A 54964-nucleotide genomic window follows, 5' to 3' on the forward strand; every position below is an offset into this window, starting at 1 on the left:
GCTCGGCATCCAACATAAAGTTGTTGCTGCGTGCGCTCATTCGGCTTGAGCCTACATCCGGGAGACCGACCGAGCCCTTCGATCGGGCACCGCCCACAAACGAAAACTTACCTCGTCATGAAGAAGAAAAAGTAGCCGATTTCTCCTGGGCACCGCATATATCAGGCGAAATTCTCATATTTCGCGCTGAAGTTCATCGAAGAAACCGACTACATCGATACCCAAGCGGTACTGCAGATACGCAATCGCCACTGGTGAATACCAATTTCGATAGTTCTCAAGTGCGACGATCAGTGTCTGCGCCACGATGATCTGATGGGCACCATCGACCGCGGCCTGGGCGTTGTAGCCCTGGATGTAACCGTCCTTGGTCTTCAGGATGCGGCTTTCCGGGTCGGTGAAATTGCGTTGCGCCTTGCCGTCGGGCTCCGTGTTCGGCGGCGCGGACGTCTTGCCGTTCTTTTTGCCCCCTTCGGCGATGCGGCGCTCCTCGGCTTCGGCCCGCGCCTTGCGCTCCGCCTCGGCTGCGGCCTTGGCTTCGGCCTCCAGCGCGGCCTTGGCCTCGCGGATCTTCTCAAGCCGCTTCTGCTTGTCGGCCACCCAATCGGGCATCTCGTCGCCGCGCTTGTCGCCGTAGAGCTTATCCTCCTGCGCATCGGCGGCCTCCGCCGCCTTGAGCCAGCGGTCGACCTCCGCTGCAAGCTCCGCTTCCCGCTTCTTCATGCGATCATAGCTCATCGCCTTGTGCTTGGACGCGTTCGCCTTGATCTTGGTGCCATCGAGCGCAACGTGCCCGAGCTTCACCAACCCGGCCTTCTCGGCCAGCTTCAACACCTGCACGAACAGGTCGGCCAGCGCCTTCAGGTGCCGCCGCCGGAACTCTGAGATCGTGCTGAAGTCCGGCGCATCGCCCGCCACGATCATCATGAAATCCGCCCGCTCCACCGCCGCCCTGGCGATCCGCCGCGACGAGTAGATGCCGCTCGCGTAGCCGTGCAGAAGCAGCGCCGTCAGCATCCGAGGATCGAACGGCGGCTGCCCCAGCCCGCTTCGGTAGCTGCCTATGATCGCCGATAGATCAAGGCTTTCCCTGACCAGCGACACGATCAGCCGCGAAACGTGGTCCCTCGGCACATAATCCTGCACGCTCGGCGGCAGAAGCTGGGCCTCGTCGATCTTCCAGGGGCGAAATTCCTTGCTCATGGCTGCGCAAGGAATCAGACTCGCTCCCTCTTGACCAGTCACTACTCAGACAGGCTCCTAGTCTCTCCACGTGGCCGCGCTGCTCGTCTTGTACGTGGCGCCAGCAACTTGTCGCCAGATTTCCAAGCTTTGACATTCTGCGCTTTCCACCGCAGGGCCGGACTGGCTTCTATCGAGGCGCGCACGTTTGCTGGCACCTCCAGAGAAGACGCGGCGATCTCACCCCGGTCCAGCACGGCATCCAAAAATGCGCCCTCCCCTGCTGTGAACTTAAACAGCGGCGCGAGCTTCTCCCGGCATTCGGTCGTGACGCTCTCGATCCAAGCTGCTGGGCCGCCAAAGCTGTCGAAATACCGATCGTGCAGGCACATGGTCAGCTTGCCGGTAATGTCGCCGACCTCGCATCCGATCTCCTCGGGCGAGGCTGTGCGCCAGTCGAAGCTCTTGGCGCTCGCACCGATCATCAAGGTGGCCGCCTTGATCTTCGCCCAGTCGAGAGACGGCATGGCGATGATCCGGTGGGCGTCGAACAGATCGCGCGCGGTGCGCCGCGTGATCAGCGCGACCATCTTGCCGGCGACGATCTCGTGGATATCCAGGACCGGAACATTCGTGGCCTGGTAGGATCCGATTGCCACCGATGGCATGCGATCCACGCCGTAGAGCGGGCCGCGGTAGAGATAATTGATATCGATCTCGATGGTCCCCGCGCCGCCCAGCGCAGAGGCGTAGCGATAAATCCATTTGCCGCCAGCGTGCTCGGACGGCTCACGCCGCGCGACGTACCCTTTCGATTCCATCAAGCGCTCGATCCGGTCTTCCAATCCCGGGCGGTCGGCGTCCATCTGTTCCTTGTCGACCGCGCCGACATAGTTGACGTCGATATCGACAGAGAGGCGGTCCAGATCGGAATGAAAGACGTTGAGTGCCGTGCCGCCCTTCAAGGCGACGCGCGGCCCGATCAGCGTGTCGGCGCCGAAGGCATCGAGAATGTCGATCAGCCGGATCACACGCTCCAGCGTCGCGGGCTGGAGCTGCCGCTCGGCCGCGATGTCCTGAAGCGTTTCTCGCGACGCGACCATCAAACGCCTTCAAAGGCGGCGTCGACCGCCTGCGCTGGGAGAAGCACGCGCCATGGCTCGACGAGCACCGCATGACCGGGTTCCGCACCCAGCGCATAATGCTTTGATCGTGGAAGCCGTGTTCGCAGGCGCGCCAGGACATCGTCGGAGACGCCGAGCGCGGCGCGCCGCTTCTCGAGCCACCAGCCGGAAACCGAGGCGAGCGACCGATTATCCAGCAGCTCGACATAGTCGGCGACCTTCGCCGGATCGAGATAGCGCACCAGATCCAGCGACTTCAGAACTTCCTCGCCGCCGCCCGCGAGTTCTGGCCGATGTAGGACATCGACGACCGTGCGTTCGACCGCCGTCACGCGGACCGTCACTCCCTGCCGGTCCATAGTCGCGGTCAGGTAGTTGGCCTTGCCTGTCGCCGCCAACGCCTTCGCCGGCGTGACGAAGCGGCAAGCACCAAATGGCAGGTCCACGCGCTCGGTCCGTCCGGCGCTGATAAGCTGAACCTCGTTGAACTCGGAATAGGCTATGCCGTGCAGCTCAAGGGCTGAGTGAAATCCCAGGACCCCATCGGGACGCAGCTTGCTCGCCGCGGCGAAGCGGTCGATCACCATCCGCTCCGCCGCCATGTGGGCCGGCACTGCGGCAAACACCTCGCGACTGACCCGCTTAATGTTGCCAGCGCGCAGGTGATGCCTAAGCAGGCTGGTGACATTGGCCGCGCTCGCCGGATGGCCGAAGGCCGCCGCGAACTCAGCCCGGGTGAAGACCGGATGAGCCGACAGGAAGCTGGCCGTTTTGTGCTGGCGGGGTTGCATAAGTCTTCAATTCTGCGCCAAGGCGGGTAATAAATAGCCAGTCTGATGCAAATTTGTCAACAAGTCTTCCTGAGAAAAGGGCCGATCGACCGTCCCTTTGATGGCGAAAACGCGCCGTATGGGCTAAAAATTACCCCTTCCGGCGCACTTCTAGAACAAACCGCCCCGCGAAAGGACCGCATCAGACGAATTAAGCGGTTTCCTTAGACGGATCTCCGATGTCATATAATTTACACTAGATATTGACATTGTCAGATTTTGTGGCACGCCTGCGTCGTTCGCTCCTCACGGCTCGTGGCGTCGCTGACCAGGTCTTGGCCATAACGCTTCCAGCTGCTGGGCAACTCCGCATTTCTGAATGGTCCATCGCTCATGGCCGCCTCCCATGTCGGCAAGAAAGCCGGCGTAGATGAGGGGCCCGAAGAGTGAGCGCCAATCCGAAATACTCACCGATGCAAGAAAAGCGCTTGATCGTTATCGAGAAGGGACAGAAGCGCAGCCGCCGCACCCTCCCGAAGGGTGCTGTGATCGCGGAGGTCGGCCGTCACATTTACTTTAATCCGGCGGTTCTGGATAGCTTTGACGTAAAGGGCTTCGAGCCGCTGCACTACGATATGCTTGTTCTCTGCGCCGCCATCGAGTTCGCTGACCGGCGTTGGAAGCGTCCGTTGGGCTGGCGCCGAACCTTCGATGTGGCGATCCCAGTCATCGACCTTAAGGCCTGGCAGAAGCCGGAGGTTCTGAAGACCCTGCACGGCGTCTTGAACCACCTGACCGGCGACGCATGGCGATTGACCTTTGTCCAGGCAAAGAACCTCTCGCCGATCGGCACGCGGCAGATGCCGTTGGACTTCGGCAAGGCCAAGACCTTCGCCGTCGCTTACAGCGATGGTTTGGATCCGCGTGCCGTCTCCGCTCTGAGCGGGAGCGAGGCTGAGGCACTGTGTATCCGGGTCGCGGGCAATCGCCAGCGGCGCAAAAACGGGGATAGTTATTTCATGCAGATTCCCTTCAAGGTGAAGGGATATCGCGGGAACGAAAGCAGCTTCCGCTCGCGGGGATTTCAGTTTGCGGCGGTGACGGCGATTGCTGCACAGCTCTCAAACGTGACGCGCGTCATTGTTCCGGAGAGCGGCCAGGGCGCGCTTGGGCCGGTACTTCTCCCGCTGCACAACATCTACGCCGACTATCGCAACCATCCGACGTTCTTTCGGAAGATGGAGCGCTTCATCAAGGCAGTGCTGGGCTACCGAGTGCGGTTTGAGCAGCCACGCCTCTGGTCGACGAAAGGTCAGACGTTGCGCGCGTTTCTGGACATGACCGGAAAGTCCGAACAGCATCTGACGAGTACCCATTCCTGTTGGCAAACGCGCCGGGTCGTCAATGTAGGCGGTAGGAAGCAGTGTGGCCTGTGCGCGGCTTGCTTGCTGAGACGCCTCAGCCTGCATGCCGCTGGCGTTAACGAGGCGCCTGGTACGTATATCGTGTCCGACCTTGCCGCTTCTGACGCGGCCGATGCCTTGTCGGTCATACCCCAAAAGGCTGATCGGGACATCATGGTCGAATACGGAAGCGTCGGTGCGCGTCACCTGCAGCATCTCGCGGACATGAGCGGCTTGCCTGACGAGAACATTCGCGTTCACGCCTCGCAAATCTCAGCTGCGATAGCGGAAAACTACGAAGACACTCTGAAGAAACTGAGGACGATGTTGGTAACTCATGCCGAGGAATGGCGGGCATTTTTGTCCGCGCAAGGAGATCAAAGCTTTTTGAAAAGCTGGATGGATGGAGGGCGCAATGGCTGATCTGAATGAGCTGAGCGCACAGGAAATAGGACGCCGCCTGCGGATAGCACGGGAGAACGCAGACGTCCGCCAGGATGACGCGGCCCAGGTCATCGGCATGTCCCGCCCCACCCTTGTATCCATCGAGAAGGGCGTGCGCCGTGTGCGCATCCAGGAAATCCAGACGCTCGCGCGCCACTACGGCGTATCCGTCAACGCCCTCCTCCGCCGCGAGGCAGTGCATACCGATCTGATGCCTCGGTTCCGCAAGTTGCGGGAGACGGAGGACGCGCACACCACTGAAGCCGTTCAGCTATTCAACGACCTGATTAAAGCGGACGTTGAAATGGAGAATATCCTCGGCATCCAGCGACGTCGAAATTACCCCCGGAACACGGTATAAACGAGGGCGACGTTGCGGCCCTCGCAGAAAAGCATGCCAAGGAATTGCGCGACTGGCTGGGTCTCGGTCCGGGGCCGATCGCCGACATCTTCTCGGTCATCGAACTGGGTCTTGGCATCCGATTGTATCAGCGTCGTCTCTCATCCAGTTCAAAGGTTGCTGGCCTCTTCACCTACGATGAAAGTGTCGGCGCCTGCATACTTCTAAACGCCAACCACCCATTGCCGCGGCGCATCCAGTCCGCGGCGCATGAGGTCGGCCACTTCTATGGTACCCGTCGGCTTCCCGAAGTGCTCGAAGACGATGAGAAGTTCCTCTCACGCGATGAACGCTATGCCAACGTGTTTGGCCGTGCATTCCTGACGCCAGCCGAGAGCTTCTCGGAAAGCTTCCGCCAACTGAAGGAGATCACCGGCAAAACGACCCGGCGCCTGATCATTCTCCTAGCCCAGCAATATAATATCTCGCGCCAAGCCTGCGGGCTGCGGCTCGAGGAATTGGGCCTTGCCAAGAAAGGCACTTGGGCATGGTTCGAAAACAACGGCGGCATCACCGATGACAATGTCCGAGAGGTCCTCGGCGAAATGGCCGATCGCCGCGATCCCGCAAAGAGCGACGCGGACCGACCCATCTCCCACCGCCTGAGCCTGATGGCGCATGCCGCCTGGAAGCGCGAGCTCATGTCGGAAGGACAATTGGCGGAGCTGCTGAGGGTGGGCCGAGTGGAGCTTCGCGCCGTTATCGACCAGATCGAGCTTGAGGAAAGAGACACGGATGAGTTGCACAAGCTCCCTGATTGATATCGCGGATCCGCTGATTCTCGACACAAGTGTTCTGATCAACCTTCACGCTTGCAAATATGGCGAGCGCATCCTCGCGTCCATTCCCAATGATGTCGTCGTGTCCGAGATCGTGGCTGGAGAGCTGGAGCACGAGACGAGCCGGCAAAACGGCGAGCACCGCTTTCTGTTTGATCTCGTGACGCGTGGAATCGTAACGCTCGCCACTATGACCGACGCCGAGTACGAGATTTTTCATGAACTCACGTCTACCTCGCCCTCCCTTGACGACGGCGAAGCTGCAACGATCGCCATCGCGGCAGCAAGATTTTTCCTGCCGGTTATCGATGAACGGCGCGGACGAAGCCGCGCAAGCGCGCTATTGAAAACGCGAAATCCAGGCTGGTCGTTAGACATCTTACGTCATCCAACGGCCATCGCGGTCCTCGGCGACCAACCTGTCATCGAAGCGATGTATCTCGCTCTTCGCGACGGGCGCATGCGAATTCCATTAGAAAGAGTGGAAGGCGTTATCGCACTTATAGGGATGGAGCGTTCACGCGATTGCACTTGCCTCCCTGGGTATCGAGAGCGAATTTTCGACGAGCGCTCTGGGGCCGCCGCTGTAAATTCTGCCGACAGCGCGAAGCTCCCGAATCTAAAGTGAACGGCGAACTCTGACTTGACGATGTCGCAACAGAACGCCAACGCATTGATTTCATTGGGTCGCGGGAGCGTTAAAGCGTGAACGAAACGCAGGTTTACCTGTGCTCTTCCATAGCGAGCCTCAGAGCCTTCGGGATGCGCTGCGCTTTTCCGCCCGAGATAAACGCGACCCGTACGCGCGCCGAGACCAACAGATCGTTCCCGCGCCTGCACTCCTGCAGCAAGCCAATCGACGCGCCTCTCACCTCTTGCGGGACCGTGACAATGTCAAGGAGGTCGTCCAAGACTGCCGGTTTTAGAAAGTCGATCGTCATCGAACGGACAACGAAGGCGGAAGCCCGGGGCGTCGTTCCGCGTTTCCTCGAGCAGCGCTTGCTGATTGGTGCCGAGCGGCGCAAGTAATTCGTTCTGCCGCGCTCCATGAAACGCAGAAAATTCGCGTGATTTTTTGAGCAAGCGCTAAAATCCTGCGCTTGCCGGAAGCTGAACCGGTCGCCCGAATACGGCAGGCACCGCGCTGCAGACATCGAGGCCGAAGCTGCGGAGGTTTTCCGGACGTTGGTCAATCAGGTGACACTCGTGCTCGAGACGGAAGAACTCGCGATTGCGCTACGCGGCGACCTCGCTGCGATCCTGCGGTTTGCGGCGGGCAAGAAGAACCCCCGGCTTCCCTTCGGAGGCTGGGACTCTATTTTATCGCAAGCATCGGTGGTTGCGGGATAGGATTTGAACCTATGACCCGGCGACCAGGCCCGGTCGATTATCGCCGATGAGCTTTCAGCTCCTCTTCTTCCTGCGACGTGCGCCGGCGCTTCGACTCATTTCCCTGCCGCGAAGGGTAGCGGTGCGCCCGCGATGTCGGCCTGCCGGCCTGCCGCTCAGATGATGAAGTCGGATGATTGATCGCGGAGCCGGAGGTCTCAGTTCCCTTCGCTACGCTGAAAGCGGCTTGTCCGCATTTAGGATGGCACGGCAGAGCTGAGACCACTGAGACGACCAGCTCGCTTGTTTTCCGGTTCCCCAAGATCTCGGGGAACCCTAAGGGGATCGCCAAAAAAGCAGATTTTGTTATGGTTTTTATAAGAAACCCTAATTATAAATACCAAAGCAGGCTCCAAACTAGGCTTTGCCATGAAGCGCAGCGATCTCAGCCACACAATCCGGGAGACCCTGAAACGGCTCCCGCACCCGTATGAGGCGCACTACGGTATCATCCCACCACCTCCTCCAGAGCACGGGGTCTCAGTTATCCAAGCGATGAAGGCCTTGGACAATGCCCAGGGCGCGCTCGGGAAAATAGACGCAATCGCGACTCAGATGAATGACCCCTACATTGTCAGCCGAATCCTGACCCGACGGGAGGCGGTCAGTTCGTCCTCGATCGAGGGCACCCAAAGTACGCTCGATGAACTCCTTTCGGTCGAGGAGACCGGCGGCGACGACGCAAAGGATGCCGCGCGCCAGGTCCGCAACTACGCTGTGGCTCTTGACGATTTCATCCCATTGGCGGCGAAGGACGGAGATGGCGTCTTCACGATCGATCTCCTGAAGAGTCTCCATCGCGCCGTCATGAAAGATGATCCCGATTACCAGGACGTTCCGGGCGAACTCCGCACGCGCGTGGTGTGGATCGGAGGGGGCGGCAACATCGCCTATTCAAGCCTAAATCCGCCGCCACCCGATGAGGTGCCGGCTTGCCTCGCTCAGACAGTCGACTACCTCCGCAACGAGGGAATGCAGCAGATGACCCAGGGTTTCATTACGCGAATGGCCATCGCGCATGCCCATTTCGAGGCGGTCCACCCGTTCCGCGATGGCAACGGCCGCGTCGGTCGTCTTCTTCTTCCACTGATGATGGCTGCCGAGAAGCACGTCCCCCTTTATCTATCTCCATACATCGAGGCGAAGAAGGGCGCGTACTACGCTTCCTTGAAGGATGCGCAGCAGCGCCTCGACTGGCAGCCTATCATAATCTTTATGGCAGAGGCCGTGACCGGCACCGTCGAAGAGCTCATGAAAACGCGCTCGGCTCTGTCCGAACTGTCAGAACTGTGGAGGGGCCGTCGCAAATTCCGAAAGGGATCGGCGGCCGCGCGCGCGCTCGACGAGCTTCCCCATTACCCGGTCCTAACCGCCAAACGGCTCGGAGAACTCCTCGAGATCAGCCCGCCGCAAGCGCACCAGGCTATCGCACAGTTGGAGGAGGCTGGCATTCTCGCCGAACGGACGGGCTACTCGCGCAATCGCGTCTACGCCGCGAATGATGCGCTGAACATCATCAACCGTCCTTTCGGTGAACAACCGATCCTTCCCGATGAATCGGAGCCTGACGACGCCGCGAAGGCGAGCCCGAAGTGGCCGTGATGGATAATGACCATGCGCGGCCGTTAGCGTGAACCCGATTAAACGGAAAGCCGCGATGCTAATAGTCGCGCTTGCCGTGATCGAAGCTGATCTGCCCTGCGACAGGCTGAACCTCCTCCGAATTGATGGACACCTGTAGTAGGCTCGATGAGTCAGGAGGTGTCGGATGGAAGGACGTCAACGTCGGTCGTTTACGGACGATTACAAGCGGCAAGCGGTCGATCTGGTGGCTTCGAGCGGCCGCTCGATCGGATCGGTCGCCAAGGAACTTGGCCTGCGATTCCGTGTTGCGGCGTTGGGTGGAACGACGTGGGGGTGGGCGGGAGCCGACGGCGGCGGCGCGGCGCCCCACAACGCAGGCGACGCTGCCGTCGGCGGACCACGCGGCAGAGATCGCCCGTTTGCAGCGAGAGAACGAGCGGCTGCGCATGGAGCGCGACATTTTAGAAAACTGTCCAGCACCGTGGCGCGCCTGTGCGGCCTAGAAACAGCCTTGTGCTATCCTCTGCGGCTGGGAGGGTAGCGGCCGTTCGATCATTGGAGGCACAAACCCCGTTAAAAAACATGGTCCATGGGTGTATGCGAACTTGAGAGTGGTGACGTCGCCCTGGCGAGATCCCGATTAGGAAGATGACGATTGGCATAGCCCAGACCCTCCTACTCATCATTGATTGGAGGATTGCCATGCCCAAGAGGACGACCGGCGACCGACCGGAACTAAAGCCGGTCAACGTTGGGGCCGCCGCAATCGACATCGGATCAAAGATGCACATGGCTGCGGTTAATCCCGCTTCCACCGACGTGCCTGTGCGCTCCTTCGGCACATTTACGCGAGACCTGCATGATCTGGCGGACTGGTTCAAAGCCTGCGGCGTGAAGAGCGTCGCGATGGAATCCACTGGGGTCTATTGGATCCCCGTCTACGAGATCCTGGAGCAGCGCGGGTTTGATGTGATTTTTGTCAATGCGCGGTACGCCAAGAACGTGCCCGGGCGCAAGACCGATGTCAGCGATGCCGCGTGGTTACGCGAGCTTCATTCCTATGGCCTGTTACGTGGCAGCTTCCGACCTGATGCCGAGATTGCAACTCTGCGCGCGTATCTGCGCCAACGGGAGCGGCTGGTGGAATATGCCGCGGCCCATATCCAGCATTTGCAGAAGGCCCTGATGGAGATGAATCTGCAACTCCATCATGTGGTCTCCGATATCACGGGCGCGACCGGCATGCGGATCATCCGAGCCATTGTTGCAGGCGAGCGGAATCCTGACGTCTTGGCAACCTATCGGGACGTGCGATACCATTCATCCATCGAGACGATCCGGGCGGCACTTGTGGGCAACGACCGGCACGAACATGTCTTCGCGCTGACCCAATCGCTGGAACTCTACGACGTCTACCAGGCGAAGTTGCTCGACTGCGACCGCAAGCTCGAGGTCCTGATCGCGGCCCTAAACAATAGAGGCGAAAGACCGGCCGGAAAGCCATCTAAGCCACGCATCAAGACCAAGCAGGTCAACACGCCTACCTTCGATGTCAGGACCGCGCTGTACGGTGTGCTCGGCATCGATCTGACTGAGATTCATGGGTTGGGCCCATCGCTGGCATTGAAGCTCATCGGTGAGTGCGGCACAGATCTGCAGGCATGGCCGAGCGCAAAGCACTTCACTTCCTGGCTGTGCCTTGCACCAGGCAACAAAATCTCCGGCGGTAAGGTGTTGTCCTCGCGCACACGGAGATCTTCCAGTCGGGCAGCAGCACTGTTGCGGTTGGCAGCCACAACCGTCGGGCGGAGCGATACGGCGCTCGGAACATTCTATCGGCGGCTAGCCTCGCGCGCGGGCAAGTCGAAGGCCGTGACGGCGACCGCCCGCAAGACTGCGGTTCTGTTCTACAACGCACTCCGGCATGGCATGAGCTACAAGGATCCGGGGGTCGACTATTATGAAGAACAATATCGCAGCCGTGTCCTTGCCAACCTTCAGCGCCGGGCCAAATCGCTGGGCTTCGTGTTGCAGGCCATTTCGGGGGACACCAATCCGGCTGTTTCTTAGGAAGTCGATCGCGATCTTTGCTGGAGTTCGGACATGAGATTCCGCTTCATCGAAGATCGCCGCGCCGACTACCCGGTGACGATCCTGTGCGACGTGCTTGGGGTCTCGCCGGCCGGCTATTATGCTTGGCGCTCGCGCCGGGAGAGCCGGCGATCTGCCGCCAACCGCGAACTCGTCGACGACATCAAGCGGGTCCATCACGAAACCCGTGGACGCTATGGCAGCCCGCGTATCCATATCGAGCTGAAGGCTCAGGGCCGTGGGGTGAGCCGCGGCCGCATCGAGCGGCTGATGCGCCGTCACGGCGTTCGGGCTATCATGGCGCAGCCGCGTCGGGTGCGGACCACCGACAGTCGCCACGACTTCCCGATCGCCCCAAACCTGCTCGATCGGAACTTCACCGCCGCCGCGCCGAACCGGATCTGGCTCGCCGATATCACTTACATTGAGACCGGTCAGGGCTGGCTCTATCTGGCTGCCGTCATGGACCTCTACAGCCGCAGGATCGTCGCGCGCTTCACCGTGCCGTCGACCCCTGCAGTGCGCCAATGCACAAACAGATCTTTCGCCCAAGGTTGATCCGCAATCTTCGGGACAAGGCTGGGTGTGATTTGAGCGGGCGGACGTTCGCGCAAGAACGTACCGACGCGGGCACCTTGCGAAGGGTCTGCCGCGACAACGGCGAGCGCGGCATCGAGAATTGGGGGCGTCCCCCAAGACTGCTCCTGAATAGCTTTGCTCAGGACGCGGTCCATGACAATTGCCGTTTCCGTGCGCGGCAGCTTGAGCAAGCGCTCATTCAGTTGCGACGCCATGTCGGGGTGTTCAAGCAGAGCGCCTAAAAGCTCTGCCGCTTCCGAAGACAAGCGATCTTCCGGCGAGATGAGCGGCGCATGCTCGCGGCCAACGTACAGAATCTCGCGAAAGTCCATATCAGCCAGCCGGGGCTCAATGGACCACCACTCTCGGACGAATGGATCGTCCCACGGCTTCTCAAGATCGATGGTCTCTCCGGCATGGGCTGCACTCTCCCACGGCGCGAGAAGTTGCGGCTTTCCGTTTGGATCGGCTGTGACAGCGCTCACAAGGCTGGCATACGCCGCCGGATCGGCACAGCGCTCGAATAGCAGCATTTTGGCCAGTGCGGCCTCATCAACCCCGACGCCGTGCGATTTTGAGATGGACATGCGAATGGAAAGCGCATTGAGGAAGCGCTTGATAAGACGAGGATTGCCCGCAGTCTGCGTAGCCGATGTCATCAGTGGCGCAAGCCTATCAGCCGTGTTGAACCGGGCCACGAGATCGGCTGGCAAACTTGTGTGAACGGTTTGCATGAACGCGCGATCAACGCGCTTGCCGCGCCAGCTCTGGCTGAGTTGCTCGCAGACTTTTTTGCGGACGGCCTCTTTCTCATCCGCGTTGAGGCCTGTGCTGTTCTCTACAAAAAGCAACATCAAATACGCCCTTACTTCCTGTGTCCCCAGGGGCGGAACGCGAATAGGAACTTGGATGAGCTTATCGAAGTAACTTGTCACCAAGCCTTCATCGACGATCCCATCGAAGTGACGGCGGACAGCGTGACGTATGACAGAGTCATCGGCGGCAATGACAAACGCCGTGTTTTCCAGGAACAAGAAAAGGCAAACGGCCTCCAACGTTGATATCGTCGTTTGCGGAAGGCAGCGGTCCAAATCATCAATCAGCACAATAAGCTTCGTGCCCATTACTTCGAGGGTTTCCTCGAAGGATTTGCGGATCGCATGAATTTCTTTAGGCGGCGAGGACTCGGTGCGTGGCTTGATCAGGCCCGATGCCTTGCTGGCGGCATCGGTTACCGTGCCTTCGGCCTTAGCGATGTCGTCAGCGCCAGCATTTCCGGTCGCAATTTTTTTCCCGAGTTCGATGGCTTTATTAAGTATTCCTGTCGGCGGTAGGCCGAGCGAAAGCGCTAAGGCCGATCCTGCGCCAAGTTTCACGGCGCGAAACCAATTCACGCGTTGCAGCAGCTCTTTGGCTTTTTCGAGCCCGGTCCTGCGTTGTTCGGCTTCTTTTGCGAGCGCTGTCGCGATAACTTCCATCAATGCCGCGCGCGCGTCGTCGTATCCTTGATAAAGCCAAGCGTTGAACTCAACAAAAATGAAATCTGACCGCTTGCCCTCGGCGCGCTGTTCGAGCCCAGCGCGAACGAGTCTGATCATTGAGGACTTGCCAGCGCCCCACGCACCAGAAACTCCAATGGAGATCGGTTTGCCCTGAGCCTGAACGATGATTTCAGCAACCGTGTCAGAGACGCCGGTAAAATTTAGAAAGTCGCGGTTAGTGTCGTTCCCACATCCGTGCTGTCGATATGAATTAGGCCGCATGAAGCCGCACCGGCGAACGGAGTCTCCAAGTTTTTGTTTGACGCCCCAATTGAGTTCGAGACTAAAGCACGGCTGAGTTGTGATGCAATGCCAAGCAGCATCGTCATCCGCTTGTCCCTCAATAGCAGGCCCGTGAGTTATAGAATTCGTTGCTATAGCTCATAAATGCAGTTATTCTGAGGTATAGCGGAGGTTTCTATAGCTCATGTGGAACTGGGAAAAGCCCGATTGGCCCAAATTTACCCTTGATCTCGAAGCTCTTAGAGCCCTTCGAAACCAAGTTTCTCGTCAAATCCGGCGAGTTCTTGGGCGCTTTCAAGCATGTCGGCCAGGATGACCGTGACATGCTCAAAATCGAGCTCATCAGCGACGAAGCGGTAAAAACCTCGGAAATTGAAGGCGAGATACTGCGGCGCGAGAGCGTTCAATGCTCGCTGCGTCAGCAATTCGGACTTGAGGGGGACGATACCAACGTCAACGAAGCCGAGCACGGCATCGCGGAAATGATGGCGAATCTCTATAAAAGATCTGCCGATCCGCTGACGCACGACATGTTGTTCGAGTGGCACAAGATGCTGATGAGCGGCGATCGGAAAATCCAGGACATCGGCGGCTACCGCACCCATCCCGAACCGATGCAGGTTGTGACACCGATTGCAGGAAAGCCCAAAGTTCACTTTGTGGCGCCTCCCTCCAACAGAATGAAAAAAGGAGATGGATGCGTTCATCATCTGGTTCAATGACGGCGCGCCAGAGGGAAAAATCCCCTGCCCGCCCTTACGCGCGCCGGTATCGCGCATCTCTATTTCGTTTGCATTCATCCGTTCGAGGATGGTAACGGCCGTATCGGACGCGCCATAGCGGAAAAGTCGTTGGCGGAAAATCTCGGGCAGCCGACGCTCATTGCGCTCGCTTATACGATCGAACGCAAGCGGCGGCTTTACTACGAAGCTTTGGAGCGGAACAACAAAGACCTCGAAATCACCGATTGGCTGAAATATTTCGCGCTGACGATTCTCGAAGCGCAAGAGAGCACAATTAACCGGGTCGATTTCTACGTTGCTAAGGCCAAATTCTATGAGCGCCTTCGCGGTCAATTCAACGAGCGCCAAGAAAAGGTCGTGGCGCGTATGTTCCACGAAGGCATCGATGGGTTCAAGGGCGGCCTGAGTGCGGAAAACTATATCAGCATCACCAAGACATCACGCGCCACCGCGACAAGAGACCTACAAGATCTTGTCGAAATGGGCGCGTTTACGAAAACGGGCGAACTCAGGCACACCCGATACAAACTGAATTTGCCAGAGGACACCTAGATCTCGCCTATGCGCCGCTTTGAACATGTCAACCAGTATCGACGCGATAGCACTGAGCTTGATGGAAGGCGCCGGTCAAGGCGGTGACGACGAAGGGCGCTCTCTCATCGGATCAGGCCGAAGTCGTTAAGACACATACTTCGTCATCGGCGCCGGCGTGGCTTCCGTTGCGGTCAGATGGGGGCCATCTTCGATATTCGAACTCTCTTCGACCGCCCCAGACATGTTCATGTCCAAGGCCTCGACCCTGTTGCGCCGGGATCGAATTGGAGGGCGATGCTATATCGGCGAAGCCCTGACCAGTGGCTGGGACTTTCACAGCCACTGGGGGTCCATCCTCCACTGCGATGACGACCCCATTGTTTACGCCCTGGGCAGGTACTTCACTGCCTCCGACCCCCGGCACGCTACCAGCACGTTGAGCGGAGCAGTCCTATCCCTGAAGAACGACGACCCAGGCCAAGATCCTTGGCGAGGCCGCAGGTAAAGCCATCGCAAATCTCGATTGGGCGCCGGATTTCATCGTGCCTGTGCCCATGAAGCCCTCTCAGCAGCGGAATCGTTTCGAGCAGCTCCTCAACGAGGCGACCAATCATTTCGACGAAGACATAGAACTCGAACTGAAGGGACTGCGCTGCGTCAAGGAAATCGAGGGTTACAAGCAGATGAACCCGCTTGAGCGCTCCGAAGCGATCAAGGGCGCATTCCATTCCAACTTCAAATGGAACGGCAACAAGTTCTGCTTATCGATGATGTCTACACGACCGGCGAAACCACCAGGGAATGCGCGCGGACGCTAACCGCCAGCGGGGCGGGCGAAGTGAGGGTAATGACCCTGGCAAAAGACCAGCGTGTCTTCTCGCTCAAGTCCTGCTCTGCCTGCGGCCGCTCGATGAAGATCCGGACCAATTCGACGACCAACGTTAAATTCGGGGGATGCTCTGGGTATCCGAACCACTGCCAACACACTGAGAATTTCTGACGGTGCCTTGATAATGCCGAGGAAGGGACGGGCGGGGCTGCCGATTGTCCCAGAGAATACGACGACGATGGCACACGGCAGCGTACGGGCAATCTGTTTGGCTGTGAGTTGGTCTGCGATCGCCTGCGATTGCTGAACGAACTGCGTATCACTCGCTTTGATCAGTTTCGTGGCGATCTCAGGCACATTGCCGGCTGCGCGGATGGCGACACATCCGTGCCGGGCTCTGCATGAACAGTAGAGGGCTCATTTCCGAGCGAACGGGACGATGACGCCACCTACTCCGGTGGACGAAGCGCTGCGGTCCGAATTCACCTTCAGCTGTACGACCTCCGCCGCCGGCGCAGAAAACCAGCCGGGCGGCAGCGAGGCCAGATTTTCGACGTCACCGGCAGACATCGTGAACTCGACCGCTAACAGGTCGGCCTTTGTGCGCACACCAGCGTTGGCGATCAGGTTCAGCGCATTCGCAAGCGTCCGTGGCTCCGTTAGGGGCCATTCACGATCGAGCGGCTCTTCCCGATTCCATCCCTTCGCCGAATAGAGCTTGTAAAGATCGACATCGTGACCTTCGGGAATGAGCTCGAGATTGGCCAAGCGCTTAATCTGTGCCTTGATGGAGACGCGCCATCTCTCCTTGAGAGTGTGCAGCATGGCGAGTGATGGTCGCTTGACCTCGTATGGGTACGTGGTCGACGGCAGCAGAAAGGCACCAGCCAAGCGACGCGCTTGGTCTTCAATCTGCTTGAGATCCTTTTTCAGCTCCTCCTGCGAAACATTTTTGTGCAGCACGGCATGGGCCATTTCATGCGCGGCATCCATCTGCCGGCGCGGGAATGACATCTTGTCGGTTGCCAGTAAGATATGCGGTCGATCTTCCGCTTCCGACCAGGTGCAGACGCCGTCAAGCCTCGCCGTGCCCATTTCGATCGAGCCGACAATCATGCCGACCCGTTCGAGCAAAGCGACCACGTCCGTGCAGGGCCCCTCGCCTATCTGCCAGTGACGGCGGAGATCGAGTGCAATTCGTTCGATATCTTCATCACGCAGCTGCTTGTGGCTTGATTTCCCAAGGACATCGGGCACGTCGATCGCCGGGAAATCGACATAGTGTTGCAGGATCGAGCTGATTTCCTGCAGCCAACGCAGCTGCGATTCTTGATAATCAATGTCCCGCACAAGCGTCGAGGAAAGCGAGCGATAAAACATCGCCCGCGAACTCTTATGGATAGGCCTTAAAAAGTACTCGCGGCGCACCTGGAGCGCGTTCGTAAGCGCCGTCATGGCATCCGGATCCGGGGCGCTCGTTCCATCCTCCCAGCGCGCGACCGTGCTCGCGCTCATGCTGAGGCGCCGCGCAAGAGCGGACATGCTTGTTAACCGTCGCGCCGCCCGTACTTCGGTCAGACGCTCCGGTATGAATCCGGGTGTACCCACACGCATTTTTTCACCGAGATTGATTCTGTTGCCAATTGCCCAGGGGCGGCGGATCAGCCCTGCGCATCGTCCTCCTCTTTGTTGGCCGTCGGCGCCTCAGGCGGCACGAACAGCTTCACCACCTTTTTCAGCGTCACTTGCGGCTGCTCGGCTTCCGGCGGACCGATCGGTGTCGGCGGCTGGACGTTCGGGTCGACGTCTCCTTCACCAGCGAGGAATGAGTCCAGCGTTTCGTAGTACAGAAACCCCTCGTAGTTGGACTCGATCACACCGACGGCGATCTCCTCGATCTTGCCGGCGCGCTCGCGGTCGCGAGCGACAAGAAGGGCCGCGAAGATGTCGCCAATCTTCGGCCCCGTGCCATCAAAGTCGAGACGCAGCGAAAGCTCATAGTTGATGCTGACGCCGGCGAGCCGCGACTTGTTCTTGACCGGCAGCGCGCCCGTCACCGGCATGCTGGCGAGCGCCAGGATGCCCCCCCTGCCCTTCATGTTCGAAGCGCATAAAGGGTTGGTGGATCCGCAAATCCGTTTTCGGCATCACCCCGCCCTCGAGGAGATTCCGCCGTGCAATGAGCAGACGTCTTCGAAGCCTTGCTCACAACTGCGAAAACGCGCCTGGCCCTCGAGGCCGCGTGCGCGCAATGGCGTCAGCCCTTCGAAACCGTCGCGAACCACTTCGTGTGCGCGCAGGGCTTCCGCCTTGATCCGATCTTCCAGGTCAATCAATAAGTCGCGCGACAGAACCGTGCGAAGCCTAGAGCGAATGGGAGCAGTCATGCCAATCCTCGAATCATGCACATAGGCGGATTTTATGCCGGAAATTTTGCGTAAAGCAAGAAAATTCACCGTCAGATTGACGTTTTGCGAGTAGGCGCGATGTGCGGGCGCTGTCGTCGGTTCAGATCATATCCAGCGGTCATCACAAGTCGGAGAAAGGCGGAGCATCAGAGGCGCGACGTGAACAAAGCCGGACGGAACGAGAGTGATTCGTCACAAACCGGAACAAGCAAGGCTTTTACTGCGTTCTCATTGTCGCGAATTGCGCCGGTTGCTCAACCGTTTACGCCTTTCCGCTGTCTGCTTAAAACGCCACCCTCTATGGACCGCATCTACAGTGAGGGCCGCAGCCGGACCATTCACGGAACAAACGATAAGCTGGGTCACGATTGGTCGTCCATGCGGGCACTGGCCGAGCAGTTCGCACGCTTGTGTTTGCTGGGTTGCATCGACTGGGCGGCTGACAATCCCACGTCAGATGATCCTTCGAGACTCCAGCGGTAATTTTGGCTTGGGCCCTGTCTTGCGACCTACGCGCGCGGGGGCATCGTTGCCCGATCGAGACGGCGGTGGATCAGCGACACGATCGAAAAAACATCTTCGGCGTCTTCCTTGCTCATCTGCCAGGTGATGCGCGCCGCGTGCGCCGTCGGGTTCCTAAACATTCCAAACGTGCCGCGCACCATATTGGCAAAGCCTTTTTGTTCGCTGATCTGACTATCGTTCGCGAGCGCGTTGATCGCCAGCATCGGCGGGTTACCGGCTAGCGCCCGATCGACAAGAGCGCTGCCATCATCTGTCAGACCGGTCTTCGCTCTGATTTTCTCGCCAACGCTCTTCACAGCTTCGAGTACTGCGTGGAAATAATTGTCGGCGAGCAGCTCCTCACTGCAGAACTTCAGAACGTCGGGGTGTGCGCCTCGAACGTTGAGGTCCGCGCGCAGCTCTTGCGCGCGCCGTTTCGCCTCTGAGAGTGTTTCTGCCCTCTCTACGGACTCCACAACTCCCGCCGCGTTCACCGCAAGGCCCGCGAATGCGAGCGCCACGTTGAGGTTCGAGCGCATCGGCTCGAATTTTTCGGGGCTGCGGATATACCGCTCCGGCTTCATCGTTTTGCGGATGAAGGCGAGGATAGCCAAGCGGTCTTGCCTCGTGTTTTGACTCAGCGCGAAGGCGTTGTAGAGCCGATGACGCTTGGTCAGCGCAGGGTCGGGGTCGGCCATCTGGCAGGATTCGAGCATGTGCGCGATCTCTGATCCCGTCAAACCCTGATCCGTATCAACGGCTCCCGTGAAGTCCTTTCTTTCGAGCAGCTCCTTGGCGGGCGTGTGGCAATTTAGAAGCCACATGATGGTAAACAGTTCGCGAATGTCGGATTGCCGATAGATGACAGTACGTTGGGGATCAAAACCGAGAGCTATAAAGTCCCTGACGAGAGCGTGATTGCGTCCCTTTAAGTCAACGTCGGCGTCGAAATCCACCAGGTAATGGCGATCAGCGATAAAAAGGAAATTGCTTCGAGCATAGAGATCTTGTCCGTCGAGCGATCCCTTAAGCGCACCGAAGAAATTTCCGAGGTGTACTATAGCGTCGCTCTTGAGCGCGGAGACACCTCTTTCTAGAAACACTGAATCAGACATGAGCAAGCTTGGTGGTTAGGAGATAGACGTCCGGCTTTCGTCCGGCCATGGAGAAGGCGGCGGTCTGTACGAAATCCAACGCAGCTTCAAAATCCGCTTCCGGCAATCCCGGAGCTCCGAAGACAGCGAACAGCAGCGACTTGATGGTCTTTCCCGTCGGCTCCGTCGGAAGTTGAACGGCAGTGCGCTTATCTGGTCCTTGAACATAGGACGCAAACGCGCGAACCTCGTCGGCCAATATCAACTCTTCCGACCCTAGCGCCAACGTTTTGCCGTTCGGCCTCGAAGTGCTGCCCCTCGGTGGCTGTCGTTACGCGCACGGGAAACCTGAGGGTTCCACCGTCATGGAGACCCATTAACAATCCGGTAGATAGCTCCAACGAAAGCAGCAATTTTGGAATCGGTCGGTCGGGGAGGCCATTCTTCATTGCATCCTGAAGCTGCTTCTTGAGTGGAAACGGCTTGCTGTACCGTGCAAAAATCGGATCGTAATAGCCGAAGAGTTTACTCAGCGCGTAATTTGTGTCGCGAGATAGATCCTTCAGTCGCTCTTTAGTCTGGCCACCTGCCGCTGGATCGCCGAGCACCGCGGCCTGCTGGTCACCGGCCCGTGCGGAATCGGCAAGTCGTGGTTAGCCTGCGCGCTCGCGCAAAAGGCTTGCCGCGACGGCTACACGGTCCACTACACGCGCGTGCCGCGTCTGTTCGCTGATCTCGATCTCGCTCATGGCGACGGCCGCTTCCCGCGACTGTTCCGGATGCTGGTCAAGGTCGATTTGCTTGTATTGGACGATTGGGGACCCGACCGCCTCTCAGCCAGTCAGCGGCGCGATCTCATGGAGATCGTCGAGGACCGTCATGGCCGCGGCTCCATCCTCATCACCAGCCAACTCCCTGTGGCAACTTGGCACGAGGTTATTGGCGAGCCCACCGTCGGCGACGCCGTGCTGGATCGTATTGTCCACAACGCTTATCGGATCGAGCTCGACGGCCCGTCTATGCGCAAGCTCAAAGCCGACGAGGAACGGCTGGCGCCGGCCGCGGCCACACCGCCAGCCAACGGCAAGCCGCCCACGGGAGCAAAAATATGAAGCGCATCGCCAGCCCACCGGCCGCCCCCGTGGGTCAACAGGGATCTCCCGCGCGCGCTGCTGCGTCAGCCGTGGGAGCACTCCGCAGCGCGCGCGGGTCCCTCCTGTCGACTACGGGGACGGCCTCCACCGCGCTTGACGTCGAGCCAAAACACTGAGATCAGAAAATGCACCTGACGGCACCATCACACTGGTCGCGATCGGAATGGGTGGTCACAATCCGTCGTAGCGGGTGGTCGCGATCGTCGGAATACGCACGGCGTCGATGGAAGCGTCGTGGCCTGTCTTTCCACGGTGCCTCACGTCGCGATGCTGCCGCGCATGCTCAGTGCTTTCCGCAAACGATACCCTGGTGTCAATCTGCATATTGTCGAAGGCCTCACCTATCAGACCGTCCAGGCGCGGCTTAAGGACGGGAGCATCGACTTTTATGTAGGTAACGTTCCCAAGAGTAGCTGGGAATGTGCGATGGACGGGCCGGCATCTGAAATTGTGGCATTGTCCTAATTGGGACACGCGACGGAACAAACTAAAACAGTGTCGTCGTTCTCAGGCTCGGGCAAATACAGTAGTGCTATTAGCCCCACCACAAATATCAAAAATATAAGTCCAGAACGCACAGACAATTACTCTTCATCCAGGTAATCAAGCGGGCTCCTAAACCAGAAATTGCACTCGCGCAAACTCTTTGGCTCTGAGCCACGCCACCCTTGGGCTGGGCTGCTTCTTTCCCGCACTCAGGCATCCAGGCGCTATGTGCGCCGATTGGGTTGCGCAGATGTTCCTTGGGTGCGATCAATTCAATCCCCGTTGGGGACGAAGCGAGAATGGAGACGCTTTGAGCGTCGGCGATAACCGGTGGTGCGGCTCTACGGCTTCAAATTAATGGCAGAAGCGGCCCAGTAGGCCGACGTGCGCTCCCAGTGGAAACTGTGCTTGGACCGCACGCTTCGCTCCCAAGCCGCATCAGGTTGTACTGTAACCAGATCGCTTGCCGCGCGTCGCGCTTGCTGGACCGAAACAACGTCTCCCCATACGCACCCATGCAAACTTGGTAGAAATGGCTAGCCATGTACGGCTCCTGTACTGTTTCACCGAATTGAGAGGGGCTTAACCCGGTCGTGAAGAGGGCCATGCTAAACGCTCGATAGTAACGATCTGTCGATATTGTTTAATGCAACGCGTGCCCCGTCGACGCTTAGATTCCGCTTTCGAGCGTCATTTTCGACGGATTTCACCACGCCGATTATGCACTTGTGTTGGCTTCGACCCAGCGATCGGTTTCACCGACGTCAAGGTGATCGCGAGTTTGGCGAAGTGCCCAACGGTCCGCGCGCTCAGAATTGCGTTCGGGTGACCCGCATTGTCCCCATTTTTAATCTGCGCTAAGGGGAAAACGAACCAAGGATGGAACTCCTGACATCGATGCCGCCGGATTTGCCCAGCGCAGCAAGACAGGTCGGCAGTGGCGCTGCTGAGATTCAGGAGGTGATCCGACGATTCGTATGGGAAATCAGATCGATCAATGGTGAGCGTCATCCAGGGACGCGCTGAGGGCTGATTTGGTGGGTTAGGAAGATCTCGTGGACTGAATCATCACGAGGTCTCGCCATGTTTAAGGATAGTCGTAAGGATAGCGATACGGATAGGCATACGCCTATCCTCAAGGAGTCTTCTGACACGCTGCAGCGTGTCGAGATCATCACTGGGGCCGGCCGGCGACGGCGCTGGTCGGCCGATGCGAAGGCGGCGATTGTCGCGGAGAGTTTTGCGCTGGGTGCAAGCGTGTCCGCGGTGGCACGGCGACACGACATCAGGCCAAGTCTGTTGTTTCTCTGGCGTCGCCAGGCCACGCGGGCGCAGGTCGCGGAGCGCGGGGACAGAGGCATGCCACCTGGCTTTGTGCCGGTCGCGATCACCGGCTGCGGGGGCCAATTGCCGAGTGAAGAGCAGGCGGCGATCGAGATCGAGGTCGGCGCGGTTCGCATCCATGTCAGGGGAACAGTCGACCGGCGGGCGCTGTGCGAGGTGCTGGCGGCAGTCGGGACGGTTGGCCGATGATCGGGCTCCGACCTGGGTTGTCGATCTGGATCGCGACGCAGCCGATCGATTTCCGTCGGGGGATGGACTCGCTGGCGATGCTGGTGAGCGAGGCGTTTGGGGCCAATCCGTACGACGGCGGACTTTATGTCTTCCGGTCCAAGCGCCGAGATCGCGTGAAGATCCTGACCTGGGACGGAAGCGGCCTTGTCCTTTACTACAAAAGAATCGAGGGGCAGTTCACCTGGCCGCCGATCAAGGAAGGCGTCATGCCGCTATCTCATGCTCAACTCTCGGTGCTGCTCGATGGCTCAGACTGGAAGCGTGTGCCGATGCGGGTTGTGGATCAGCCAGCGCGAGCTGGTTGATCCGTATCAAGAGTAGCTCGTCACTCATGCGGAGTTGTTGTAAAATCACTCTGCATGAGTGATTTGCCTTCCGATCCAGCATTGCTCCGACAAACCGTGATGGCGCTGTCGTCAAGGCTTGCGGCGTTGTCGGCGGAATGCAGCACGCTTTCGGCCGAGCGTGATGCGGCGATCGCCCAACGCGACGCTGCGGTTCAGGAGAACGACAAGCTCCTGATGATCCTGTCCCAGTTCAAGCGCACGATCTTCGGTCCCCGCTCCGAGACACTGGATCCCGGACAGCTGCCTCTCTTCACCATCACGGCACAGGCGGCTCGTGCCGCGGCCAACGACGACGTAACCGGAGGCAGGCTGCCTGATGGAGCGGAGGGCCGTGGAAAGCGACCGGCGCGACGCAACCGGGGGAAGCTTCCGGAGCATTTGCCGCGCATCGATGTCGTAATCGATATCGAGAGCCACATCTGCCCTTGCTGCGGCGAGCGGCTGCACAAGATCGGGGAGACCGTCAAGGAAGCCTTCGACGTCATTCCGATGCAGTACCGGGTCAAGCGCATTGTGCGTCCGCGGTATGGCTGCCGGGGATGCCGCCAGGGTGTGATGCAGGCACCTGCGCCGGCCCAGGCGATCGATGGCGGGATGGTGACGGAAGCCTTGCTGGCCCACATCGCGGTGATGAAATACGGCTACCAGTTGCCGCTGTATCGGCAGGAACAGATGTTCGCCGCGCAAGGCATCACGCTCGATCGGCAGACGCTGGCCTCGTGGATGGGCCGCGCCGCCTGGTGGCTGAAGCCGCTTCACACGCTGTTGCGCCGCGCAGTGATGTCCTACCCGCGGCTGTTTGCCGACGAGACGCCGCTGCCAGTTCTCGATCCCGGCCGTGGCAGAACCAAAGTCTGCCAGTTCTGGGCGATCGCCACCGACGACCGCCCGTGGGGCGGCCCGGCGCCGCCGGCGGTGGTCTACATGTTTGCCGAGGATCGCAAGGCGATCCGCGCCAAGCAGCTGTTCGGGGACTACCACGGCATCCTGCAGGTCGACGGCTATGCCGCCTACAAGGGCCTGATCAAGAACGGCGGCCATCTGGTGCAGTTGGCGTTCTGCTTCGCGCATGCGCGGCGGAAGTTCTGGGACGTTCACGTCGCGACCAAGTCGCCGATTGCCGCGGAAGCGCTGCAACGGATCGCGATGTTCTACGCCATCGAGGATCGCATCCGCGGTCTGCCGGCGGCGCATCGGGCTGCAGTGCGGCAGACCGACACCAGGCCGTTGATCGAGGACTTCAAGCCCTGGCTCGAGGCGCGACTGCTAGAAGTCTCGAAGAAGTCCGGTCTAGGCAAAGCCATCCGCTACACCCTCAACCATTGGGACGGCCTGACGCGCTTCGTCGATGATGGGCGCATCGAGATCGACAGCAATACGGTCGAACGCAGCATCAAGCCGATCGGGGTAGGAAAGAAAAACTATCTGTTCGCAGGCAGTGAGGGCGGCGCCGAAACCTGGGCCACTCTAGCATCGCTCATCAACTCGGCAAAGCTTCACGACATCGACCCGCGGCACTATCTGACCGATGTTCTCGAGCGCATCGTCTCCGGACGTACCAAGATCAATCAGCTGAACACGCTGCTGCCGTGGAATTGGAAAGCCGAGCGCGACGGTTCGGAGGCAATGCTCGCCGCTTGATCAGTTCGACGGCAAGGCGTCGGGAACTTCCTGCGCATCGCTGGCGTCGTCGTAGATCTCTTCGCGGATCACGCGCAGCGTCACCTCGTGCAGATACACTTGCAGCGCACCCTCCAGCTCGGTGAACTCCGGCAGCAGCACTTTGTCGACGAAGCCCCGTGACGCACGGACCATCACCGTGTTGCGTCGCTGCCGGCGATAACGAAACGGCCGCAGCCCATATCGGCGGCAAAGCGCCAGAAAAAGGTGCCGAGACCACTGGTCGGGAAGTGAGAATTGCTGTTCGATCGGTGGATCGTGGCGAGCGAGTTCCTCGACCCGGGCCCGCACCCGCTGCAGCGCGGCTTCCGCCGCAAGGCGCTCACCAGCAGTTCCGGCCCCCACGAACAACGCCTCGATCTTCCGAAGCTTCTCGCGCAGCTGCGACTCGCTGTTCATTCTGATCCCATTGCCCGCTCCGAACCGGGATCACCCCATCACCGCGCCCCGGCGGCGTCAATCATCCCGACCGCGCTATCCAGAGCATTCCGCGCAAGTCAAGCCCGGGCACCGGTGATCCTATCGTGACGCTCACGATCAATGGTCTGGAGGAACTTCGCCAATTCCAGGCCAATGTACTTGGGATTACTGGGCCACAATGGATGCCCGATGGGGCCGAACTACGTCCGCGTCGTAGGTCAAGACGAGATGATACTGATTTCGTCATTCGCCGAAGCAGAGTTCCGAGAACTTGGCGCAGAGTGGATTGAGGAACTCGTAAAGAAAAGCTCGCACCAAGACCGCATGACCTCGAACAACCGATAGGGAAAGAGCAGTACGACCTCTCAGACGACTACCCGAACACATATGGCCGTGATGAGATTGTGTGTCCGTTTTGTACGACCAAGTTTTGGCGACTGTTGGAAGCACCGAACAGATACCGGCACAGAGAAGTGCGTTTGCGGAAGCGAGTTTCGTTGGACTCGAAACGTAGCCGCCAAGTAAGCGATCGGATTGGTTTGCCGTGACGGAATTTCCGGACGCGGGCCATCTCTTTAAGGGGGAGCATCTTCCGTCTCTCAGCCCCTCACGCGCGGCGAGTTTTCGGACATGCTGAGGATACTTGAAACGAGCCGCCTGAGGGATTTTCAGTTCACCGTCGAGAACGAGGCCGAGGGCTCATGGCCGGTGTTTGGCTGGCCATGAATTGTCGCATCGATGTTAGGGGTGTGCAGCCAGTTTGAGGATGGCCGCCTTTTTTGCTCAGCGAGGCTTAGCAAGAAGGGCCAAGTTCGAGGCGGATCCATTGCTAGCCGGGAGTGAAAGCAGGGATATCCAGCCCTCGCTCACGAAGCCGCCTCTTTTTTTGGCAAATTATTGCCAATTAGCCCGATTTTCGACATTTCCGATCACTTTGAGCCAGAAAACGACAAATTGGGTTGATTTTCGACCCGAAAGTCGGTAAGCTGTTTTCGACAATGCTACTATTTTTGCGCCAAAATTCGACATTCCATATGGATTTTCGACCATGCGGCTGAACTTTGCGCAGACAAAGGCTTTCCAAGGCAAGGCACTGCCTACCGAGACCCAACTCGTCGGGCTGACAGCATTGGTCCAGATACTATCGGTTGCGGCACCCGTCCGTCGGCCTAGCGCCGTGTCGGAAAAGCATATCCGTGGCAGCCACCGGGATGAAGGCGACTGGCGGCTGTTCGACAAGAGATATTGGCCCGGCGACAATTTTGCAGATCACCTCACCTTTGCCCTGCGCCACGAAGACCTCGATCTCCTCGTGCTCAAGCGCGTGTTCAAGGCGGTCCCGAAGGCAGAAATCCGTGACTTCGTCACAGCGGCACCAACCGGTGTGCCCGCGCGCCGGGTCTGGTTCCTCTACGAAATGCTAACTGGCGAGACGCTCGACATTCCGGATACCCCGAACGTCGCAGCTGTCGATTTGTTCGACCCGAAGGCTTATTTCACAGGCAAGCCCAAGCTGTCAAAACGGCACCGCGTTCGCAACAATCTGCTCGGAACGAAAGATTTCAGCCCAGTCATCCGAAGGACTTCCGCGCTCGTTGCCCTCACAGAAAGTGGACTTGCGGAAAAGGCCCGCGAGACCGTCGGGCGTACCGGCGGCCATGTGGTCTCCCGCGCCGCGAGTTTTCTGTTGCTCGCCGATAGCCGCGCAAGCTTCGAGATCGAAGGCGAACGCCCGCCCAGGAATCGGCTGGAGCGGTGGGGACGCGCTGTCGTGCAGGCAGGCAAGCATGCTCTGACCCTTGAAGAGATCGTGCGGCTACATAGCGTCCTCATCGAAGACACCCGGCTCATTCATCCAGGCCTTCGGCCAGATGGCGTTTTTTCTGGGTGAGCGAGACCATGAGAACAATCCGCTGCCTGAGTTCATCGGCGCCAGACCCGACGACCTGACCAGCCTCATGAAAGGCCTGATCGACGCTAACGCGCGCATGCGCGATGACGGGATTGATGCCGTTCTACAAGCGGCAAGCACAGCTTTCGGGTTCGTCTATGTCCATCCGCTTCAGGACGGCAACGGACGCCTGCATCGCTGCCTCATCCACCATGTTCTGGCGGAGCGGAAATTCACGCCGCCAGGCATGGTGTTTCCGGTGTCGTCCGTCATGCTCGACCGGATTGATGACTACCGCACTACCCTGCAGTCCCATTCCGGGCCCTTGATGGAGTTTATCGACTGGAAACCGACATCGGACAGGAATGTCGAAGTGCTGAACGATACCGCCGACCTCTACTGCTATTTCGATTGCACCGACGAAGCGGAATTTTTGTATCAGTGCGTCAAGAGAACGGTGGAGCACGATCTGCCGCACGAAATCGATTATCTGCGCCGTCACGACGAAGCCCGCCGCAAAATCATGGACACGGTTGAAATGCCGGATCGCCTTGCAGACGACCTGCTTCTGTTCATCCGGCAGAACAAGGGCGTGCTTTCCAAGAAAAGAAGGGAGCGCGAATTCGAGAAGCTAACGGACGATGAGGTTGCAAGCATCGAGGCCGTTGTCCGGGATGCATTCGAAGGATTTGAAGATAGCTCAAATGAGCAAAATCACGCCCCGTAAGCTTTCGCGACAAAATCCCTTATGTCGCTGATCAAGCCTGTGCAGCCGATTGAACAAAAAAATCGGGACAGCAGAAACCGACAAGTGAAGGCGATTCTCCGCGACGGCTGTCGCGAGCCTCTCTCGCGACTATGAACCCGTGACGGCGAAGTTGGGCGCTCCTCTCACTCTGTCATGCCCAGCGGTCTCACGACCGCGCGCCTTGTCCTCGAAGATTGGCGCATGCGCGCCGAACAGCAGGGAGGCGATCTACGGCTGACCGCATCGACCCCAGGCCGGCGAGGTAGACAGAGGTGAGTTCGATCCCTTTCAGGGTGGGAATGATGAAGAAACCGCTCGCGTGCGGCAAGCCGTGTAGACAGCGAAGATGGGTAGTTCGGCCCTTCGACCTAGCGGGGACATCTTCGCGTTCCCTCACCTGCGAGCCAAAGGCCGAGGTGGGGCGCGTCCATCCGAAACTGCGAGCGAAGAGCGCAGGGCAAGACCTGGTTGCGCGTTTTCGCTTGCCGGCCGCACGAGGTAGGTGCTGACGTTCATGCCGTCAGCCGGCCTGCTTCGACGGGAGGCAATTGCGCTTCATCGGCTTCGGTTGCTCGGGAGCGGCCACCTCCGTCTCTACCGGCGCAGCCATCGGGCGCGTTTCCATGAAATTGAGGAAGGCACGTCCCTTTTCGGTGATGCGCCAGCCACCGTTCATGCGCTCAACGAGTTCTTGCGAAAAGATGTCGAGGTTCGGCACACGGGCGGCCAAGCTCTTGGTGCGCTCGGCCCAGTCCCGACCGCTCGTCGCTAAAATGGCCATGTCGCGCTTAAGCTCCGCCATCCTTGCGAAGCCGTCCGGATAGCTCAGCAGGATCTTCAGGACTGTGACCTGGAAATTCACCTGAGTGACAACATGATGTTGTTCGCGCGTGCACGCGGAGCGTACTCGTCGAATGACATCAGAACCAGTTCATAAACGCTTGCCACAGACCTTTGTTTGCGTCCCAAAGACGTCCCCAGAAGCCTCGTTCTCTCCTGTAGCGTTCGGTATGAGCCTGCTGGCGCGCGCGCTGGTCGCTGGCCCGGTTGGCCGCGATCTGCTTCGGGGTAAACGCGGGCGCCCATTCTATGCGATTGTCCCTGATCCAATAGTGCGACTGGCAGCCCGCGCTCCAATTGCCGATGGACGGAGTTAGGCTTACGGCCCCGTCCTCAGTTTCTAGCCGCCACCGGCCGGGCTTGAGCGGTGTCACGATCTTAGTGCCACATCCGCAACAGCAGTTATGCGCCGCCGTGCGGAACTTGAGGGAGATGTAAATAACTCCGTTGTCGAGAACTTTGGGTATGCGCTCGACGAGCTCGGGCCGGATGGCATCGATCCTGTTCATATGGAATCACCCTTCGCGAGAAGGCTATTTGCAATTGTATAAGAGACAAAACGCTCCTTACCCAAGTTGAAATAAAAGCCACGCAGCTTCTTCCAAGCGATTACAGCCAAACACGCGTTAAGTGCATTGAGATCGGCAACTTGGATATTCTTGTCGTATTCATTATTTGCGTCGTCCGTGGCGAACGATATGCGAGACCGCGCGCGTTCTCGGGCGTCGGGTAAGCTAAGGATGCTGCGGAGCATACCGCCAATTGAATTTCGCTTGGCATACAAGCCTATTCCGACGTCCGCGAACGGCGTCCCGAGCGCTTCCAGCTTGTCCACGACCGCGCGCTTCGCAGCTCCTCCTTCCATGCAAAGGAAGACAAAGGACATGCTGCCTAGCTTATCCGCGTTGGTCGCATCGATATGGATGGGATGTGGAATAATTCCACGATGCATACGGGCGTAAATCGACGCGAAGTATTCCACCTTGAGCGGCTGCGCTCGCAAATCTTCGATTTCGGGTGCGCCTGGCGCCCGGAAAGCATTGTGTGTCAAGAAGCGGTCGGCATCAAAAATATGGATCTGCTTGACGGGAGTCTTGGCGACCATATCGAGCACGTACGATCCGGTTCCGCCAACCCCGACGATTGCGATCGCATCCTCCGCAAGCCTCGCGGTAATTGTGTTGATTTCCGCTCTTGCGGACGCAGTATCGAGGTAATTGAATGGTAAGTTGTCGTCCTCAGGCTCAATGACCTTGTGAGTTTTCGCTGTGACCAAAGGGTCTATGGCAGCAACGTGCTTACCGAGGAGCGCGACATAGGCCGTCATCTTTTCATGGTAATTTTCATAGTGCCCGCGCGCCGGCTTTCGGGAAAAGGAATGTTGGGCGACGAAGCCGTGGCCAACATCGTACGATCCGCTCTGATGCTTCAGAACTTCGAGCGGCTTACCGTTACTGTCGCAAGGATATTCGCCGATAAATTTGGCCGTGTGATCTTGCGGCTGAGCCGTAACGTCGCCAGCAAGATCGAGGTTCGATGCCAGCGCACCGACCGCGATTTCACGCTTGCTGTTGACATAGGGGACGTCGTGAACGACCAGGTAGCCGGCGCCCGTTACCTGGACGTTATATCCCTCGCTGCGCAACAGTTCTAAATCGGAGCTACGATCGATTGGTATGATCGACATCGAAAATGGTGCCATGTTTTCTCACGGTAACCGTGCCGTTTGGAGGAAGGTCACCGTGATGCGGGACACTCTTTGCGTGTTCGAAGCTCACCGTGAATTCCGGGTCTTGCCCGGTCGGCGGAACCGGAAAGGCGATTTTCACGAGTTCATCGAACGTCAAGACATCATGATCGACGACGACGGGGTCGGTGTTGACGATAATGACGTAATGCTTTTCGGGGGCTTCACCACGATGGAAGTGCTGGTCTTGTGTGAGATCGATCTTTGGACTGTCGATTCGCACTAACCTGTCTTCTTGGTTACCCTCGCCCCCCTTGTACAGCACCTGACCTTCGGGAACCCGCCCGAGTTCATAAAGGCCAACGCCTGTCGTCGGGTTCGGCGAGTGAAGCGGTTTCTGATCGATATGGATACGCACGTCCGGCTTGTCGTCCGACATGATGGCCTCGTTGGTCTAGCGATAGTGCAGATTTTCGCTTTTGGAGGTGAAACTGGATTGCTTCTCTGGAGGCGACACTGACTTTGATCTCTAAATGGGATTCGTCAGGGAAGATCGATGGGGCTTAGGCTTGCTTCCGGAGTCAGCGCTGAAGTCGCCCCAAGATTGGATCGGATGGAGAGGCGGACCATTCTTGCCAGCACAAGGGTTACGTCAGCGTGGCGACGGTTTCGGCTGCATCGTTTCGATACCGGCCTGGCTGGCCAGCCGCACTGGACCAGTGCTCGGACCGCCTTAGTTCGCTTCCCAGCCGCATCACGTTGTACTGCAGCCAGATCCTTTCCTGCTTCACGCGGTTGCTGCACCGAAACAACGACTCCGCATAGATGCCCATGCGGAGTCGGTAGAAATGCCCAGCCATGTCCTGCTCTTATGCTGTTTCGCCGAACTGAGATCGCATCATTATTGACCTCGCCGACCCCCAACCTTCGGCTCGTGAAAGAGGGTTACGTTTATCTCTGTACAGTAACGACATGTCGATATTGATAAATGCAAGGAGTCCCGGGTTGATGCCTAAATTCCGCCTTCGAGTGTCTTTTTCGACGGATTTCACCACACCGATTTGGATCTGCGAGGCTGGCGCGAGCGCTTTCTGGAAGGCATCTTTGAATGGCCGGCGGCGGATGTCACGGATCAGTCGGCCGAGCGGAGTGGTCAGGAAGCGCAGCTCGTGATGGCGGCGGTTGTCCAGGCTTCTAGGCCGCGCGCAGCACCTGGCGGATAAAGGTTTTCGGCCATGGCGCACGCGTATTCCGACGACGGAATGGTCGGTGAAGCCGTCGGGTGCTTTTTGCAGAACGCCGCCGTGATGCGAGCCAGGTGCTCTCGCGCAAGCCAGGCTTCGTCGCCTCGCTTTTAGCCGCTGCGGCAACCCAGCCATCGGCGACAATATTTCTGGTCTGCGCTAAGGGAATCAACCAAGGATGGAACTCCTGACATACGATGCCGCCGGATTTGCCCAGCCCAGCAAGACAGGTTGGCGGTAGGTCTCCTGAGACTCAGGAGGTGGGCCGCCGATTCATGTGGGAGATCAGATCGATCAATTTGTGTCTGGTGGAACTTCGCCAATTCCGAGCCGATGAACTTGGTATTACTGGGCCACAGTGGATGATCTTGATGGCCTTGATGGAGTTGGACAGAGAAAGCGGTATTCCGGTCAATGTGGTGTCGCAATTGATGCACGTCGACCCTTCGTTCGTCACGACCCAATCAAAGCTGTTGGAGAAGAAGGGCTTCCTGCGGCGTAAGCCCTGCACAAGTGATGCCCGAGTCGTCCAGATGTCGCTGACGGACAAGACTTACAAGCATCTCGCGAGCGTCGCCGCACAATAGGAAGCGCTCGATGAATTTGTTTTTGGTGATTTTGGTACTAACGGATAGACCGAGTTCGCTGATAGGCTCACTGCACTCAGGCATCGCCTAGAGAAAGCTCGCTTGAAAGTCGCTCTAGGTGTTTAGTCCCGGCATTTTCTGGAGCGGATTAAGTTTGAATCGTTCTGGCTGCGAAGTCCAGCATTTGCAGATGTATTCGTAGGGCGTGAGACCCTTCAGGGCCTTCAGCCGCCGAGCGCAGTTGTAGGCGTTAATGAAGTCGGCAAGGTGTGCTTCGAGCTGATCGTGTCGATCGTAATGGTAGCGTTGGACGGTCGCTTCCTTGATCGTGCGGTTCATGCGCTCGACCTGGCCATTGGTCCAGGGATGCTTGATCTTGGTTAGCCGATGTTCGATGCCATTCTCTTGGCAGCGCATATCGAACATATGTGTCACGTATCTTGCCGTCGGGCCGTCTGCGTAGCGCGGCGGGAAAGTGAACTGGATCCCATTGTCGGTGAGAACCGTGTGGATCTTGTAGGGGACAGCCGCAATCAGAGCTTCGAGGAAGGCCGCGGCGGAGGTCCTTCCCGTCTTCCTGACCAGTTGCACGAAGGCGAACTTGCTGGTGCGATCGATGGCGACGTAGAGGTAGAGCTTGCCTTCAGCGGTCTGGAGCTCAGCAATGTCGATGTGGAAATAACCGATCGGGTAAGCCTTGAACTTTTTCTTCGGAGGCTTGCTGCCTTCGACCTCCGGCAATCGGCTGATGCCGTGGCGCTGGAGACAGCGATGCAGGGGATGATCGCGTCAGATGCGGGATGGTTGGCTGGAGCGCATAGAGGCAATCATCGAGCGGCAATAGCGTATGCCGCCGGAAAGCGACGATGATCGCCTCCTCCCCGATGGAAAGCACGGTCGATTTGGCTTCCTTCGGGCCTGTCGGGAGATCGGCGACGGTCTCGCGCTCCTTCCACTTCGCGACGGTCTTTTGGTTGATCCCATAGCGCCTGGCGAGCGCCCTCAGGCTCTCTTGACTATTCTGTATTGCTCGACGGATTGCCTCCGTCGTGGTGGCGCAGCCGTGTAAAACTTGTCCCATAGCGCATCCTTCGAATCGTGCGATAAGAATGCACCATCAAAGCTCGGGACTAAACACCTAGAGAGTTCTGAAGACCAAAAACGCACAATCGTCTTGAATTGACGCCCTGACTTGATCATGTCTGATCGAATTCCAACCTTCAATGTTTTCTTGAAGCAGCGCGGGCGAAGGTGGTGTGGTCGGTCTGCACGATCGAAGGCGCGCTAGTCATGACGGGTTCAGGAAGCAACCGATCCGCTGCCAGAGCTATGAAGCCAACAGGGCACTTTTTCTATTGCTGCTGAGCGCGCCGTACCATTTTCGACTTTCGGGTCGAGCGATCCAAGCTAATCAAGGGGCCCACCCTCGGGTATAAGCGAATTTTGCATAAAACGATGTCGGAATGCAGCACTGTTTATCATCGTGAATGAAAGATTCCATACAGAGCGCTACCGACGAGGCAAGAGAGCCGAACCATGTTTTTCCTCAACCAGCACACCGACCACCGCGCTCCCCTCGATGCGTTGGACGCCGACACGTTGAGCATCGAAGCCGCTCGCGAGGTCGAGCGGTTTCTCAGGCATCGCGATGGCCACAAGGAAACCCCTCTGGTTTCTTTGCCAAGCCTTGCCCGCGAGATTGGAGTGGGTTCGATCTATCTAAAGGACGAAGGCCATCGTCTCGACCTTGGTAGTTTCAAAGCCTTGGGCGGTTCCTATGCTGTAATCCGTCTGGTGCTGGAGGAAGCAACTCGGCAGCTCGGTCGCGATGTTGACGTGTCCGAGCTGCACACACCTGAAGTGGAGACCGTGGCAAGAGGTATGACGGTCTCTTGCGCCACTGATGGCAACCATGGCAGATCAGTTGCTCAAGGTGCCCAGCTCGTTGGTGCAAAATGCGCCATCTTCGTTCATTCAGGCGTGAGCAACGAGCGCATCGCCGCCATCGCCCGCTTTGGCGCGCAGATGATCCGCGTCGACGGCAACTATGACGATTCCGTCGTCCAGGCATCCCGAGTTGCGGCTCAAGAAGGTTGGATCACGGTGTCTGACACGTCCTGGCCTGGCTACGAGCGCATCCCGCGCTTCGTAATGCAGGGATATACCGCACTTCTGAGCGAAGCACTACGCCAATTGTCGGAGCCGCCGACGCACGTCTTCATCCAGGCAGGCGTCGGTGGGATCGCCGCAGCCGTTGCTGGACATCTATCAGTTCTGTTGGGCGACGACCGCCCGTTCTTCACCGTGGTCGATCCCTCGCGGGCAGCATGCCTCTTCGAAAGCGTGCGGGCCGGGCATCCTGTCAAGGTAGATCATGGGCAATCGACCGTGATGGCGATGCTCGAATGCTACGAGCCTTCGCTCGTCGCTTGGCGCATCCTTTCACGCGCCGCGGACGCCTTTATGACTGTCGACGACGAGGACGCAATCAGCGTGATGAAGCTTCTGGCAAATCCGAAGGATGGCGATCCCGCTGTCGTTGCAGGCGAAAGTGGTGGTGTTGGCCTCGCAGCCTTACTGAAGGCTGCTTCTGACCCGACCTTGCGTGGCAGGATTGGTCTTGGACCCAATGCACGGGTCTTTCTGATCAACACCGAGGGCGCGACCGATCCTCTCCTGTACGAACAGCTCGTCGGTGCGACGCCAGCGCAAGTGACCGCGAAGAATATTAAACCGGTCAAGAACAGGTCAACGGATGGGGCGAACCCGTGAGCCTTTCGTAAGCCGTCCCGTCCGTAGGCCCTGGGAGACTGGCCAGCGTTCGGCGTACAGAACGCTCATCGCCACGCAGAGGCCGGCGCCCTGCGCGGCGCGGGCTTCATATCCCTTCGAGCAGGGCACGCGGGACCGGCTTACTCAGAATGAGGGGGTTTTGAGTTGTGCCGGTGCTCTCCGACTTGTCGGCCGGGCTCAAAGCCGGCATCACAAACTTCATCGCTGTCAATGGGGCGCCGGCAAATCGACGCTCACGCAAATCTCGCAGAAGATGAATCCGGGACACGGCCTAGTGGTTCATCACAGTGATTTTGACTCTTTGGCGGTGGTTGGATATGCGCGGCCGAGTTTGGCGCAGGCTTTGTCGGTTGTGAACATCCATTTGATGCGGTCTCGTGCTTTGTTTCGCTGCCGTTGCCATGCTGCGATCTCTTTTCGGAGCCGTTTGGGATCGTCGATGCGGCGGCCGAGACACTGGCGCTGCAGCACGCTGATCTCGCACTCGACCATGTTGAGCCAACTGGCGTGTTTCGGGGTGTAGTGGAATTCGAGGCGACGCAGGATGCGACGGGCCTCGGCGGGCGCAAATGCTTGATACAGCGCGCGGCGGTGTGGATCGACAGATTGTCCTGCACGACACGGATACAGGCGGCATCGGGATAATGGACGTCGACGAGTTCACGCATGCAGTGGGCGTAGTCCACGGCGGCGCGGCGGTCTGTTTTCTTGACGTTGCGCCAGCCGCGATGCGGATCGAAGGTGACGAAGAGATTGACGGTGCCGTTACGGCGGTACTCATAATCGTAGCGCTCGCGCTGTCCGGGCCTGGCCGGGATCGGCTGACGCACCTCGCCGATGAGCTGGACGGGGTCTCGTCGAAGCAGACCAGCGGCCGCTCGGAATCCGGCGCCTCGGAATAGAGATCGAGCACGTCCTCCATGCGGGCGACGTATTCGCCGTCGACATGGGGAATGCACCACATGTCCCTGCGCCATGGCTTGAGATCGTTCTCGGCCAGCCGGCGACGCACGAAGCGTCTGATTTTCACCACTAGATCCCCGCTGGAGCGGGCTGCCGCCCCTTGCTGCTCGGCAAGTCCAAGCGGTTTGATGACGCCGATCAACGACGGTTGTGCACGCCAGCGGGCGTGTCGTTGCTCACTTTCCTATCGTCGCAGCCCACCGCCGCTCCGATAGCCGCTGCGACTACCACCAGCAGGATAGTGACGAAGAAATCCACGACCCAGCGAAGGCGACTGTGGCTCACGAGAAACCCCACGAGCTTAAGCAGTTGTCGAGCGAGAGCATACCAAGCTGCGGGAACAGGATTACTCTGTTGTGGGATACGGCATAGCTGGAATCCTGCAGCCGTTCGCCAAAATGCAAAGTTTTATGACTGACTTGAACTTTGGAGATCGCGGCACGATTGGAGCCAATACTGAATATCTGCGAAGGCTCTCGGCGGTTGAGGCGGAAATGAGGCGACGTTAGATCGACGTGGTGATGGTCACGAGTCCCACCAACATCGCTTTTGCGCGATCCGCAACATTTCTAACACTGGCCGCCTCCTGATATGGATGCAATGTGGGCTGAGGCGCTCAGTAGCGGAATCCGAAAATGATCCGTCGAGAGCTATCAACGCTCACTCGACCTCCGCACTGACCAGCACATTGGCCGCGCATCCCTTCTTGGCGGTTGCGTTACCGCCCCCGCCTTCTGTGCATAGCCCCAGGATGCTTACGCGAGCGGATCGGTTCCGCTTGGCGGTTTAGTTGCGGACACGCGTTACAACGTCGGATGGTCGCGCCAGTTCAGCAGAAGATCACTTAGATCATCGCTCAAACGGTGGGCTTCTGCCATTGAAGTGACCTACTACGTCACATTGCGGTTCGTATCTTCCTTTGACGGAGCCTGCCCGAAGCGGCTCAGCCGCGATTCCCCCTCTGTCATTGCACCGCCTAGCACGAGCGAAGGCTTGATCAAACGGGGATCACCCATTCTCTGCGCCGCCGTGACATCTCGCCATCAATGCGTATCGGCATGCGGTATGCCTCGATCCCGATATTGCGCTCGGTCTGACGATATGACCCCGCCCATTTCCACACCTAGCCGAACATCTGCTTGTGCAGCGTCTTTGCGAAATCCTCATTCAGCAGATCGGCGGGTTTGCCCCGCCGCTTGCCTGCCCAGGCCGCGCCCTTGACGATGTTTTCCTGCTCCGCCTCATTGAGATCGTCGCGATCCGTGATCCAGGTCTGCCACAGCGCATCGCGTTCTCCCGGCGCGAGGGGCGTAGCATCGTCGGGCTCTTCGAAGAGATCGCTCATGGCTCGTTCAATAGGCCGCGCGCCTTGAACTGGTCGCGGATATACGCCTCGATGCGCGCTTCAAGATTGGCATCGCTGGTCCGCTTCCAGCTTCATGGTGTGAGCGACACGGCCGAGGTCCCACATGGCGATTTTGCGCGCGCGCACGGCATGCTCAAGGGAGCTGTTCGGGTACAAGGGCATAGACGAGCGTGCAGTCGAGCGCCTCGACGCTTTGGGGGCGGATTTTGAGCCGGCCGGCGAATTGCACGCCCGTCATGCCCAAGGCGTCGTGTATGGCCTGGGTCCAACTTTTGGCGGCATGCGGAACCGCTGGCTGGTTTGAGCCGTCTAGTCGTTCGTCCAACCGTTGGCGCTCGAGAGTCCTTGATGTCGTTTTTCATATTCCAACCCGATTTCGTTTGACCTTTCATCACACTATGATCTGATTTTCATTCTGAAAATCAGGATCATCTCTGTCATCTGTCATCGGCAGCCAATGTAGACGAATGACCGCGATTTGCGCTTTAATCGCCCGCGCTAAGCCCTTGGTTTTGCATCAAAAATTGACCATTTTGACCTAGAATCAGGCTGTGGTCTTAAACCCAGCCTGGTGCGGTGGCTGAAATGCAGCCGCCGACCGCGGCCGAGACCATTTCGATCAGCCTTCGCGGGTTCGATACCGAGGATTGCCGGACTACAGAAAAAGATCGCCGCGTGCCGCGACTCCTCCTCAAATCCCTCATTGTCGCGCGCTAACCGCCGCAAGACACGCGTGAGACTCTTGAGAGTTGGATCTTCATCCTCGTTCACGACCTCCAGGTACGAAGCCAGGAGCTTGAGACCATCGATGGCGATCGGAAGACCGTCGGGATTGTACTCGTTCGCGGTCGCCTCCAAGTCGGAGAGGGCGCGTTCCCACCCACGCACCGCATCCCGCTGCTGCCCGTCGCGGACATTTCCGTGCACCAAAGCGTTCGCCAGCAAATGAAGGCGCTCAGGAGCTTGATCCAACCATCGATCGATGATCGGCATCGCAACCTGCGTTGGTGACCGCGAGTGAGTGCGTGCGTCGGCTGAAATCGTCGTAATCCGGCCCGGTAGAAAGCCGAGCGCGCCGCAGATCTCCCACTGCAGGTGGCGCAGCTCTGCGATGTTGATCGGCCACCATCGCGCGAACTCCTGGGTCCGGTAGAACGCGATCACATCGATCGTGCGCTGCGAACCGCCAAGCTCGCGGCGCTTGAATTCCACCAAGCAGAATGACGCGAACTCCTCGTCCGTCCCATCAGCCGTAAAGTCTCGAAACGGATCGATCAAAATCGCGAGCGCGCGCGTGCTCGCCCTAACCTTGAGAAGTTTGATGACTCGCTCCACCTGATTGATCTTACCGCCATAGCGCCGAAGTCGACTGCCATGCACAAAGGGCATCCGGTGCTCCAGCCCGGATCGCTCGAGCTGCCACCATGAAACGAGCTCCTTCAGCCAACGCCGACGCTCGGGACCTTCCATTGGCTCCGGCAACGGATAGTTATAGGGAAGCGGCAACTCACCGTTCATTCCTGCCGGCAAGTCAAGATGTACGATCAGAATCCCGTTGGCAGCATCGTTTGCCGCCGCTTCGCAAACGCGGTCATAAACCTCATCCAGGTCGCTACATCAGGACCGGTGCTCGGGAACGATATCCGTCGACCATATCCGACGAATGATTGGAGGCGGATCACGAGAGTCGACGCCAGCGCGTGGAATGGCAATCGGTTCAATAGACACTGCTGGGCTATTTGGCATGCCTGTGATTGTGATCAAGCGCGCCGCATCTGACTCACGCCCGGGCTCAAAAGTCGCGCCGGAGATCACGAGGGTGCGGTGATCCTGATCACCTTCCTGATTGTAAATGTGCTCGAACTGGGCCGAATGCTCGTGCTTGTGACCGTGGAGCACAACAGCGATTCCACGATCGCGTAAAAAGGATCGGACCTGCTCCAAGTTTGATACGTCTGCAAATGGCTTCAACTCTTCACGCAAGCTTGGAGCGCGGAGATGGTGATGAAGTAGCGCGATTCGAAGTTGACGCCCAGCGGACTGCTGTGGCGTTGTCTCGATAAGCTCGCGCAGGATTTCCAGTTGCTTGCCCGAGACACGCGCCATGTCGTATCGCGCCATGTCATCTAGCTGCGCGCGCAGCTTGTCCGCTCTGGCAGCATCGCCGCCCGCGGCAAGGGTCGGCAGATCGGCCCATACGCTTGCGAGGGGCTCCGGCAAGATCCGCGTGACGTGCGACCAATTGCTCGTATTGATCGGAAATACCGCCCAAAGCCCCTCGCCGCCCACAAGCCGATGAGGCCCCCCATCGTTGGCCGCTGTGTCCACCCCGTCGAGCCACGGCGTCACGCATCCCGCGTTCCGCCAGACATCGGTGAAGGCCTCGTAGCGGACCTTTGAGCTCGGCGGACTATCGCGAGAAACGTCGTGGTTGCCTGGTATCGCAACGATGTTCGCGGCTGTCACGCCCAGCGGCCCAAAGTGGCGAAGAAGCAGATCGAAGAGAAGCCGATGCCCGCCAGGGCGCCCCCGATCCTGCGCGTCGCCCGAAAACAACACGCCATCCAACTTCCGTTCGCTTCGGTTCAGACGCTCCGCAAGACGACTGCACATCAGCTCAAGCGCAGATTCGCGCGTCTCTTGCTCGATTGCAGGAATATCGACCTTGTGATCGTCACCCTCAAAGGGCACCCCGGATTGCGCGAGATGAGCATCGGTCAGGTGTAGAAATGTGTCAGGTGAAGAAATGTCGCGGAATTGGGCATGATCATCTATAATGAAAGGCTAAGAGTGAGGGAAAGGTCCCGCGAACGGAATTTTGGAGTTTGTTGACCGGCGTGAATGTCATCGGACATGGAATCGATGTGGTTGAGGTGGCCGAATTGCGGCGATGGATCGAAGACCCGCGCGATCCCTTGATACCACGCTGTTTCGTCTCGGCCGAACTTGAGGAGATCGGTGATGCGACCGATCGGGTCGAACGCCTGGCTGGGCGGTTCGCCGCCAAGGAGGCGGTGCTCAAGGCGCTCGGCACGGGATTTGGTGCGGGTGTCGCATTTACGGATGTCGTAATTCACCGCACAGCTGGCGCGGCGCCGAATGTGCGGCTCACCGGCGGCGCGGCGAAAGCCGCCGCGGCATTGGGCGTGACCGCATGGTTGCTTAGCATCAGCCATGCCGGCGGTATGGCCATGGCGAGTGCTCTCGCGCTGGGCTCCGGCGCTCAAGCCGACGGCTCCTGACCCGTGGGTGGCCCTTGAAAGTTGATGCGCCGCTCGTCGAGATCGACAGCGAGGCGCCCGCCACGCGCGGCGAGAACCGCCCGCCACACATCGAAACCTTGCAGAATGGCCTGTTCCCACTCCCCGGTGGTGCATTGCCGCACCTCCAGATGAGACGTCATGTCCTTGATCGTACGTAGTAGCTGAAAATCGAGCGCGGCCACACCCTCGAGCAAACGGTGACGACGCGCATACTCGAACGCAAGCGCCGCCACACCCTCCTCTATGACAGCGGCGCGTCCGCCATCTTCCACTTCGTCGAGCAACGGCCGACTTTTGCGCTTCCGCTGAAGCAGGGCACGGGTGATGGGCGACCAGCCCAAGACGGCAGCATAGGCGAAATGGAAGACGTCGTGGAACCGATAGCCATCGGGATCATAGGCATTGTCGGTGAGTTCCGCCCCGTACGGCTTGCCATCAATGACGACGCGGACCCGTTGGCGATCCTCACCTTCGATATCGATGAGCTCAACCTCGAACCGACGTGGCAACCGCTCGCCTTCTGGGAGCATTGCATCAAAGCTCAACGGCTCGGCACGCTCGATGGCCCAGCGCTGCTTGACCTTGGCCAGGTTCGCGGCGGCGATGTCGGAAAGCGAGAGATCGAACTTGCTCGCGACGTTAGCGACGTACCAGAGCAGATCGCCCAGTTCCTCGGACACACGCTCCTTGAACAGACGATGCGCTTCACCATCACGCAGATGCTTCTTGTATTCACTCAGCAGTTGGCCGGTTTCGCCGGCGAGACCGAGCATGGGTACGATCAGCGAAGCGGCATCGTCGGCACCGACGCCCCCAGGCACACGATCGGTGCGCAGCGCCTCCTTCTGATAGTTGTCGAAGTTCATACACGTCTCCTTCGGCGTTACCCAGCTACAGCGCGTTGAGACGCTGCAACACGGATCTTGTCGTTGAGCTTCCACTTGGGGGGATAGAAGAGGTCGATCGGCTCTGGGGTCGGTTCGAACTTCTGCTTGATACGCACGCGGCCGGTCTTTCCCGCGATCTGCGGGTGCGCTACACGGGCATACTTGTCGACCTCGCAAAACAAGTTCTGGCAGTCGATCAGTTGCAGCCGGCGTCCCCAAAGCGATTGAAAGTCGAGGCCAAGCCGCTCGAACTCCTGTTCCTGCAAGTCGGCCATCAGTCGGATGAGCTCGGGCTCGTTTAAGCCGCCCGGATCGACGAAACATTTGCGTAGACCGTCGCGCGCGCCTGGTCCGGGCACAACGAAGTCCATCTCACTGAAATTGGTGATCTCGCTGTAGTTGATGTCGGTGACAAACTGGTAGGCTAGGAAGTCACCGATCGTCGGATAGGACCGGAGCTTTTCGAAGCCCTCCTGCATGGATGGTGCCTGCGCCAAGCGCTCGGGGAGTCGATCAGCCATCATGCGTTCGAGCAGCAAGAGATTGTTTTGGTGCTTCGCAGGTTGCCCAAAGGCGCGACTCCCGGGAGGCATGATGTAGGCGGCCGAGTAGATACGGTGGCCGCTACGCATCGCGCGCGCGAGCACCTTGTCATAGGCTGCGAAGCGATAGTCCTCGAAGGTGATCGATCCGAACGTCCGCTCCAAAAGCTGCCAGGTCTCGATTTTGTTGAATAGCTTGAACAACAGAATGCGAAAGAACACCTCGCGCGGCGACTTGGGCAAGTCGTCACGGTAGATGACATGCCGGATCAGATATTGGCTGACGCGGTCGGATGCGCGATAGGCGTTCGTGAACTTGTAGATCGCCAGCACCGGATTATTAGTCCACGGGTGCGTCTCGCCGCATGCACGGCGGAAGAAAACCGCCTGCCGTTCAGCGGCGAAGCGCCAATAACTCTCATAGACCTCCGACACCTTGGCCGGCGCCAACTGAGGTAGCACGATCGGTGCTCGCGCCGCTGACGGCTTAGACGGCAGAGTGAAAACCGGCATGTCCATCGGGAGCGATGCGGCGGTGGCACTTGGGCGGGATTTCGGGGGGCGGCCGCGTGGACGCTTCGGTGGAACTTTCGAAGACTGTGGACTCAATGCGTCACTCCTGCGGTCGCAGCGGCGACAGACGCCCGCGCCACCGGCACGACGGACGGCCCGACGAGGGCCTGGGCAGTGGCGACCAACGGTACGAAATCTGTGTCGCTCTTGGTGATCCGCTCAAGTTTGGCGATCCCGACCATGACGTTCACGCGCGCGAGCGGCATGCCCATTTCATGGGCCATGAACGCGCCGAGCTGAGCCAGGCCGAGATAGTTGCCGTAGGCTTTGTCGAAGATCTGCTGGGTGGCATAGAAGGCATTGGTGACGAGTCCGGCGGAGGTCGGCTCGAAGCTCACCTGCTGCAGGCAGGGAAAGCCCAACTGCGCACTGGCAACGTGGTCGCGCCCCGGATCGAAAGTGGTCGCTTGAAGCATCGAACGCCGCACGCCCGTCCTAGAATTGAACTGAGACAAAATCCAATCCAGTTGATTGCCGTCGCACGGGCCACGCCCATACATGACCATGCGCTCGAAATATAGGCCACGGCCATTGGCTTTGCGGTTCATCGCCTGCCAGCGCGGGAACGTCGCGCGATAGAGGGCGAAAAAGGCGGGCCCGGTCGCCGCGCGACATCTCCCAGAGTCGCTGGGGGAAGATCGTGAATGCGACGTCGTCGACAACGAGCCGGCTCTTGCGCTTGAGCAGCCGATCGAGGGCTTGGCGCACCGCGGGGTCTTCGGCGGCCGCGCCGTTTTGGTCGAAGCCGCTCAGGCTCAGCATCAACGGGGCTACCTCGGTGCCGGCGCCGTCGAGGATTTGCAGCAGTAGCCGCGCCCACGCGCGCGAAAGATTGGAGTCGTCAATAATCACGGGTGGCGGCGCCACCAGAATCTTGGCCTTACTCATCTAGGTCCTCCTCCAAGTGACGAAATTGAGCGAGACCGATGTAGCCGTACGACGGCTCGTTTTTCTGGACCGGAGCGACGCGCACGAAGGCCGCCCAGTCACCGGCGCTGGCCTGGAAGATCCCCGGCTTCACCGCTCGGAACAGGCGTCCGAGGGCTAGATCGCGCTCGAATGCTAGTCCGTCGCCCGCGACCTCGGCACCGGACGGCAAAAGAAGCAGCGTCTTGACCTGCGCGTCCAAAGTGGGCGCGGTACGATGGCGATCGACGACAATCAAGGGATCAGGCGTCAGGGCACCGAGAATATCCATGCGCAGGGCCTTGGGCGTGACACGTTGCAGGGCGGCAGCGCGGCTGCGCGATAGCATGTTCACGCCTGCCGAGAGGTGAGTGACGAGCGTCGCGTAGCCGACGCCGAACTCGCAGGCGATGGTGAAGATCTGCGCCGGCGTCGCCGTTTCCGGCGCCCAGCGCCGGACCGAGAAGGCACGGCGCAGGCCGATGATTGGCATGAGGATGAAGCCCGCAAACGTGTCCGCCAGAAACTCTTTTGGGTCCTCCCAAGGGTGCGCCTTCGCATCCTCGCGCAGCTCGTCGATCGACGAGCCATGGCCGAACACGTGATGGCCGAGCTCATGCGCGCAATTGTAAGTGCGCCGCGGTAGCGGCCGTCGGGCCGAGAGATGGATGCGCGGAGGAAGGCCGCGCTGATACATCCCCTCCATGTTGATGTTGTTGAAGCGCACCACAACGCCCAGCGTCTCGCATACCCCGTAGATGCAGATCGGCCCGGCCTGGTCGAGTTGGGCCTTCGCCCGCGTGGCCGTGGCTGCCTGCATGGCCTGGGTCGCCAAGGCGCGGCGATCAAAGCTGGGCTTGGTGCGCGTCACACTCATCAGCGATCGTCCCCGTTCGCGGTGGAATCGTTGCGCATCGCCGCTAACAGCCTAAGCAAACGTTCCAGATCATCTGGCTTGAGTTTGGAGAGTTCGCGTGCGGCAAGCTCAAGCCGCGGATCTTGAGCGTCGAGCGCCTCGGGCGCTTCGCCGAGCAGCCAGGCGACGCTGACGTCATAGATCTCTGCAAGTCGGACGAGTTCGTCGGCTGAGACACGGCGGTTGCCTGCTTCGATCTCGGTGATGGAAGGACGGTGCAGGCCGATTATCTTGGCGACATGGCCTTGTGACAAGCCGGACAGCTTGCGCGCCTCTTTCAGTCGATCAGCGATCTGGGCCCGCTTCGCGGGATCGAGCTCGGTCATGCCGCGGCCGCTTCCTTCTCGCTTTGCTTCTTGAGCAGGTCACAGACGAAGATCGCCGTCTCGTCGATGGAGCGCGGAAGCTTGGTGGTCTCGTCGACGAAGATATTGACGTCGTTCGGGATCGTCGCGCCGATCTCTGTGGCGAGGATCGTGGTCGCAACGGGCCAGACCTTGCTGTCGAACTTGGGCAAGGTCTCAACCGGTTTGATCGTGCCACTCAGCGATGGGCAATCCAAGCCGCTGTCAGCTTGAATCTGGCTGAGAACAGCGATTAGCTTTTCCTTAAGGGTAGCAGGGTCCATGGAAGCCTCCTTGATCCGACATATGGTAAGATAATCTTACATTCGTGGATTTTCAAGGGGCTGTCGATCCTTCCAGCCGACTAGTAAAAATGTAATCTTCGTGCTACATATTTTGCCAATCTGTAGTACGAAGGTGACAAATGCCTACTCCACATAATCCTCCTGCTGCTGTGCGGCGGGCCCTGCGCAAGCTCGGCACGGACATTCACGATGCCCGCCGGCGACGACGGCTGCCGATGGCGGTCGTGGCCGAGCGCGCATTCACTTCCCGCTCAACGCTCCAGAAAGTTGAAGCCGGGGACACCAATGTAAGCGTCGGGATTTATGCCGGCGTCCTCCAGGCGCTCGGCCTGCTCGACCGTCTGAGCCAGGTCGCCGACATCAGCAACGACCCAGTCGGACAGGCGCTGGCCAGCGCAGAGCTACCCAAACATATCCACCTCAAGCGAACCGCCCGAGACAATGGCTGAATTCGAAGTCCACATCGAGCTGGACGGCCGCACGCGGCGCGTCGGTTTGGCCAGAAGCAACCGCGTTCGAGGTAACGAAACAGTCGTCTTCGAGTATGCGCCCGAGTGGCTCGAAGATCCTGATCGCTTCTCTATCGAGCCGGCCCTCAAGCTGACGCGCGGCGGCTTCGCGCCACCACCCGGCCAAGCCATCTTCGGCTCCATCGGCGACTCCGCACCCGACACTTGGGGCCGACGTCTGATGCAACGCTCGAACGCCGCCTAGCTGAACGCGAGGGCCGCGCAGTTCGCACCCTGGCGGAGAGCGATTACCTGCTTGGCGTCGCCGATGAAACCCGTCTCGGCGCGCTACGATTCCGCTGGGCAGGGCAAGAGACTTTCCAGGCGCCGATCCGCGCCGCCGTCCCTGCCCTGATCGAACTCGGACGGCTCCTGCAGATTACCGAGCGGATTCTCCGGGACGAGGAAACGGACGAGGATCTCCAGCTTATCTTCGCACCCGGCTCCTCTCTCGGCGGAGCACGGCCGAAAGCATCCGTCGTTGATCAGCATGGCAACCTCTCCATCGCCAAATTCCCGAAGGAGACCGACGACTATAGCATGGAGACCTGGGAGGAGATCGCGCTGCGGCTGGCTGGTCAGGCCGGCATCGCTACTCCGCACCATGAATTAATCGAAGTGGCCGGCAAACCGGTCATGCTGTCGCGTCGCTTCGACCGCACCGGCGCGACCCGCATCCGATTCTTGTCGGCCATGGCGATGATGGGCGCCAAAGACGGCGAGCGAGGCAGCTATCCGGAGATAGTCGACGCCCTTGCGCAACATGGCGCGCAAGGAAAGACCGACGCCCATGCACTCTATCGGCGCGTCGTCTTCAACGTGCTCATCTCCAATGTCGACGATCATCTGCGCAACCACGGCTTCCTCTGGCTCGGTAAGGCGGGCTGGACGCTCTCTCCCGCCTACGACCTCAACCCGGTGCCGACGGATCTCAAAGCACGCGTGCTGACAACAAATATCGACCTCGACGAAGGCACCTGTTCACTCGACTTGCTGGAAGCCGCTTCGGAGTTTTTCGGCCTCACGCTCGTGCAAGCCCGCGCAACTATTAAAGAAGTCGCGGCGGTGACGACGACCTGGCGTGATAGCGCCAAAGCAGTCGGCGCCAGATCGGCTGAGATCAACCGCATGGCCAGCGCCTTCGAACACGACGATCTCAAACGAGCCTTGGCGCTATGACGAGAACCTACGCCGGAGCATTGCTGGTGATGATCTGCCAAAGACGTAGCGCGACCGAAAGAACACCACTCCGAGATCATTTGAACTTGGACATTCGCTTTCAGCGGCGCTAGACGGCTACGGTCATGGCCATTCCATGAATCGTTAGGCTAGCTTAGCTAGTCGAGGAACGCGCCCGCGTTCACCCTTTTGCGTTCAATGATGTGCACGGTGTTCAGCATGTCGCGGCCATCACCTCGTGAAAGCAGCCTCTCGACCACTTCTTCCTTGAAGACTGTATCCATGCCTTCGCTGCCGAAGTAGTTCCGCGTGATCTTGCCGGGCGCCAACCGCATCCCTTCCATCGTCAAAATATACGAATGTTGCAGCGGCAGCTGGTAGTCTCGCGATCGTGTCCGCGAGGCAGGGCGTCAAGACTGTGATGCTGTGAGGATTACGCTCTACACAAGCGGGACGACCGCTAGGCCGCGCACCGGATTAGTGAGCCAGAAAAAGAGCGGATCGATGCTATCAACCTGTGGCGAATAGGCATTCGAGCAGAAGCGCGACGAATCTCTGCTCGAGGAAGGTTTCGCCCTTGTCCGTGAAATCCAGCTTTGAAAGCGCCTGAAGCGTTTGTTGATAGGGCTCGCGGGCGATCACTTACTCTGTCCTTGTTCCGCCGGAGTCCGCTTTACTTCGGCCACATCTGTATAGCTCACGCGTATCGGATCCTGGTTGTGAAAGACGGCCGCGAAATCGGGCGCGAACTCGTCCCTGCCCTCGATTCGGCGGCGCGCCTGGCGGCCGACCGCGTGCATCACAAAATCCGCAACTTCCAGAGCCGGTTCATGCACGGCCTTGGGCATGAAATTGCATTCGACGGGGATCGGGCGTCCGTCTTCCTCGATCCGGAAATCGCCGAACGCTTGCTCAATCAGTTCGTCCGCGGCCGCAGGCCTCGGAAATGACATGCAGTTCGGAAAACGGCGTCCACCGTGCGATGTCAACCATGCGCCGCTTGAACGTCTCGGCAATGATGTTGACGACGGCAATCCCATGGTCCCGTTTGGTTTGGTTCGAGATGATAGCGCGGATGCGGGCGAAGGCTGCGGAAAAATTCCGTACGGCCTCGATGTCCTCCATACGCTGCGGATGGCCGAGCGCCGCGGCGTGGAGCGGCGTGTCGGCAGACCCGCGAACCCGCCGGCGCACCTCGTGCCACAGATGGCAGATGACGCGCTCAAGATCCGCCGCGAGGACCGCGCAGCCGCCGAGCCCATAGACCGGATGGCCGGACACGAGCGCCTCGTGGCCGGTATCGTCCACGAAGACAAACAGGCTGCGATCGGTGACGCTGAGCTCCATCCCGGCTTACCCGTCTTTCCCTCTCATGACCGCGCGAATTCCAGAAGCGGGCTGATGTCGTGATGTCGGCGGCCTTGGGCGCCGCGACATAGCGCGTGCGCAGGTCGCCGACATCCGAGAATGTCCCGCCGCCCCAAGTGAGGACCTTACCGCCTATACGCTGAATCAGCAGATCCGCCATCAGGCGCGCATGGCGGCCGTTGGCGTTCGACCAAGGATGGATTGCCGTGAGGCGGTGATGAAGCCGCACAGCGATCTCATCCGGCGGAGGTTTGATGTTCGACCCAATAGCGCACGTCGTCGAACATCGCTGGCGTTTCCGCCAGGATGCGGTATGCCTCGATCCCGATATTGCGCTCGGTCTGACGATATGACCCCGCCCATTGCCAGACCTCGCCAAACATCTGCTTGTGCAGCGTCTTTGCGAAATCCTCATCAGCAGATCGGAGGGTTTGCCCCGCCGCTTGCCTGCCCAGGCCGCGCCCTTGACGATGTTTTCCTGCTCCGCCCCATTGAGATCGTCGCGATCTGTGATCCAGGTCTGCAACAGCGCATCGCGTTCTCCCGGCGCGAGCGGCGTGGCATCGTCGGGCTCTTCGAAGGGATCGCTCAGGGCTTGTTCCATAGGTCGCGCTCCTTGATCTGGCCGCGGATATACGCCTCGGTGCGCTTCAAGATTGGCATCGCTGGTCGCCTGGGCTTCCAGCTTTATGGTGTGAGCGACACGGCCGAGGTCCGCATGGCGCGCGAGACTCTTGATGTCAGTCTTGATGTCGTTTTTCATATTCCAACCCGATTTCGTTCGACCTTTCATTAGGCTATGACCTGATTTTCATTCTGAAAATCAGGACCATCTGTCATCGGCAGCCAATGTAGACGAATGACCGCGATTTGCGCTTTAACCGGCCGCGCCAAGTCATTGATTTTGCATCAAAAATTGACCATTTGGACCTAGAATCAGGTCGTGGTCTTATCGTTCTTGATGCAGGGTCAAAGGTTGTATCAACCCAGCCTAGGAGCCTGTCCAGTTAGCTTTGGGAAGGCAGTTTTATCTTGATAATGGCGGCTCAGGCGGCCCTTGCGAGCTTGACGAGGTTGTGAGCGGTGCAGATGAGCGCCCATTCTGCGCTGACCTTTTCGATGCCGCGCAGCAGGAATTGCCTGAACCCTCTTGCCTGTTTGATCTGTCCGAAGACGGCTTCGACGATCTGCTTGCGCAAGCGGTAGCGACTTCGGTAGCCGGCGCGCTTGAGCTTGGTGCTCATCCTGGCGATCAGCGAGCCGGGTCTTGAAGCCTTTTTCGCGGTGGCGGATTTGGTGCCGTGCTTCTGCCTTCCGGTGGCGATGTAGCCCTCGATGCGCCGCCGTTTGATCGTGCGAAGATTGGCGTCGGAGCAGTAGCCGGCGTCGGCCGATACTTCGTCGGGATTGGTCCCCAGATTGGCCCTGATCCCGTCGAGCAACGGCGCCAGTTGCGCCTGATCGCTGGAGGAACTGGTCAGCGTCTGCGCCACGATGATCTGATGGGCACCATCGACCGCGGCCTGGGCGTTGTAGCCCTGGATGTAACCGTCCTTGGTCTTCAGGATGCGGCTTTCCGGGTCGGTGAAATTGCGTTGCGCCTTGCCGTCGGGCTCCGTGTTCGGCGGCGCGGACGTCTTGCCGTTCTTTTTGCCCCCTTCGGCGATGCGGCGCTCCTCGGCTTCGGCCCGCGCCTTGCGCTCCGCCTCGGCTGCGGCCTTGGCTTCGGCCTCCAGCGCGGCCTTGGCCTCGCGGATCTTCTCAAGCCGCTTCTGCTTGTCGGCCACCCAATCGGGCATCTCGTCGCCGCGCTTGTCGCCGTAGAGCTTATCCTCCTGCGCATCGGCGGCCTCCGCCGCCTTGAGCCAGCGGTCGACCTCCGCTGCAAGCTCCGCTTCCCGCTTCTTCATGCGATCATAGCTCATCGCCTTGTGCTTGGACGCGTTCGCCTTGATCTTGGTGCCGTCGAGCGCAACGTGCCCGAGCTTCACCAACCCGGCCTTCTCGGCCAGCTTCAACACCTGCACGAACAGGTCGGCCAGCGCCTTCAGGTGCCGCCGCCGGAACTCTGAGATCGTGCGGAAGTCCGGCGCATCGCCCGCCACGATCATCATGAAATCCGCCCGCTCCACCGCCGCCCTGGCGATCCGCCGCGACGAGTAGATACCGCTCGCGTAGCCGTGCAGAAGCAGCGCCGTCAGCATCCGAGGATCGAACGGCGGCTGCCCCAGCCCGCTTCGGTAGCTGCCTATGATCGCCGATAGATCAAGGCTTTCCCTGACCAGCGACACGATCAGCCGCGAAACGTGGTCCCTCGGCACATAATCCTGCACGCTCGGCGGCAGAAGCTGGGCCTCGTCGATCTTCCAGGGGCGAAATTCCTTGCTCATGGCTGCGCAAGGAATCAGACTCGCTCCCTCTTGACCAGTCACTACTCAGACAGGCTCCTAGTGCGGCGGCTGAAATGCCGCCGCCGAGCGCGCCCGAGACCATTTCGATCAGCCTTCGCGGGTTCGATACCGAGGAACATGCGCGCATTTGGCAACCTGGTAGCGACGTATGTGGAAGTCCAGGCCAGCAATCAGTCAGTACGCGGGGTACTCCATCGCTGCCGACTTCAGTTTCGGGTGATTATGTCCATAGTTGAGGGTATCGCCCTGCGACATGAGGTCGATGAAAGCCGCTCCATCGACGTCCTGCACGAGGGCGCCACGGGCCGAGCTCAGCAGGCTCGGCTGTTTGGGGCAATAGTAGCGGACCGAGGATTCTTCCGGTCGAAGACCTGCCGATGCATTTTCTAATCCTCTTACGTCGGGCGTCTCGGTTCATCGTCCTCACCGGCGATTTTTTCGAGCTTCTGTCTAATCTCCAGCAGATCGCAGAGCACGGTATCGAACCCTTCTTCCGCCGCGACGCGACACAGATAAGAGACCGCGTCTGCCATCTTGCCAGCGGTATCCTTGTCGCCTAGCTCCCCACGCCGCGACTTCATGCGGCTTTCACGGCTTGCGCGACGACGCCCTCCGCATTCGCAAGCACAGGGAGATCTATGCCGTACTTGCGGCAATGAAACTCAGGACGAATAAAGGCGGTCGGCACGAAGAACGCTCGCTCCATTTCGCCTTCAATCTGATTTGCCGGACCGAGCCATTTGATGCCATCCCGCACGAAGTGAGACAGCAGGTGCTCCCGTGTTACGCCGACCATGCCCAGCCCCCCCCGTTCGCGGATAGGATCTCTTAAATCGCGCAGAGCAACTCCGGAAAGACCACTTTTTCGACGCGAAGGATCAAGCGATTTGTCTACGCAGACCCGGGTGACCTCGACGATGGCGATGCCGGGAGATTTCCGTCCTCCACAAGATGCGACCAATAGGAGCTCAGCATGTAGGGCCGCGTAGTCGGAAGCAAACGGGCGAGGCCCCGCACTACCCGATCTTCGTCTCGCCATACGAGATATTTCGCAGCAGGCGCATCGAACTCGTCGAATTCAAGTCCTTCGTATGAAGAATGCGGCAGCCCGCGGCGGCGAACGAAAACTTCGTGCCGCAGACGTGCCTGCGAGGCGAGAGCATCCTGGTGAAGATGCGCGGTAGCAATGGAGAATGCTTCGATCATGCTCGGCTCCGTTCCTGCCGCAGGCATAAGATCATTCGGCGCCGTTGCGCGGTACTCGGGGAAACCCGGGTGCACGTCTTTGTTGATAAGACCAGGGTCGTCTGCTGCGGTGCCCGCCAGCATGCCGTGGCCGGGTCCTGGCGATAACGGACGAGATACTCCGGCGGTGACGCACCTCCAGCCCATTCCACCTTCGAAAGAGTTGGAAAGCCGGCATAGCTCCGCCTGCTCGGAGCACATCTTCTCGATATGGCGTCGCTGCTCGAGAAGCATCGGCACGCAAGGGCATCTTCATTTCGCTTTTCCACTCGCCGATCAAAGATCCACGGCCTCGGTATCATCCATTTCCTCGATCGCCGCAGTGAAGCTGGCAGCATTCCATCCGCCACGGGTGAAAGCTGGCGTTTTCCCCTAGGATCGGCTGGGTTGTGCAACCCCGTTCGACTCCGTTAGACTCGCGATGGCTCCAAGTCGTAGCGGACGGGCAGACCCCCGAGCTGTGCGGTGATTACCGAATTGGGGCCTTAGACTGGCGGCGGCATCTTTGTCAGGAGGCGGTTTTGTCCCAACAACGTATAGGTTTGGCGCTCTCATTCATTCTGTCGACATCAGTGCCCGTGTGTGCCCAGAGCAATGTTAGCTCCGCATTGCAAAGCACCTTGTCTCCAGGTTGGGAATGCCTTCAGGGACCGAATGAGTTGGATAGGCCAGGTAGGACCTTCTACGTCGATCGTAACGGCGTCAGGTACGAGCTGGCCGATTTGCATGGTCGACTGAAGCCGATAGTAGGAGAAGTCTCGTCGATCGCTGCCCGCACAAGCGGCTACGTCAGCGCGGGACTTATGGCCAAAATCCTTCACTTGGGAGGGATGCTTTCGATATCCGGATCGACGACCTACGCGACCGCGGTGGCCCTCTTCCAGCGCCAAGAGGTGCGCACGGAGGAGGCCGACGGGCGGCACTGCGAACCCTCGATCCCTCCTTAATCGATAGCGAAAATGCCTATTTCGTCATTCGCAACGTGCAACTTGCAAGGCAAATGCGTTTGACGGTGGACAGGGGAATCGCCGGCGCTTTCGGCGGAGAAGTCCCCTTCCGTGCCATGTTCCAGGTATCGGGTGCGGCCAAGCCGCCCGGCGCAGGCCCCTCCAATATGCAGACTCAATCCGCCGCCAATCCATCTTCGGTGCCCGTTATTACAGCCGAGGACAACAAGAACTTCACAATCGATCAGACATTCGCCAAACCCCTCACCGTCTGCTTTCTTGCTCAAAAATTCACTCTCAAGAACGTAGTCGGAGGCGCCGGCGGCAGCATAAGGGACGCGCAATTGATCGAGGAGTATTGGAACCCTACGGCGGCGCAGTGAAATGAGACGCTTCTGTCGTCTTTTGACGTTGGCGTTCGTTCTGCAGTTCTGCTCCGGGCTCCACGCTCAAACGGGCACGCCGAATCCCATCGACGCTATCAGGAACGCGCAGGACTATCAATTTCTCAGCAGCCTGTTTCCGCAAGCAGGCTCCAAGTTCGACCCGGATCGAGACCAGGTCATGACGTCCGATCAGCAGCGTGACGCATCTGCATTTCTGACCTCGCAGTTCAACGTGCAGAAGGAAACGTTGAAAAAGCAGCTAGCATCTGTAATGCGTTCGCTCGAAAGGATTGCCGTCCGCCCGATCGCGGCGATCTCGGAAGCGCCGACGACGATCGAATTTCGCGACGATCAGAACGCTTGGTCAACGACCGTTTCTCCCACCCGTATAATAATAGGCGCGCGTCTCCTCCGCGGATTGGTTCTCGGATCTCTTCGCGAGGCCGTCGAAGGAAAAGCGCTGTTCAGCAAGTCTCTGGCTTCGTATCTGGGTTCAACCCCGGGAGCCGCCTTGGAGCTTGCGGATCTGGAGGCGAGAGCCCGTTTGTTTTTTGCTGCGGCTCGTAACGGCATCTCAATGATGCGAACGGAGGCAGACTTCAGGGAACACTACGAAACCGTCCTCGCCCTCATGAAAGGCTATTTGAAGGGCGGAACGCCCCCGGAAGAAACTCACGATGCGCTCAGGACCCGGCTTGTCGCGGCGGCCGCTGGTGGAGAGATCAGCGGAGCCGATGGAATGGCGATGTTCGATGTTTTCATGCGCCTGAGCAGTCACTTCGATCCGGCCATGATGTTCGTCCTGTCGCACGAATTAGGCCATGTCGTTCTGGGCCACTCGCCGTTCCCGACTGGTATGACGTGTGCGGAAAGCCAAAGACGGGAGGACGATGCCGACGCGTTCGCGATCGCTTTGCTCAGCTACGAAATTCCAGGAGAAACGGAGGCAACAGATCGGGCGCTGGCGAGGGTAAATGGAGAAAAGGAAAATGCCTCGGCCGACAGGAACTCCTTAGCTTATGGCTATGTGCAGGCAATTCAGTACGGGTTCGCACTGGCAGGTCTTTCCAATCTCATCGACCGACAATGCAGTTACCGTGACGTCGCCGATCGCATCGCTTATCTCGACAACTTGCGTGAAAACTTTATTGCCTCTCGGACGGATGCGATCGAAGAAATATTTCGGCACCTCAAATCCCACCCTCCCTACGTCCATACTTCCAGCGACGTTGAATCCCTAACGTCCGCGAAAAAACGGAAGCTCGCTCAAAATCTCTTCAAGTTGTGCGGCGTAGCGCAAAGTCCCAAGGTGCATCGCCTGAAGAAGGTCAAGGAGCTTCCGTTCGGATGGGTGGTCGAATGCCCAAATGCTTTGCCTTCTCGATTTCGGCTTCCGCAGTTCCGCGCCCGTCTTGGGATGCACACCTGGCAAGAGATTGAGCTGGAATACAGAAATCATCTGCCCGGTTCCAGTCTCATGGACGAGAACGTGATAAAGTCACTGTTTCAGCCTTAGCTGCCGCTCTGCGGTTTGCGATTGTCGCGCTGAATTTCGACTTGTCATGTTTCTATTATGGCTCCGACTGCCGCCGGCCGCACGTACTCATTCTCTCGATCTATGCATTTCTATGAATAATCCTGAGGAGAGCATCCACTGCCTCGGGGAAATCGCGCGAAGGTTTCGCAGCCCGCCCGACGCTTTCGATCCACGGCTCAGTGACCGTGTCACCTCCGCCTCCAGCATTTCCCGCACCCGCCTCT

At 59.1% G+C, this 54964-nt stretch carries 56 protein-coding genes and 7 pseudogenes; 26 read left to right on the forward strand and 37 right to left on the reverse strand.

Annotated features, from left to right (window positions below; genetic code table 11):
- Positions 1-174: 174 nt before the first annotated feature.
- The 3 genes from ACFXS9_RS20555 to ACFXS9_RS20565 are packed head-to-tail and all read right to left on the reverse strand — an operon-like array spanning position 175 to position 3097.
- Positions 175-1203 (reverse strand): transposase, encoded by a 1029-nt coding sequence (locus ACFXS9_RS20555; RefSeq protein ID WP_392691570.1) that lies wholly within the window; start codon positions 1201-1203, stop codon positions 175-177.
- 41 nt (positions 1204-1244) lie between these two features.
- Positions 1245-2285: a nucleotidyl transferase AbiEii/AbiGii toxin family protein gene (locus ACFXS9_RS20560; RefSeq protein WP_108522606.1), complete on the reverse strand. Its 1041-nt coding sequence runs from the start codon at positions 2283-2285 to the stop codon at positions 1245-1247.
- Positions 2285-3097 (reverse strand): type IV toxin-antitoxin system AbiEi family antitoxin, encoded by an 813-nt coding sequence (locus ACFXS9_RS20565; RefSeq protein WP_057841659.1) that lies wholly within the window; start codon positions 3095-3097, stop codon positions 2285-2287. The genes ACFXS9_RS20560 and ACFXS9_RS20565 overlap by 1 nt, the downstream gene beginning before the upstream one ends.
- A gap of 425 nt (positions 3098-3522) precedes the next feature.
- On the opposite strand from ACFXS9_RS20565, the gene ACFXS9_RS20570 reads away from it, so the two are divergent.
- Genes ACFXS9_RS20570 through ACFXS9_RS20585 form a run of 4 tightly spaced genes read left to right on the forward strand, consistent with a single transcriptional unit; the run spans position 3523 to position 6730 of the window.
- Positions 3523-4902, forward strand: a complete 1380-nt coding sequence (locus ACFXS9_RS20570; protein WP_392691572.1) for a 7-cyano-7-deazaguanine synthase — start codon at positions 3523-3525, stop codon at positions 4900-4902.
- The gene (locus ACFXS9_RS20575) at positions 4895-5284 is read left to right on the forward strand and encodes a helix-turn-helix transcriptional regulator (RefSeq protein ID WP_392691575.1); all 390 of its coding nucleotides are present in this window, start codon (positions 4895-4897) and stop codon (positions 5282-5284) included. The genes ACFXS9_RS20570 and ACFXS9_RS20575 overlap by 8 nt, the downstream gene beginning before the upstream one ends.
- Positions 5285-5328: 44 nt before the next feature.
- Complete coding sequence (locus ACFXS9_RS20580) at positions 5329-6084, forward strand: ImmA/IrrE family metallo-endopeptidase (protein WP_392691578.1); 756 nt, start codon at positions 5329-5331, stop codon at positions 6082-6084.
- Entirely contained in the window at positions 6059-6730 is a 672-nt protein-coding gene (locus ACFXS9_RS20585) for a DNA-binding protein (RefSeq protein ID WP_108522608.1), read from the forward strand. The genes ACFXS9_RS20580 and ACFXS9_RS20585 overlap by 26 nt, the downstream gene beginning before the upstream one ends.
- Positions 6731-6824: 94 nt before the next feature.
- Here ACFXS9_RS20585 and ACFXS9_RS20590 read toward each other — a convergent pair whose 3' ends face one another.
- Positions 6825-7256 (reverse strand): hotdog domain-containing protein, encoded by a 432-nt coding sequence (locus tag ACFXS9_RS20590; protein ID WP_392691581.1) that lies wholly within the window; start codon positions 7254-7256, stop codon positions 6825-6827.
- A 43-nt stretch (positions 7257-7299) separates the two neighbouring features.
- On the opposite strand from ACFXS9_RS20590, the gene ACFXS9_RS20595 reads away from it, so the two are divergent.
- From ACFXS9_RS20595 to ACFXS9_RS20610, 4 genes are all read left to right on the forward strand, one after another.
- Positions 7300-7452 carry a hypothetical protein gene (locus tag ACFXS9_RS20595; RefSeq protein ID WP_392691583.1) on the forward strand — a complete coding sequence of 51 codons (153 nt, stop codon included), beginning with the start codon at positions 7300-7302 and terminating at the stop codon, positions 7450-7452.
- A gap of 408 nt (positions 7453-7860) precedes the next feature.
- Positions 7861-9093, forward strand: coding sequence for a Fic family protein (locus ACFXS9_RS20600; RefSeq protein ID WP_392691586.1), 1233 nt, complete (start codon positions 7861-7863; stop codon positions 9091-9093).
- Between the two features lie 684 nt (positions 9094-9777).
- Positions 9778-11145, forward strand: coding sequence for an IS110 family transposase (locus tag ACFXS9_RS20605; protein WP_392699888.1), 1368 nt, complete (start codon positions 9778-9780; stop codon positions 11143-11145).
- A gap of 33 nt (positions 11146-11178) precedes the next feature.
- Positions 11179-11724 carry an IS3 family transposase gene (locus ACFXS9_RS20610; protein ID WP_392691588.1) on the forward strand — a complete coding sequence of 182 codons (546 nt, stop codon included), beginning with the start codon at positions 11179-11181 and terminating at the stop codon, positions 11722-11724.
- Here the strand turns inward: ACFXS9_RS20610 and ACFXS9_RS20615 are convergent.
- Positions 11637-13508, reverse strand: a complete 1872-nt coding sequence (locus tag ACFXS9_RS20615) for a P-loop NTPase fold protein (RefSeq protein WP_392691591.1) — start codon at positions 13506-13508, stop codon at positions 11637-11639. The two genes, ACFXS9_RS20610 and ACFXS9_RS20615, sit on opposite strands and share 88 nt — an antisense overlap.
- Before the next feature lie 205 nt (positions 13509-13713).
- Between ACFXS9_RS20615 and ACFXS9_RS20620 the strand changes: the two are divergent.
- Positions 13714-14824: pseudogene (locus ACFXS9_RS20620) on the forward strand (Fic family protein).
- A 536-nt stretch (positions 14825-15360) separates the two neighbouring features.
- Positions 15361-15624, forward strand: a complete 264-nt coding sequence (locus tag ACFXS9_RS20625; protein WP_392691593.1) for a hypothetical protein — start codon at positions 15361-15363, stop codon at positions 15622-15624.
- 428 nt (positions 15625-16052) lie between these two features.
- Here ACFXS9_RS20625 and ACFXS9_RS20630 read toward each other — a convergent pair whose 3' ends face one another.
- The 5 genes from ACFXS9_RS20630 to ACFXS9_RS20650 form a co-directional block, all read right to left on the reverse strand.
- The gene (locus ACFXS9_RS20630; RefSeq protein ID WP_392691596.1) at positions 16053-17249 is read right to left on the reverse strand and encodes a helix-turn-helix domain-containing protein; all 1197 of its coding nucleotides are present in this window, start codon (positions 17247-17249) and stop codon (positions 16053-16055) included.
- 47 nt (positions 17250-17296) lie between these two features.
- Positions 17297-17734 carry a hypothetical protein gene (locus ACFXS9_RS20635; protein ID WP_392691599.1) on the reverse strand — a complete coding sequence of 146 codons (438 nt, stop codon included), beginning with the start codon at positions 17732-17734 and terminating at the stop codon, positions 17297-17299.
- A gap of 48 nt (positions 17735-17782) precedes the next feature.
- A complete protein-coding gene (locus tag ACFXS9_RS20640; protein ID WP_392691600.1) occupies positions 17783-18091 on the reverse strand; it encodes a hypothetical protein in 309 nt (102 codons plus the stop codon).
- A gap of 461 nt (positions 18092-18552) precedes the next feature.
- Positions 18553-19662 (reverse strand): TIGR02391 family protein, encoded by a 1110-nt coding sequence (locus ACFXS9_RS20645; RefSeq protein ID WP_392691602.1) that lies wholly within the window; start codon positions 19660-19662, stop codon positions 18553-18555.
- Entirely contained in the window at positions 19655-19900 is a 246-nt protein-coding gene (locus ACFXS9_RS20650) for a hypothetical protein (protein ID WP_392691605.1), read from the reverse strand. The genes ACFXS9_RS20645 and ACFXS9_RS20650 overlap by 8 nt, the downstream gene beginning before the upstream one ends.
- 319 nt (positions 19901-20219) lie before the next feature.
- Here ACFXS9_RS20650 and ACFXS9_RS20655 point away from each other — a divergent pair.
- The 5 genes and pseudogenes from ACFXS9_RS20655 to tnpC all read left to right on the forward strand — a co-directional run.
- A pseudogene (locus ACFXS9_RS20655) lies at positions 20220-20753 on the forward strand (ATP-binding protein); the annotation flags it as partial.
- Between the two features lie 276 nt (positions 20754-21029).
- Positions 21030-21260, forward strand: coding sequence for a LysR family transcriptional regulator substrate-binding protein (locus ACFXS9_RS20660; RefSeq protein WP_374226569.1), 231 nt, complete (start codon positions 21030-21032; stop codon positions 21258-21260).
- A gap of 1104 nt (positions 21261-22364) precedes the next feature.
- Positions 22365-22814, forward strand: coding sequence for an IS66-like element accessory protein TnpA (tnpA, locus tag ACFXS9_RS20665; RefSeq protein WP_057841645.1), 450 nt, complete (start codon positions 22365-22367; stop codon positions 22812-22814).
- Positions 22811-23161: an IS66 family insertion sequence element accessory protein TnpB gene (gene tnpB, locus ACFXS9_RS20670; RefSeq protein WP_038952245.1), complete on the forward strand. Its 351-nt coding sequence runs from the start codon at positions 22811-22813 to the stop codon at positions 23159-23161. The genes tnpA and tnpB overlap by 4 nt, the downstream gene beginning before the upstream one ends.
- 99 nt (positions 23162-23260) lie before the next feature.
- Positions 23261-24844, forward strand: coding sequence for an IS66 family transposase (gene tnpC, locus ACFXS9_RS20675; protein ID WP_392699857.1), 1584 nt, complete (start codon positions 23261-23263; stop codon positions 24842-24844).
- Here the strand turns inward: tnpC and ACFXS9_RS20680 are convergent, their stop codons facing one another.
- On the reverse strand, positions 24845-25282 hold the full coding sequence (locus tag ACFXS9_RS20680) for a hypothetical protein (RefSeq protein ID WP_057841653.1): 438 nt from the start codon (positions 25280-25282) through the stop codon (positions 24845-24847).
- Positions 25283-26615: 1333 nt separating this feature from the next.
- Between ACFXS9_RS20680 and ACFXS9_RS20685 the strand changes: the two genes are divergently transcribed.
- Entirely contained in the window at positions 26616-27194 is a 579-nt protein-coding gene (locus ACFXS9_RS20685) for a hypothetical protein (RefSeq protein ID WP_392691608.1), read from the forward strand.
- On the forward strand, positions 27175-27921 hold the full coding sequence (locus ACFXS9_RS20690) for a Fic family protein (RefSeq protein ID WP_392691611.1): 747 nt from the start codon (positions 27175-27177) through the stop codon (positions 27919-27921). Before ACFXS9_RS20685 ends, ACFXS9_RS20690 begins: the two co-directional genes overlap by 20 nt.
- 541 nt (positions 27922-28462) lie before the next feature.
- Here ACFXS9_RS20690 and ACFXS9_RS20695 read toward each other — a convergent pair.
- From ACFXS9_RS20695 to ACFXS9_RS20715, 5 genes are all read right to left on the reverse strand, one after another.
- Complete coding sequence (locus ACFXS9_RS20695; protein ID WP_392691613.1) at positions 28463-28804, reverse strand: hypothetical protein; 342 nt, start codon at positions 28802-28804, stop codon at positions 28463-28465.
- A 58-nt stretch (positions 28805-28862) separates the two neighbouring features.
- A complete protein-coding gene (locus tag ACFXS9_RS20700; RefSeq protein ID WP_392691616.1) occupies positions 28863-29291 on the reverse strand; it encodes a DUF6527 family protein in 429 nt (142 codons plus the stop codon).
- On the reverse strand, positions 29288-30484 hold the full coding sequence (locus ACFXS9_RS20705) for a ThiF family adenylyltransferase (RefSeq protein WP_392691619.1): 1197 nt from the start codon (positions 30482-30484) through the stop codon (positions 29288-29290). Before ACFXS9_RS20705 ends, ACFXS9_RS20700 begins: the two co-directional genes overlap by 4 nt.
- Entirely contained in the window at positions 30444-30908 is a 465-nt protein-coding gene (locus tag ACFXS9_RS20710; RefSeq protein ID WP_392691621.1) for a multiubiquitin domain-containing protein, read from the reverse strand. The genes ACFXS9_RS20705 and ACFXS9_RS20710 overlap by 41 nt, the downstream gene beginning before the upstream one ends.
- A 208-nt stretch (positions 30909-31116) precedes the next feature.
- Complete coding sequence (locus ACFXS9_RS20715) at positions 31117-31302, reverse strand: hypothetical protein (RefSeq protein WP_392691624.1); 186 nt, start codon at positions 31300-31302, stop codon at positions 31117-31119.
- 686 nt (positions 31303-31988) lie between these two features.
- Here ACFXS9_RS20715 and ACFXS9_RS20720 point away from each other — a divergent pair.
- Positions 31989-32300: a MarR family winged helix-turn-helix transcriptional regulator gene (locus tag ACFXS9_RS20720; RefSeq protein WP_392691627.1), complete on the forward strand. Its 312-nt coding sequence runs from the start codon at positions 31989-31991 to the stop codon at positions 32298-32300.
- A 114-nt stretch (positions 32301-32414) separates the two neighbouring features.
- Here ACFXS9_RS20720 and ACFXS9_RS20725 read toward each other — a convergent pair.
- Positions 32415-33381: pseudogene (locus tag ACFXS9_RS20725) on the reverse strand (IS481 family transposase).
- A 455-nt stretch (positions 33382-33836) separates the two neighbouring features.
- Between ACFXS9_RS20725 and ACFXS9_RS20730 the strand changes: the two are divergent.
- Positions 33837-35072: a diaminopropionate ammonia-lyase gene (locus tag ACFXS9_RS20730; protein ID WP_392691629.1), complete on the forward strand. Its 1236-nt coding sequence runs from the start codon at positions 33837-33839 to the stop codon at positions 35070-35072.
- A gap of 303 nt (positions 35073-35375) precedes the next feature.
- On the opposite strand, the pseudogene ACFXS9_RS20735 reads toward ACFXS9_RS20730, so the two are convergent.
- Both ACFXS9_RS20735 and ACFXS9_RS20740 read right to left on the reverse strand, forming a co-directional pair.
- Positions 35376-36114: pseudogene (locus ACFXS9_RS20735) on the reverse strand (IS630 family transposase); the annotation flags it as partial.
- A gap of 987 nt (positions 36115-37101) precedes the next feature.
- Positions 37102-37401: pseudogene (locus ACFXS9_RS20740) on the reverse strand (cell filamentation protein Fic); the annotation flags it as partial.
- A 124-nt stretch (positions 37402-37525) separates the two neighbouring features.
- Here ACFXS9_RS20740 and ACFXS9_RS20745 point away from each other — a divergent pair.
- Positions 37526-37726 (forward strand): hypothetical protein, encoded by a 201-nt coding sequence (locus ACFXS9_RS20745; protein WP_392691632.1) that lies wholly within the window; start codon positions 37526-37528, stop codon positions 37724-37726.
- A 194-nt stretch (positions 37727-37920) separates the two neighbouring features.
- Here the strand turns inward: ACFXS9_RS20745 and ACFXS9_RS20750 are convergent, their stop codons facing one another.
- Both ACFXS9_RS20750 and ACFXS9_RS20755 read right to left on the reverse strand, forming a co-directional pair.
- Positions 37921-38940: a hypothetical protein gene (locus tag ACFXS9_RS20750; RefSeq protein ID WP_392691634.1), complete on the reverse strand. Its 1020-nt coding sequence runs from the start codon at positions 38938-38940 to the stop codon at positions 37921-37923.
- A gap of 99 nt (positions 38941-39039) precedes the next feature.
- Entirely contained in the window at positions 39040-40200 is a 1161-nt protein-coding gene (locus ACFXS9_RS20755) for a metallophosphoesterase family protein (RefSeq protein ID WP_392699890.1), read from the reverse strand.
- Positions 40201-40259: 59 nt separating this feature from the next.
- Between ACFXS9_RS20755 and acpS the strand changes: the two genes are divergently transcribed.
- A complete protein-coding gene (gene acpS / locus ACFXS9_RS20760) occupies positions 40260-40664 on the forward strand; it encodes a holo-ACP synthase (RefSeq protein ID WP_392699892.1) in 405 nt (134 codons plus the stop codon).
- Here the strand turns inward: acpS and ACFXS9_RS20765 are convergent.
- The 7 genes from ACFXS9_RS20765 to ACFXS9_RS20795 form a co-directional block, all read right to left on the reverse strand.
- Complete coding sequence (locus ACFXS9_RS20765) at positions 40646-41551, reverse strand: nucleoside triphosphate pyrophosphohydrolase family protein (RefSeq protein ID WP_392691637.1); 906 nt, start codon at positions 41549-41551, stop codon at positions 40646-40648. The genes acpS and ACFXS9_RS20765 overlap by 19 nt on opposite strands.
- Before the next feature lie 17 nt (positions 41552-41568).
- A complete protein-coding gene (locus tag ACFXS9_RS20770; RefSeq protein WP_392691639.1) occupies positions 41569-42576 on the reverse strand; it encodes a nucleotide kinase domain-containing protein in 1008 nt (335 codons plus the stop codon).
- Positions 42577-42719: 143 nt separating this feature from the next.
- Complete coding sequence (locus tag ACFXS9_RS20775) at positions 42720-43115, reverse strand: hypothetical protein (protein ID WP_392691642.1); 396 nt, start codon at positions 43113-43115, stop codon at positions 42720-42722.
- A 7-nt stretch (positions 43116-43122) separates the two neighbouring features.
- Positions 43123-43554 carry a hypothetical protein gene (locus ACFXS9_RS20780; protein WP_392691645.1) on the reverse strand — a complete coding sequence of 144 codons (432 nt, stop codon included), beginning with the start codon at positions 43552-43554 and terminating at the stop codon, positions 43123-43125.
- 13 nt (positions 43555-43567) lie between these two features.
- On the reverse strand, positions 43568-44464 hold the full coding sequence (locus ACFXS9_RS20785; protein ID WP_392691647.1) for an ImmA/IrrE family metallo-endopeptidase: 897 nt from the start codon (positions 44462-44464) through the stop codon (positions 43568-43570).
- A gap of 5 nt (positions 44465-44469) precedes the next feature.
- A complete protein-coding gene (locus tag ACFXS9_RS20790) occupies positions 44470-44835 on the reverse strand; it encodes a helix-turn-helix domain-containing protein (RefSeq protein ID WP_392691650.1) in 366 nt (121 codons plus the stop codon).
- Positions 44832-45137, reverse strand: a complete 306-nt coding sequence (locus tag ACFXS9_RS20795; protein ID WP_392691653.1) for a hypothetical protein — start codon at positions 45135-45137, stop codon at positions 44832-44834. Before ACFXS9_RS20795 ends, ACFXS9_RS20790 begins: the two co-directional genes overlap by 4 nt.
- 140 nt (positions 45138-45277) lie before the next feature.
- Between ACFXS9_RS20795 and ACFXS9_RS20800 the strand changes: the two genes are divergently transcribed.
- Positions 45278-45607 (forward strand): helix-turn-helix domain-containing protein, encoded by a 330-nt coding sequence (locus ACFXS9_RS20800; protein ID WP_392691656.1) that lies wholly within the window; start codon positions 45278-45280, stop codon positions 45605-45607.
- Positions 45600-46846, forward strand: a pseudogene (locus ACFXS9_RS20805) (type II toxin-antitoxin system HipA family toxin). The gene ACFXS9_RS20800 and the pseudogene ACFXS9_RS20805 overlap by 8 nt, the downstream one beginning before the upstream one ends.
- A 158-nt stretch (positions 46847-47004) precedes the next feature.
- On the opposite strand, the gene ACFXS9_RS20810 reads toward ACFXS9_RS20805, so the two are convergent.
- Together ACFXS9_RS20810 and ACFXS9_RS20815 are read right to left on the reverse strand one after the other, a co-directional pair.
- Positions 47005-47190 (reverse strand): hypothetical protein, encoded by a 186-nt coding sequence (locus ACFXS9_RS20810; RefSeq protein WP_392691659.1) that lies wholly within the window; start codon positions 47188-47190, stop codon positions 47005-47007.
- Between the two features lie 166 nt (positions 47191-47356).
- The gene (locus ACFXS9_RS20815; protein WP_392691662.1) at positions 47357-47488 is read right to left on the reverse strand and encodes a hypothetical protein; all 132 of its coding nucleotides are present in this window, start codon (positions 47486-47488) and stop codon (positions 47357-47359) included.
- A gap of 77 nt (positions 47489-47565) precedes the next feature.
- Between ACFXS9_RS20815 and ACFXS9_RS20820 the strand changes: the two genes are divergently transcribed.
- Positions 47566-47796, forward strand: a complete 231-nt coding sequence (locus tag ACFXS9_RS20820; protein WP_392691665.1) for a hypothetical protein — start codon at positions 47566-47568, stop codon at positions 47794-47796.
- Here the strand turns inward: ACFXS9_RS20820 and ACFXS9_RS20825 are convergent.
- From ACFXS9_RS20825 to ACFXS9_RS20855, 7 genes and pseudogenes are all read right to left on the reverse strand, one after another.
- Entirely contained in the window at positions 47759-48193 is a 435-nt protein-coding gene (locus ACFXS9_RS20825; RefSeq protein ID WP_392700341.1) for a hypothetical protein, read from the reverse strand. The two genes, ACFXS9_RS20820 and ACFXS9_RS20825, sit on opposite strands and share 38 nt — an antisense overlap.
- 121 nt (positions 48194-48314) lie before the next feature.
- Positions 48315-49007: pseudogene (locus ACFXS9_RS20830) on the reverse strand (Fic family protein); the annotation flags it as partial.
- Positions 49008-49260: 253 nt separating this feature from the next.
- A complete protein-coding gene (locus ACFXS9_RS20835) occupies positions 49261-50604 on the reverse strand; it encodes an IS1182 family transposase (RefSeq protein ID WP_057846620.1) in 1344 nt (447 codons plus the stop codon).
- A gap of 195 nt (positions 50605-50799) precedes the next feature.
- A complete protein-coding gene (locus tag ACFXS9_RS20840; RefSeq protein WP_392699894.1) occupies positions 50800-50943 on the reverse strand; it encodes an aminotransferase class III-fold pyridoxal phosphate-dependent enzyme in 144 nt (47 codons plus the stop codon).
- Between the two features lie 77 nt (positions 50944-51020).
- Positions 51021-51206: a hypothetical protein gene (locus tag ACFXS9_RS20845; RefSeq protein WP_392691668.1), complete on the reverse strand. Its 186-nt coding sequence runs from the start codon at positions 51204-51206 to the stop codon at positions 51021-51023.
- Positions 51203-51421 carry a hypothetical protein gene (locus ACFXS9_RS20850; protein ID WP_392691671.1) on the reverse strand — a complete coding sequence of 73 codons (219 nt, stop codon included), beginning with the start codon at positions 51419-51421 and terminating at the stop codon, positions 51203-51205. Before ACFXS9_RS20850 ends, ACFXS9_RS20845 begins: the two co-directional genes overlap by 4 nt.
- A gap of 95 nt (positions 51422-51516) precedes the next feature.
- Complete coding sequence (locus tag ACFXS9_RS20855; RefSeq protein WP_392699896.1) at positions 51517-52104, reverse strand: acyl-homoserine-lactone synthase; 588 nt, start codon at positions 52102-52104, stop codon at positions 51517-51519.
- A 766-nt stretch (positions 52105-52870) separates the two neighbouring features.
- Here ACFXS9_RS20855 and ACFXS9_RS20860 point away from each other — a divergent pair.
- Positions 52871-53200 carry a hypothetical protein gene (locus tag ACFXS9_RS20860; RefSeq protein WP_392691674.1) on the forward strand — a complete coding sequence of 110 codons (330 nt, stop codon included), beginning with the start codon at positions 52871-52873 and terminating at the stop codon, positions 53198-53200.
- A 28-nt stretch (positions 53201-53228) separates the two neighbouring features.
- Entirely contained in the window at positions 53229-54719 is a 1491-nt protein-coding gene (locus ACFXS9_RS20865; RefSeq protein ID WP_392691677.1) for an ImmA/IrrE family metallo-endopeptidase, read from the forward strand.
- Positions 54720-54964: the final 245 nt, after the last annotated feature.

The organism is Bradyrhizobium sp. RDI18, from assembly GCF_043203335.1.
In the GTDB taxonomy this organism is placed as follows: domain Bacteria; phylum Pseudomonadota; class Alphaproteobacteria; order Rhizobiales; family Xanthobacteraceae; genus Bradyrhizobium; species Bradyrhizobium retamae.

What these genes read in the sequence shown, in the direction of transcription:
- ACFXS9_RS20555 (WP_392691570.1), bottom strand. Translation starts at nt 1,203, where the DNA reads ATGAGCAAGGAATTTCGCCCCTGGAAGATCGACGAGGCCCAGCTTCTG.
- ACFXS9_RS20560 (WP_108522606.1), bottom strand. Translation starts at nt 2,285, where the DNA reads ATGGTCGCGTCGCGAGAAACGCTTCAGGACATCGCGGCCGAGCGGCAG.
- ACFXS9_RS20565 (WP_057841659.1), bottom strand. Translation starts at nt 3,097, where the DNA reads ATGCAACCCCGCCAGCACAAAACGGCCAGCTTCCTGTCGGCTCATCCG.
- ACFXS9_RS20575 (WP_392691575.1), top strand. Translation starts at nt 4,895, where the DNA reads ATGGCTGATCTGAATGAGCTGAGCGCACAGGAAATAGGACGCCGCCTG.
- ACFXS9_RS20585 (WP_108522608.1), top strand. Translation starts at nt 6,059, where the DNA reads ATGAGTTGCACAAGCTCCCTGATTGATATCGCGGATCCGCTGATTCTC.
- ACFXS9_RS20590 (WP_392691581.1), bottom strand. Translation starts at nt 7,256, where the DNA reads ATGTCTGCAGCGCGGTGCCTGCCGTATTCGGGCGACCGGTTCAGCTTC.
- ACFXS9_RS20600 (WP_392691586.1), top strand. Translation starts at nt 7,861, where the DNA reads ATGAAGCGCAGCGATCTCAGCCACACAATCCGGGAGACCCTGAAACGG.
- ACFXS9_RS20605 (WP_392699888.1), top strand. Translation starts at nt 9,778, where the DNA reads ATGCCCAAGAGGACGACCGGCGACCGACCGGAACTAAAGCCGGTCAAC.
- ACFXS9_RS20610 (WP_392691588.1), top strand. Translation starts at nt 11,179, where the DNA reads ATGAGATTCCGCTTCATCGAAGATCGCCGCGCCGACTACCCGGTGACG.
- ACFXS9_RS20615 (WP_392691591.1), bottom strand. Translation starts at nt 13,508, where the DNA reads ATGCGGCCTAATTCATATCGACAGCACGGATGTGGGAACGACACTAAC.
- ACFXS9_RS20625 (WP_392691593.1), top strand. Translation starts at nt 15,361, where the DNA reads ATGAAGCCCTCTCAGCAGCGGAATCGTTTCGAGCAGCTCCTCAACGAG.
- ACFXS9_RS20630 (WP_392691596.1), bottom strand. Translation starts at nt 17,249, where the DNA reads ATGCGTGTGGGTACACCCGGATTCATACCGGAGCGTCTGACCGAAGTA.
- ACFXS9_RS20635 (WP_392691599.1), bottom strand. Translation starts at nt 17,734, where the DNA reads ATGAAGGGCAGGGGGGGCATCCTGGCGCTCGCCAGCATGCCGGTGACG.
- ACFXS9_RS20645 (WP_392691602.1), bottom strand. Translation starts at nt 19,662, where the DNA reads ATGTCTGATTCAGTGTTTCTAGAAAGAGGTGTCTCCGCGCTCAAGAGC.
- tnpA (WP_057841645.1), top strand. Translation starts at nt 22,365, where the DNA reads ATGTTTAAGGATAGTCGTAAGGATAGCGATACGGATAGGCATACGCCT.
- tnpB (WP_038952245.1), top strand. Translation starts at nt 22,811, where the DNA reads ATGATCGGGCTCCGACCTGGGTTGTCGATCTGGATCGCGACGCAGCCG.
- tnpC (WP_392699857.1), top strand. Translation starts at nt 23,261, where the DNA reads ATGGCGCTGTCGTCAAGGCTTGCGGCGTTGTCGGCGGAATGCAGCACG.
- ACFXS9_RS20680 (WP_057841653.1), bottom strand. Translation starts at nt 25,282, where the DNA reads ATGAACAGCGAGTCGCAGCTGCGCGAGAAGCTTCGGAAGATCGAGGCG.
- ACFXS9_RS20690 (WP_392691611.1), top strand. Translation starts at nt 27,175, where the DNA reads ATGGCGTTTTTTCTGGGTGAGCGAGACCATGAGAACAATCCGCTGCCT.
- ACFXS9_RS20700 (WP_392691616.1), bottom strand. Translation starts at nt 29,291, where the DNA reads ATGAACAGGATCGATGCCATCCGGCCCGAGCTCGTCGAGCGCATACCC.
- ACFXS9_RS20705 (WP_392691619.1), bottom strand. Translation starts at nt 30,484, where the DNA reads ATGGCACCATTTTCGATGTCGATCATACCAATCGATCGTAGCTCCGAT.
- ACFXS9_RS20710 (WP_392691621.1), bottom strand. Translation starts at nt 30,908, where the DNA reads ATGTCGGACGACAAGCCGGACGTGCGTATCCATATCGATCAGAAACCG.
- ACFXS9_RS20715 (WP_392691624.1), bottom strand. Translation starts at nt 31,302, where the DNA reads ATGGGCATCTATGCGGAGTCGTTGTTTCGGTGCAGCAACCGCGTGAAG.
- ACFXS9_RS20720 (WP_392691627.1), top strand. Translation starts at nt 31,989, where the DNA reads ATGTGGGAGATCAGATCGATCAATTTGTGTCTGGTGGAACTTCGCCAA.
- ACFXS9_RS20730 (WP_392691629.1), top strand. Translation starts at nt 33,837, where the DNA reads ATGTTTTTCCTCAACCAGCACACCGACCACCGCGCTCCCCTCGATGCG.
- ACFXS9_RS20745 (WP_392691632.1), top strand. Translation starts at nt 37,526, where the DNA reads ATGGCGATTTTGCGCGCGCGCACGGCATGCTCAAGGGAGCTGTTCGGG.
- ACFXS9_RS20750 (WP_392691634.1), bottom strand. Translation starts at nt 38,940, where the DNA reads ATGAACGGTGAGTTGCCGCTTCCCTATAACTATCCGTTGCCGGAGCCA.
- ACFXS9_RS20765 (WP_392691637.1), bottom strand. Translation starts at nt 41,551, where the DNA reads ATGAACTTCGACAACTATCAGAAGGAGGCGCTGCGCACCGATCGTGTG.
- ACFXS9_RS20790 (WP_392691650.1), bottom strand. Translation starts at nt 44,835, where the DNA reads ATGACCGAGCTCGATCCCGCGAAGCGGGCCCAGATCGCTGATCGACTG.
- ACFXS9_RS20795 (WP_392691653.1), bottom strand. Translation starts at nt 45,137, where the DNA reads ATGGACCCTGCTACCCTTAAGGAAAAGCTAATCGCTGTTCTCAGCCAG.
- ACFXS9_RS20800 (WP_392691656.1), top strand. Translation starts at nt 45,278, where the DNA reads ATGCCTACTCCACATAATCCTCCTGCTGCTGTGCGGCGGGCCCTGCGC.
- ACFXS9_RS20810 (WP_392691659.1), bottom strand. Translation starts at nt 47,190, where the DNA reads ATGGAAGGGATGCGGTTGGCGCCCGGCAAGATCACGCGGAACTACTTC.
- ACFXS9_RS20825 (WP_392700341.1), bottom strand. Translation starts at nt 48,193, where the DNA reads ATGGAGCTCAGCGTCACCGATCGCAGCCTGTTTGTCTTCGTGGACGAT.
- ACFXS9_RS20835 (WP_057846620.1), bottom strand. Translation starts at nt 50,604, where the DNA reads ATGAGCAAGGAATTTCGCCCCTGGAAGATCGACGAGGCCCAGCTTCTG.
- ACFXS9_RS20845 (WP_392691668.1), bottom strand. Translation starts at nt 51,206, where the DNA reads ATGAAGTCGCGGCGTGGGGAGCTAGGCGACAAGGATACCGCTGGCAAG.
- ACFXS9_RS20850 (WP_392691671.1), bottom strand. Translation starts at nt 51,421, where the DNA reads ATGGTCGGCGTAACACGGGAGCACCTGCTGTCTCACTTCGTGCGGGAT.
- ACFXS9_RS20855 (WP_392699896.1), bottom strand. Translation starts at nt 52,104, where the DNA reads ATGCTTCTCGAGCAGCGACGCCATATCGAGAAGATGTGCTCCGAGCAG.
- ACFXS9_RS20860 (WP_392691674.1), top strand. Translation starts at nt 52,871, where the DNA reads ATGCGTTTGACGGTGGACAGGGGAATCGCCGGCGCTTTCGGCGGAGAA.